This is a genomic window from Neisseria sp. P0001.S005, assembly GCF_051963715.1.
Genome location: NZ_JBQCTZ010000012.1, coordinates 1 through 41,342 on the forward strand (window position 1 = coordinate 1; position 41,342 = coordinate 41,342).

Below are 41,342 nucleotides of genomic sequence, written 5' to 3' on the forward strand. Positions count from 1 at the left end.
GCTTTCCATCAACGCCGCAAAACCATACGCAATAATTTGAAGGAACTTGCCGGCGATGATGACTTGCAGGCAGTCGGTATCAATCCGCAGGACAGGGCAGAACACATTGCCGCAGAGAAATATGTGGAATTGAGCAATTATCTGGTTCAAAAGGCCGTCTGAAACAGTGATGGCAATTTTTAAGCAACCTCCTATTCAATGGAGGTTTCTAGGTGATTCATATTTGTGGCGCGAGTTGGCGCAGTATTTTTCCTGTAAGGATATGCCGCCTGAGCGGCACCGTTTTGAAGCGGCAATTATCGGCGCAGTCTGGGTATTGACCGGGCATCGTCTCGATAGGGAAGAGCAATTTAAAGTCAATCGGTACAATCAAGGCGGAATCTCCTGCGGCATAGTCAGTTGCCGCTTTTGGCTGGAAACGGCCATTCCTTTGCTTTGGCAGCGGCAAACGCAACTCAAGCCCCGAAAATTTTGGCAGTTTGGAAAGAAATAATGATTAAATTCAAAAATGTACACAAACATTTTAAAGATTTGCACGTTATCAACGGCGTGAATCTGGAAGTCAAACAAGGCGAAGTGGTCGTTGTATGCGGTCCTTCAGGCAGTGGCAAATCGACGCTGATTCGTACGGTAAACCAACTCGAGCGCATTGAAAGCGGCGAGATTTGGGTGGACGGCATTAATGTTGCCGATCCGAAAACCGATTTGAACAAAGTGCGCGAAGAAGTGGGCTTTGTGTTCCAAGGGTTCAATCTGTATCCGCATTTGACTGTCTTGGAAAATATTATTCTTTCTCCGATGAAAGTGAAAAATCAAAGCCGTGAAGAGGCGGAAAAGAAAGCGATGGAGCTTTTGGAACGCGTCGGTTTGGCGCATAAAAAAGACGCGCTGCCCGGTCAGCTTTCTGGCGGTCAACAGCAGCGTGTCGCGATTGCACGCGGTTTGGCGATGGAGCCGCGCGTGATGTTGTTTGACGAGCCGACTTCCGCGCTTGACCCTGAAATGGTCGGCGAAGTATTGAAAGTGATGAAAGACTTGGCGGAAAGCGGCATGACCATGATGTGTGTAACCCATGAGATGGGTTTTGCGCGCGAAGTCGCCGACCGTGTGATTTTTGTCGATAAAGGCCAGATTCTGGAAGATGAAACGCCGGAAGAGTTTTTTACCAATCCGAAACACGAGCGTGCCAAACAATTCCTGCAACAGGTGATGACACATTAAACTCGGGCCGTCTGAAATTTCAGACGGCATGATCGGTTTGAATGATTTTGAAAGTTGAAAATAATGTATTTTGTTGACCGTACTGCTGTTGTGCTGAAGCCGACCGCCCGTTTTTTGGAATGGCTGAAATCCGCCGATGAAAATATGCCTGACCTGACCGTCGAGCAACTGCGCACTAACTGCTCCGTATTCCTTGTGCCGCAATTTGACGAACCCGAATCCGTCATTTCTTATTTTGACGAACGCTACCAGCAGATTTTTGAAGCCGAATTGGCAGGATGGGACATCGATAAAAGCAAATGGCCGCAAGACATGAGTTTGAAGGCTTTTTGGGAATTTTTCGATACCGAAATCCACGATATGGTTTTGGATATGGAAGAGGCGGAATTGAACATTACGCCTGTTTTCGACAATATGATGTAAAGCCGTGAGAAGTTTTCAGACGGCCTTAAAGCCTTCGCGTTCTTTGAAAATTCTGATTGTCTTCTTACACCTTTCGGCGTTGGCCTTATGCCTTATCGAGTTTTACGGCTGGATGACGTGGCTGGGTTTGGCGGCGTTGGCCGGCAGTTTTGCCTATGCTTGGCGCAGCGTTAATTTTCAGACTCAAAATGCGGTCAGAAAAATCATCATCGACCGCCAATACCGTGCGACGGTTTACTTGAATGATGAGGAAGAGGGAAGAAGCGCGGTTTTGCAAGACAGCAGTATGTTGACGGTTTATGCTTTGTTTTTGCAATGGAATGTTGACGGAAAAATGGTTAAACACTGCATCTTGCCTGATATGGCCGACCGCGATGCCTACCGCCGTCTGAAAGTATGGGCACGCTGGTGTCGGGAAAAAGAAGACAAAGCAGAACTTGCGGCAGATATGGATTAAACGGCTGTTTCAGACGGCCTTTTGAAGCGATAAATACAATGAAAACATTACAAGACTGGCTTTCTCATTTGGAGACTGCCCATAGTTCCGGCCTTATCGATATGGGCTTGGAACGCGTGGGAGAAGTGAAAAAACGCATGAATTTGGTGCCGCAATGTCCTGTCGTCGTGGTGGCGGGTACAAATGGCAAAGGCTCTGTATGCGCCTATTTGTCGCATATTTATAAAGAAGCCGGTTTTAAAGTCGGTACGTTGACCAGTCCGCATCTTCTGCGTTACAACGAACGAATCGCCATCAACACTCAGCCGGTTTCAGATGAATTGATTGTTTCCTCATTTGAGCGTATCGAAGCGGCGCGCGGCGAAATTTCTCTGACGTATTTTGAGTTTAATGCTTTGGCTGCCGTCGATATTTTCATGCATGAAAATGTGGACGTAATGATTTTGGAAGTCGGTTTGGGCGGACGATTGGATGCCGTGAATGTATTCGATGGCGACTGCTCGGTTGTCACCAGCGTGGATTTGGACCATCAGGCCTTTTTGGGCGATACCGTCGAGCAGGTCGGTTTTGAAAAAGCCGGAGTGTTCCGTAGCGGCAAACCAGCCGTGTGCGGCCAGAATCCTGCGCCTGAATCATTGGTCAAACACGCAGAAGAAATTGGCGCAAAACTGTTGATGGTCCAGCGAGATTTTGATTTTGCGTCAATGGAAAGCGTACAGTGGAACTACCGCTTCCATCCGCAATCTTCAGACGGCCAAAGCCGTAACCGCAATTCATTGCCGTTTCCTGCTTTGCGCGGCGCGTATCAGTTGTCCAATGCTGCGTGTGCACTGACTGTTTTGGAGTGTCTGAATAATCAGTTGCCCGTTGACATCGGCGCGATTAAACGCGGTTTGCTGTTGGTTGAGAATCCTGGACGTTTCCAAGTTTTGCCCGGCCGTCCGCTGGTGGTTTTGGATGTCGGCCACAATCCGCACGCAGCCCGTGCTTTGCGTCGCAGCCTGATTAACCTTGCCTTTGCCCAAAAACGTACCGCCGTATTTAGTATGTTGTCTGACAAAGATATTGACGGCGTGCTGGAAATCGTTAAAGACCAGTTTGACGAGTGGAATATCGCGCCTTTAGATGTACCGCGCGGCATGACTGTGGAGGCTTTGCAGGCCAAATTGGCAGAACACGGCATCGACAATGTAAATGTTTTTGAAACCGTCGCCGCAGCCTACCGCGCTGCTTTGGCGAAAGCAACCGAAAATGATAGAATCGTTGTTTTCGGCTCATTCCATACTGTTGCCGATGTAATGGCTGTTTTGAAAGAACACTAACGAGGAAATTATCATGTCCGACAATAAACAAAAAGAAACTCCAAACGGATACGATTTAGACGGTTACGAACAACTCAAACGTCGCAACCGCCGTCGCTTGGTCTTGGCCTCCGGCTTGGTAGTGGCATCGGGTATGCTGTTCGGTCTGGCGCTGACTTCCGGCGACGATAAAAATTCACCGTTTAAAGAAGCGCCTGTCGGTCAGAGCCAAGTCAAAACGGCTGACGAGCCGAGCAAGGCTGTTGTTTTAGAGCCGAATAAAGAGGATGTCGCTGCTGCTGAGGAGGCTGCCCGCCATGCGGATGCCGAAGCACCAAATAAACCGCAAAATGCAGGCGACGAAGAAGACAATGCACCGGTTGAAGTATTGAAGCCAAACCGTGAATCTGCTCCCGAGGATGTTGGCGAGCCGTTGGTTTTGATCAACGATACTTTGGATGACGGTAATATTAAAGGTTTGGAAGAGTCCGAACGGATTCAACGAGCTGAGGCTGCCAAACGTGAAGCTGCGGAGCGCCGAGCCGAAGAACGCCGCCAACGTCAGGCTGAGCAACGTGCTGCTGCGGCCCGTAAAACACAAGCCCAACAGGAAGCTGCTGAGAAAGAAAGCGCATTGGCAGCTAAAAAACGCGCACTTCAAGCGCGTGCTGAAAAAGCAGAGCGTGAAGCTACTGCCGAACGCAATAAATTGGCACAATTGGAAAAAGCAGAGAAAGCCATTGCCGAGCGTAAATCTGCCAAAAACAGCAAAGACAGTAAAGACAGCGTAAAAGACAAGGCAGAACTTGCTAAGAAAGCAGAAGCCAAAGTTGAAAAACCAAAAAATGAAAAGGCTAAACCAGAAACGGCCAAAGCAGAAAAGGCCGATAAGGTAAAAACTGCCGAGAAGTCGTCTGAAAAAGCCAAACCTAAAGCTGAAAAAGAAAAAGCAGAAGCCAAGCCTGCTAAAAAAGCCGCTATTCAGGCTGGTTATGCTGAAAAAGAACGCGCGCAGAGCCTGCAACGTAAAATGAAAGCCGCAGGTATCGATTCGACCATTACTGAAGTGATGACCGATAAAGGTAAGGTATATCGCGTGAAATCAGCCAGTTATAAAAATGCACGCGATGCAGAGCGCGATTTAAATAAATTGCGTGTACATGGCATTGCCGGTCAGGTGACCAGTGAGTAATTTGCCTGTTGCCGATTTGTTGGCTGCTGCCGTCATCGTCATCTGCATCATTATCTCGTTGACACGGGGTATTATTGCCGAAGCAGGGGCGATGGTGGCCTGGGTGGTATCGTTTATTGCAGCCAGAACGCTCGCCGTGCCGTTTGCCGATGTGGTCTTTAAATCGGTTGAGCCGCATTCCTTGGCGGTTGCCATGGGTTTTGCCGCTGTGTTTTTTCTGGCGTGGCTGTTGCAAAAACTGGCACGGTCGCTGTTGAGTAGTTTGATGTCTGCCGTTGGTTTAGGAAGCATTAACCGTTTGCTTGGCGGTGTATTTGGTGCAGTGAAAGGTGTGATTTTGGTGACACTGGCAGTGATGGTTTTTTCACACACTGATTTGCCGAAAACGGAAGAGTGGCAAAGTTCACACACGATTCCGTATTTTGAATCACTGGCCGATGCTGCGATGCCTTATCTGCCTGGAAAAGATAGCGCAATGCCCCATCTTTCTGGTAAAGCAGCTGAAGTTGAAGAATTGGATGATTGAGTTTGACGGATTCAGACGGCCTATGGTTCGTCTGAATCCGCTTTTATTTGCGTAAATTTGACATCATATTGTCAACAATTTGAGCAAACTCATCTAAATTATTTTATAATGGCGGCTTACCCATTTAATCTTCAAACTCGGAGAAGCACGATATGTGTGGTGTATTAGGTTTGGTTAGTCATGAGCCGGTCAATCAGATGTTGTATGATGGTTTGCAGATGTTGCAACACCGTGGTCAGGACGCAGCAGGTATTGTTACTGCCGAAGGCAATATATTTCATATGCACAAGGGCAAAGGCATGGTGCGCGAAGTGTTCCGTACCCGTAATATGCGCGACTTGGTCGGTAATGCAGGCATTGCACATGTCCGCTATCCGACTGCAGGCAATGCGGGCAGCAGCGCAGAAGCCCAGCCGTTTTATGTCAGCTCCCCATTTGGCATTGTTTTGGCACACAATGGTAATCTGACCAATACTGAAGAGCTCTATGAAAACGTATGCAACAAACACCTGCGCCACGTTAATACCAGCTCCGATTCTGAAGTCCTACTCAATGTATTTGCGCACGAATTACGCCGCGAAGTCTCTAAAAATACAGCCCCTTATCAACTTACCATCGACAATATTTTCAACGCCGTTTCCGAAGTGCACCGTTTGGTGCGCGGCGCATACGGCGTAGTAGCCATGATTGCAGGATACGGCATGCTGGCTTTCCGAGATCCTTTCGGTATCCGTCCGTTGGTTTTGGGTTCGCAAATTGACGAATCCGGCAAAAAATCTTATGCTGTTGCCTCCGAATCCGTTGCCTTTAATGCACTTGCCTATGATTTGGAACGCGATATCCAGCCGGGCGAAGCCGTATTTATTGGTTTTGACGGCACGATTATTTCCCGTCAATGCAGCGAGAAAGCCAAATTAAGCCCTTGTCTTTTTGAATATGTTTATTTTGCCCGCCCAGACTCCGTCATCGATGGCGTTTCCGTTTATCAGTCCCGTATGGATATGGGCGTATCTTTGGCAGAAAAAATCAAACGCGAGCTGCCTGTCGATGATATCGATGTCGTGATGCCGATTCCCGATACCAGCCGACCCAGCGCGATGGAGCTTGCCGTTCATCTCGAAAAACCTTACCGCGAAGGTCTGATTAAAAACCGCTACATCGGCCGCACCTTTATTATGCCCGGCCAAGCAACACGCAAAAAATCAGTACGCCAAAAACTCAGCCCGATGGAAACCGAGTTTAACGGCAAAAGCGTTTTATTGGTGGATGATTCCATTGTACGCGGTACGACCAGCCGTGAAATCGTCGAAATGGTACGCGCGGCAGGCGCACGCAAAGTTTACATTGCTTCTGCCGCTCCTGAAGTACGCTATCCGAATGTGTACGGCATCGATATGCCGACTCGTGAAGAACTGATTGCAAACGGCCGCAGCGCGGCAGAAATCGCAGCCGAAATTGGCGCGGACGGCATCGTCTTCCAAAACTTAGAAGACTTGGAAGCAGTAGTCAAAGCACTCAATCCAAAAATTGAATCCTTTGATTCCTCATGTTTTAACGGTGTTTATCAAACCGGCGATATCGATGAAGCATATCTGAACCGCCTCTCTACCGAAAAATCAGGTTGTGGCGGCTTGAAAGTACATCCAAGCAAAATGGAACACAGCATCAGTATCAGCGATAGCGATGATGAAGAATAAAGTAAATTGACTTACAATAAAGGCCGTCTGAAAATTAACGTTCAGACGGCCTTTAATTATGTTTTAGACACATCATGAGTACCGAAACCAAAAATTACATCACGCCTACCGGTTGGCAGGCATTGAAAGACGAACTGTATCATCTGGTCAACAAAGAACGCCCGGAAATCGTCCAAATCGTTAACTGGGCGGCAAGCAATGGAGACCGCAGCGAAAATGGCGACTATCTTTATGGCAAACGCCGTATGCGCGAAATTGACCGCCGTATCCGCTTCCTAACCAAACGCTTGGAAGCCGCCGTCGTCGTCGACCCTGAAGCGCGCGAAGCCACGGACCAGGTTTTTTTCAGCGCCACCGTTGGCTTATTGCGCGGAGATGGTCGTGAACAAACCGTCAAAATTGTCGGCATAGATGAAATCGATACCGCTAAAAACAAAATCTCATGGATTTCCCCTTTGGCGCGCAGCCTGATTAAAGCACGCGAAGGTGATGAAGTTGTCTTGAATACTCCGGAAGGGCGTGAGGTTATAGAGATTCTGTCGGTGGAATATATTAAAATTGACTGATTACGCGTGAATAAAACGAGTGAAACTACAAAAGGCCGTCTGAAAAATATACTTTCAGACGGCCTTTGATTGATTGTATCTACGTTTTTAAGATTTTCCGGCTTTATCTCCGATTTTGCTTTCTTTGCCTTGAATCAGGTTTTGAATATTGCTTTTATGGCGGTATAACACCAATGCAGCAATGAATACGGTTGCCCATGCCCAAGAGGCGTGTGGCATCATGAAGAAGGCGAAGATGGGGGCGCAGACGGTGGCGACCAGTGCGGCGAGGGAGGATACTTTGAAACCGAACGCTATGACCAGCCAAATCAAGGCGCAGAGCAGGGCGGTTGCGGGGGAGAGGGCGAGCAAGACGCCCAATGCGGTGGCTACGCCTTTGCCACCTTTAAAATTGAAAAATATTGGCCACATATGGCCGAACAATGCGGCAATCGCGACCAGGGCTATCGTTGCATCAGACAAATTTAAAGCATCTTGCAGGCAGCGCGCCAAGATGACGGCAACCAAGCCTTTTACTGCATCGCCGAGCAGGGTCAGTGCGGCCGCTTTTTTCTTACCGCTGCGCAAGACGTTGGTGGCACCGGGGTTGCCCGAGCCGTAAGTGCGCGGATCGTCCATGCCGTAATATTTTGATACGATGACGGCAAAAGACAGGGAGCCGATAAGATAGGCGGCAATAATGGCAAGTACATTGAACATTTTGGGTGCTTTACTTAAAATGGGAACGGTAATTCTATCAAAAAAACGGACAGGCAAATGGATAAAATCTTTTTGTACGGCATGAAGGCCGATACTTTAATCGGCGTATATGATTGGGAACGCGAGCGTAAACAGACTTTGATTTTGGATTTAGAAATCAGTGTTCCTGAGCGTACCGGCACGCGCGACGATATCGGTGACACCATTCATTATGGCGAAGTATGCGAAGTCGTACGCCGCAGCCTTGCCGAACAGGATTTTTTACTGCTGGAAACTTTGGCGGAACATATCGCCCAATTGATTTTAAATGATTTTGGTGCGGTCAAAGTACGCGTACGTATTGTGAAACCGGGTATCTTGCCCGATGTTGCGCAGGTCGGTATTGAAATTGAACGCACTCGGGAATAAACCATAAGTATATAAATTTTTAGTTTTAAATAAAAAAGAAAACGTCATGATTGAACAAATATTGGGAAGTATGTCAGGTATATTTTGGATTTTTCTGATCATTATTCCTTTGCTTTTATTAAAAGCACTGCTGAAAAATCCTAAAATAAAGGGAAGCTTGGGGGAAATAGCAGTTCGTTCTGCAATTGGAAAAAATTTAGATGAGAAAACTTATTTTGAGTTTCACGATTTAATTATTCCATCTCGAGATGGTACGACACAAATTGATCATATTTATGTCTCAATCTTTGGGATATTTGTGATAGAAACTAAAAATTACACAGGTTGGATTTTTGGTAGTGAAAAGCAATCTAAATGGACGCAAATAATCTATAAACAGAAACATTATTTTCAAAACCCGTTGCGTCAGAATTATGCTCATATCAAAGCATTGTCAGAACTATTGCAATTTCCTGAGGAGAAGTTTCATTCAATGGTAGTTTTCTTAGGTGATTGTGAGTTGAAATCGAAAATGCCACCAAATGTTTGCCGTATTAGGCAGGCGGCGGCTTATATTAAGAATTTTCAGACGGCCTTATTGCTTCCTCATGAGGTAGAGGCAATAGTTGCTGTATTGTCTTCAAGTGACTACCAAGCAAATAGTGAAAAGCTGCGAACACATACGGAGCGTTTGCAACAACGACATCAGCGGTAACTATTAGAAAAGTCATCCTCTGAGTTTATTTCTGTAAAATTTCAGACGGCCTTTAATATTTAATAATTTGGAAATGAGGTAAAAAATGGATTTGAAAGAAACTAAATTAAGCAGCGAGCCAATCTACGAAGGTTCTTTTGTTACTATCAGCCGCGATCGGGTTCGCCTGCCCAATGGCAACGAAAGCCAACGGGTTGTGATCCGTCATCCGGGTGCTGCGTGTGTATTGGCGGAAACGGAAGATGGAAAAGTTGTTTTGGTACGGCAATGGCGTTATGCCGCCGATCAGGCGACGTTGGAATTGCCGGCGGGTAAATTGGATGTGGCGGACGAAGATCCTGCCGAATGCGCTTTGCGTGAGTTGGCGGAAGAAACGCCATATGTCGCCGACAGTGTCAAACTGTTGTACTCCTTTTATACTGCAGTCGGTTTTTGCGATGAAAAAATGTATCTCTACCAAGCGCAAGGCGTGCGTTTGGGTAGTGAATTGAGCAATGATGAGGATGAAATTACTGAAACCGTCTTGATGAGCAAGGAAGAAGTACGCGCTGCATTGGCAAACGATGAAATCAAAGATGGTAAAACTTTGATTGGTTTGCAGTATTGGTTGACTCAGAATTGATATGTTAAGATACAAACAAGGCCGTCTGAAAAAGCTTTCAGACGGCCTTGTTTTATTTTGTAGCCGGATTTTAGCCTAATAAAGCCGGTGCAAACCGTGTGATTGTATCGCGTAAAACGATGAGTTTGCCGTGGAAGAAGTGGGACGAGCCGGCAATGGTTACAACCGGCAGGCCTTGTGGTTCTGCCCATGTCAGGGCTTTGTTGATTTCGACAACTTCGTCTTCCGCGCCATGAATCATCAATGTTTTGGCGACATCGGGAACGTCGGATGGTTCCGGGCGGTCGGTGTAGTGATGGACGGCTGCGCCCATCAGCAACAGCAAATCAGGCGTGCGTTCTTGGGCGGCAAAGGTGGAAACGTAGCCGCCGAATGAGAAACCTGCCAGGGCGAATTGCGGTGCGTCTGGATGTTGTGCGCGGGCGTAGTCGATAACGGCAATACAGTCTTGCGTTTCGCCGCGGCCGTAATCGTGCTCGCCTTCGCTATTGCCTACGCCGCGCAAATTGGGCAGGTAGCAATGGAAACCGAGTTGGCTGAGGGCTTTGGCGGCGGTTTGGATGACTTTGTTGGTGTTGGTGCCGCCTTGCAGGGGATTGGGGTGGTTGATGACGGCAACGCCGCGGGCAGATTCTTGTGTGCTTGGCAGGTAGATGGTTTCTAGCAAACCGGCCGGGCCGGGGATTTGAATGATGTCGGGTTTGAGCATGGGTGTGTCCTTGTTTATTTTCAGACGGCCTGAAACGGTTTACAGATAAAAATTCTTGCCGTTGTTTTGATTGTTGGCTTTCAAATCAGCAAGCATTCGTTTGAAGTCCAAGCCGTATTTTTCGCTTAATTTTTCGGCGCGTTTTTTCAGGTTGTCGAGATTTTGCTCTTTGGGGCTGCTTTGGAATGCCATGACTGCTACGTTGCCGTGGCTTTCGGCAGGCAGCTCGAGCACGCGGCCGTCAAAGACGTTGAGCAGGCGTTCGACAAAGCGTTGATAACGCTGGTCGCCGCTCCACCAGTTGGTGACAAATACACCGTCTGGAGAGAGGGCGTTGCGGCAGTCTTGGAAGAAGGGCTCTTCCACTAAAGCATCGATAATCTGTTCGCCGTCAAAACCGTCGACCAAAATCACATCGGTATTGTGGCGGAACACTTTAATATATTCCGCGCCATCCGCCTCGATAATTTCAAAATTTTCGCCTTCGTGCGGCAATTCAAACAGACTGCGTGCCACGGCGATGACTTGCGGATTGATGTCCACGGCGGTTTGCTTGGTGTGGGGCAGATAGCTGTCTATCCAACGGGCAAACGATCCGCCGCCCAAGCCGATTTGGGTGATGTGTTTGGGCGGGGTTTCTGCAAACAGCAGCCAACCCATCATGGCGCGGCTGTACGACAACACCAGCTCGGACGGATGATCGACATTCATGGAGCTTTGAATGGTGTCGCTGCCCAAGTGCAGGGAACGAATATTGCCTTCTTCGGAAATGCCGACTTCGGGCAGATGGGATTTGGCTGGGCGCAGGCGGCGGTAAGGATGGCGGGGTGGCATGGGTGCAGACGAAAGATGTAAAAGGCGTTATTTTAACAGAAACAATGATGTTTTGCGCTGGGGCGGTTTTCAGACGGCCTTTTAGCGTGTTGGATGGAAAGATAAGGCGTGTATTTAATTTTCTTTAAAATCATTGGTTTTTATAATTTCGTGAGTAACTTTGTTTTAAAATGCTTGCCAAGATGGGAACTTATCGGCATAATGCCGACTTCCTTGCCGGTATAGCTCAGTTGGTAGAGCACCTGACTTGTAATCAGGGGGTCCCGAGTTCGACTCTTGGTGCCGGCACCAGTTAAAGACTGATGGTGCCGCAAGGCATTTCAGTAAGCCGGTATAGCTCAGTTGGTAGAGCACCTGACTTGTAATCAGGGGGTCCCGAGTTCGACTCTTGGTGCCGGCACCAATTAAAAGCCCGATTGTGAAAGCAGTCGGGCTTTTTGCTTATGCTTTGATATTTTAAAAGCAGACCTTATAATACCGCGTTTCCATTTATAACAAAGGGCTGCCCGTCGGGCGGAACACACAACACCATGATTACCGTAAACACTTTGCAAAAAATGAAAGCAGAGGGCGAGAAAATCGCCATGCTGACCGCTTATGAATCCAGCTTTGCCGCACTGATGGACAATGCCGGCGTAGATGTATTGCTGGTCGGCGATTCTTTGGGCATGGCGGTGCAAGGTCGTCAGTCCACTTTGCCGGTGAGCTTGCAGGATATGTGCTACCACACTGAATGTGTGGCTCGCGGTACTAAAAATGCCATGATTGTCAGCGACTTGCCGTTTGGCGCGTATCAGCAGAGCAAAGAGCAGGCATTTGCGGCGGCGGCCGAATTGATGGCGGCTGGCGCGCATATGATCAAACTCGAAGGCGGCGTCTGGATGGCGGAGACCACTGAATTTCTGCAAATGCGCGGTATCCCTGTTTGCGCCCACATCGGCCTGACCCCGCAATCCGTGTTTGCATTCGGCGGCTATAAAGTTCAAGGTCGCGGCGACAAGGCGGAAGCGTTGCTCAACGACGCTAAAGCGCATGATGCGGCAGGTGCGGCAATCGTATTGATGGAATGTGTTCCTGCAGAGTTGGCGAAAAAAGTGACTGAGACCGTTTCTTGCCCGACCATCGGTATTGGCGCGGGCGTGGATTGCGATGGTCAGGTTTTGGTGATGCACGATATGCTCGGCATTTTCCCCGGTAAAACCGCCAAATTCGTGAAGAACTTTATGCAGGGTAAAGACAGCGTTCAAGCTGCGGTCAAAGCCTATGTGGACGAAGTCAAAGCAAAAACGTTCCCTTCTGTCGAACATACGTTTGCCGGATAAAATAAAAACCAGGCCGTCTGAAACTTATTTCAGACGGCCTTTTTAATGAATAAAAGCGTATAATCGGCGCGTGATTTCCGTTGATGAAACAGCGGAAAAGATAAAGGATTTTTCAAACCATGCAAATTATTCATACGATTAAAGAATTGCGCGAGTGGCGCAAAACTGCCGGAAAAGTGGCATTTGTGCCGACCATGGGCAATCTGCACGAAGGCCATCTTGCGCTGGTGCGCGAAGCAAAAAAACGTGCCGATAACGTTGTGGTCAGCATTTTTGTCAACCGTCTGCAATTCGGACAAGGCGAAGATTTCGACAAATATCCGCGCACTTTGCAACAAGATGCCGACAAATTGGCAGGCGAGGGTGTTGCCGTCGTGTTTGCACCTGATGAAAAAGAGCTGTATCCGAATGTGGAGCAGCGTTTCAATGTCGAGCCTCCGCACCTGCAAAACGAATTGTGCGGCAAATTCCGCCCAGGCCATTTCCGCGGCGTTGCGACCGTTGTGACTAAGTTGTTCAACATTGTTCAACCCGATACCGCCTGTTTCGGTAAAAAAGACTATCAGCAGCTGGCGATTATCAAAGGCTTTGTCGAAGACTTGAATTTCAATATCGAAATCGTCCCGGTCGACACCGGCCGCGCTTCAGACGGCCTGGCACTTTCCAGCCGCAACCAATATTTGAGCGAAGCAGAGCGCGCAGAAGCGCCACGCCTCTATCAAGAGTTGCAAAACATTGCCGCCGCCCTGAAAAACGGCAATCGGGATTACGCCCAGCTTGAGGCCGAATGTATCCGCCGTTTGACTGATGCTGGCTGGGTGGTTGATTACGTTGAAATCCGCCATGCACACAGTTTGGCAGTGGCTCATGTTGGCGATAAAGAATTGGTAGTGCTTGCCGCCGCCCGTTTGGGTACCACGCGCCTGATTGATAATTTGGAAGTGGCTTTGGCTTAAAACCAAGCTACTGTTAAAGGCCGTCTGAAACCTGTTTTTCAGACGGCCTTTTGTTACAATAACGCTTTTGCGTTTCTAAGGCTTTTCCATGTCCAAACCCACCGTTTCCCCGATGATGCAGCAGTATCTCGCCATCAAATCGCAACACCCCGATAAGCTGGTGTTTTACCGCATGGGCGATTTTTACGAGCTGTTTTTGGATGACGCGGTGGAAGCGGCGAAGCTGTTGGACATTACCCTGACCACGCGCGGGCAGATGGACGGCGTGCCGATTAAGATGGCGGGCGTGCCGTTTCACGCGGCGGAGCAGTATCTGGCGCGACTGGTGAAGATGGGCAAAAGCGTGGCAGTGTGCGAGCAGGTGGGCGAAGTCGGCGCGGGCAAAGGGCCGGTGGAGCGCAAAGTCGTGCGCATCGTAACGCCCGGCACGCTGACCGACGCGGCGTTTTTGGAAGACAAGGAAACCAACCGCATTGTGGCGGTGAACGCGGATAAAAAACACATCGCCATCGCGTGGGCTTCTTTGCAAAGCGGCGAATTCAAAACCAAGCTGACGACGGCGGACAAACTTGCCGACGAGCTTGCGCGTTTGCAGGCGGCGGAAATCCTGTTGCCCGAAGGCAAAAGCCTGCCTAATGGGTTTCAGACGACCTCTGCCAACATCACGCGCCTGAACTCGTGGCAGTTTGCCGCCGACGCCGGCGCGAAATTGTTGACCGAATACTTCGGCTGCCAAGACCTGCACGGCTTCGGTTTGGACGGCAAGGAACACGAAGCCGCCGTCGGCGCGGCGGGCGCGCTGTTGAACTACATCCGCCTGACGCAAAACCTGATGCCGCAACACTTAGACGGCATTTCGCTCGAAACCGACAGCCAATATATCGGCATGGACGCCGCCACGCGCCGCAATCTCGAAATCACGCAAACCCTCTCCGGCAAAAAATCGCCGACCCTGTTTTCCATACTCGACGGCTGCGCCACCCACATGGGCAGCCGCCTCTTGGCACTCTGGCTGCACCACCCCTTACGCAGCCGCGCCCACATCCGTGCTCGCCAAAAAGCCGTTGCCGCGCTGGGTTCACAATACGAAGCCCTGCAAGGCCGTCTGAAAAACATTGCGGACATCGAACGCATCGCCGCCCGCATCGCCGTCGGCAACGCCCGTCCGCGCGACCTCGCCGCCCTGCGCGACAGCCTGTTTTCCCTGAATGAAATCGAATTGTCCGCCGAGGGTAGTAGTCTCTTAGAAACCCTCAAAGCTGTTTTCCCCGAAACCCTGCCCGTTGCCGAAACCCTCAAAGCCGCCGTGATGCCCGAACCTGCCGTCTGGCTCAAAGACGGCGGCGTCATCAACCAAGGCTATTGCGCAGAACTCGATGAACTGCGCCACATCCAAAACCACGGCGACGAATTCCTGCTCGACCTCGAAGCGCGCGAACGCGAACGCACCGGCCTCTCCACCCTCAAAGTCGAGTTCAACCGCGTCCACGGCTTCTACATCGAGCTATCCAAAGTCCAAGCTGAACAAGCGCCCACCGACTACCAACGCCGCCAGACCCTGAAAAACGCCGAACGCTTCATCACCCCCGAACTCAAAACCTTCGAAGACAAAGTCCTGACCGCGCAAGAGCAGGCATTGGCATTGGAAAAACGCCTGTTTGAAGCCCTGCTGAAAGAAGTTCAGACGGCCTTGCCACAGCTTCAAAAAGCCGCCAAAGCCGCCGCCGCCCTCGACGTACTCTCCACCTTCGCCGCCACCGCCGCCGAACGCGGCTTCGTCTGCCCCGAGTTCGCCGACTACCCCGTCATCCATATCGAAAACGGCCGTCATCCCGTCGTCGAGCAGCAAGTGCGCCACTTCACCGCTAACCACACCCGCCTCGACCACAAACACCGCCTTATGCTTTTAACCGGTCCCAACATGGGCGGCAAATCCACCTACATGCGCCAAGTCGCCCATATTGTCCTCATGGCGCACACCGGCAGCTTCGTGCCTGCCGATTCAGCCCAAATCGGCCCCGTCGACCAAATCTTTACCCGTATCGGCGCATCGGACGATTTAGCTTCCAATCGTTCGACCTTCATGGTCGAAATGAGCGAAACCGCCTACATCCTCCACCACGCCACCGAGCAATCCCTCGTCCTCATGGACGAAGTCGGTCGCGGCACTTCGACTTTTGACGGCCTCGCCCTTGCCCAAGCCATTGCCGAACATTTGCTGCAAAAAAACAAATCCTTCAGCCTCTTCGCCACCCACTATTTCGAGTTGACCAAACTGCCCGAAGCCCACGCAACAGCAGTCAACATGCACCTCTCCGCGCTTGAGCAAGGACAAGACATCGTCTTCCTCCACCACATCGAACCCGGCCCCGCCAGCAAAAGCTACGGCATCGCCGTCGCCAAACTCGCCGGCCTGCCCAACCGCGCCCTCAAAGCCGCCCAAAAACATCTGGACGAACTCGAAGCCCAAGCCGCCGCCAACCGTCCGCAGCTGGATATTTTCAGCGCCATGCCGTCTGAGAATGGGGCAGATGAGGAAGGGAAAGAACAAGAAGTTGAGCCTGTTGATCATTTGCAGACCAATGAATTGACTGAAGCTTTGGCGCAAATCCAGCCAGACAACCTCACGCCGCGCGAAGCCTTGGATGCCTTGTATCGCTTGAAAGATATCTGCAACAAGGTGTCGTAAATAACTCAAAGGTCATCTGAAACAGGGAAATATATTAATGAGTTTTGCTGACATTACCGTGGTTGGTATTACCGGTGCAGATTCTTATACCGAGGGCACGATGTATGCCGTTGCCCGCAGTTGCGCCGAATTGCCCGGCAGCCGCGGATTGCTGATCAGCCCGAGCTGTCCGCAAGGTTTGCCGGAAAATATCCTGCATCAGCCTTGCCGGCCATTCGGTTATTTGGAATACAATCTGTTTGTTTTGTACCAACTGATGTATTACATCGATACTGATTATTGTTTGATCGTTCAAAATGACAGCTGGGTGTTGAACGGTCAAAACTGGCAGGATGCCTATTGGGAATATGACTACATCGGCGCACCTTTGTCGCTTTTGTTGGAAACTGAAGCAGACGGGCAGTTTTTCCTGAAGGGAACAGACCAATATTTGGCCAAACAACATCTAATTCAGACTTCTCCGAATTTGGACGAGCCACAGAACGGCGGTTTCAGCCTGCGCAGCAAGCGGCTTTTAACCATGCCGCGACAGCTGGGCTTAAATGTAGAAATCCGGCCACCTTTGCCGCCGGAAGACGGAAAAATTGCCAGTATGGAATGGCTGGTGCGTCTGCACCACGAGGATATGTTTTTGACGGCGCAACACCGTTATACATTGCAGGACTTGGGTCTGAAATTCGCGCCTCCGAATATTGCGACGCAATTTTCTTCAGAAGTACCGTTTATCAATCAAATGAGGAATGTCCCTTTAGAGCGCGTCTTCGGGGCGCACTGGATGGGAAGTGTGGTTTTGATCGGCTGCAACCGTGTCCGTTTTGCCCAATTAAATGGTGATGAGTTGGAAACATTCTCCCGTTTTTTTAGAAATTTGGGTTATGAATTAGAATAAATGAAGGCCGTCTGAAAGTTCAGACGGCCTTTTTTAATGACTGTTAATGATGATGGTGGGCATGGCGTGCGGCTGCGCGTTTGGTACCAACAGGCACAATCAGCGTTGCGTAAGTATTGTCTTTCTGACATACGCTTTTATCGCCGTAATCGGTCTCGTTCACCACTTTGATTTTCCACAAACCGTCAATCAGCGTAATCACATTGACCACGCCGTTTTTATCGGTTTTGCCGGAGAAGCCTTGAGGCTCGCGGTGGTCATGGGTTGATTCCAAGTCCATTTCCGCCAAAGTGTCCGAGCTGGCGGTAACGGTGGCTTTAACCAAAGGCTCGCCTTTGTACAGGACTTTGACCGGCAAAATACCGCCGGCTTTGACTTCGTTCGGATTTTTCAGCGGAACCAGTTCCAGCTCTTGGCCGATAGGGCGGGTCAATACCGCTTCATCGACTGCGCCGTTGCCCACTTGGACGAAACTCTTGCCGAACATTTGCGATTGTTCGCAATAGGTGGCACCGGCCAGCTGTTTCAAGGTTTGCTGTTTCCAGCCGTCTTGGTTTTTCGACCAGAAAGTCGGTTGGTAGGTCGCGCTGACCCAGTAGGAACCTGCGGGCAGGGCGGCTTTGGAAACGTATTGATAGTTTTCGCCTTTATTTACCAAATCAACGGTTTTCTTTGAGCTGCCGGTCAATTGCAGCGGTTTGAAAATATGCACGCGGTCATCGGCGATTTTTTCGACATTGGGGAAGTCGTGGCTGTAACCCAAATCCGCATGCAGGATTTGGCCGGCAGGCTGATGTGTCGGTGCAGCCACCCAAACATCGTGCGCCTGCGCCGCTGCGCCCAATCCCAGCAATCCTAAAAGCATCCATTGTTTCATAGTTTCTACACTCCATTTTTTGTTGAATGAAAGGCCTTGTATTTTGGCGAGTAGAAACATTACTCTTATTTGCATTTTTTGTAAATAATAAGAACTATATTTTTTAATTATAAATAATTATTTATATTGGATTTTCAGACGGACTGACGTATTGGGTAATGCTGTTTGCAACGTATGTTTATCCTGTGTAAATAGTTTTTTTAATCTTTATCTAATTAATTCATATACAATTTATTGTGATGTTTATCTGAGTGGGCATTTTTTCCCGACTTCAGCCCGGATTGTATATAACCAAAACTGATAAACGCGAAAGCAAACATTATTTCCAGTTTGCATCCAATCCCGATAAAGTGCTCCCATATTTTCAACAGGAGCCGACCATGAATATCCGTACGCTTTCTTTTGCCGCTTTGACCGCCGCGCTGGCTTTGAGCGCGTGCTCGCCAAAAGCCGAACAATCCGCCGACAATGCTTCCAAAGCTGCTGAAGGTAAGGGGGGCGAAGTCAAATTGCTGAATGTCTCCTACGATGTCGCCCGTGATTTTTATAAAGAATACAATCCTTTATTTGTCAAAGAATTTGCCGCAAAAAACGGTGGACAGTCGGTTGAAGTCCAACAGTCGCACGGCGGCTCCAGCAAGCAGGCTTTGGCTGTTGCCAATGGTTTGGCTGCCGATGTGGTGACAATGAATCAGACTTCCGATATCGAGCTTTTGGTGAAAAAAGGTTTGGTCAAAGCCGATTGGAACACACGTCTGCCGGATAATGCCGTGCCTTATACCAGCAACGTCGTTTTCTTGGTACGCAAAGGTAATCTGAAACACATCCAAGACTGGGGCGATTTGGCCAAAGACGGCGTGCAAATCGTTTTGGCCAACCCAAAAACCACCGGCAACGGCCGCTACGCCTTTTTGGGTGCGTACGGTTATGGTTTGAAAGTGAATAACGGTGATGAAGGCAAAACCAAAGATTTTGTGGCCGCATTGCTGAAAAACACACCTGTGTTTGAAAACGGCGGCCGTGCGGCGACGACGACCTTCAGCCAACGCCATATCGGCGATGTCTTGGTTACCTTTGAAAATGAGGCCAACTACGTCAGCAAAAAGCTGACCCAAGACCAATTTGAAATTGTTTATCCGAGCTACACCATTCTTTCCGAAGCACCGGTTGCCGTCGTGGACAGCGTAGTCGACAAAAAAGGCACACGTGCCGCTGCCGAAGCCTATCTGCAAAACCTCTGGAGCGAACCGGCCCAAGAGTTGGCCGCTAATCTTTACTTGCGTCCGCGCAATGCCGAAGTATTGGCGAAACACAAAGCCGATTTCCCTGAGATTGAGACGTTTAATCCGAATGAGAAATTTGGCCCGTGGGAAGAAATCATGAAAAAATTCTTTGCCGACGGCGGATTGTTTGACCAGCTTTCCGGTAAAAAATAAGGCTTAAACATAGAGGCCGTCTGAAACTTCAGACGGCCTTTTGTTACAATAAGCCTTTTTCTTATCCATCTTTTCCCATGTCTCAACGCAAAATCATCCATATCGATATGGACGCATTCTACGCTTCGGTAGAACTGCGCGAGCAGCCGCACCTGAAAGGGCTGCCTGTCGTTGTGGCGTGGGACGGTACGCGGTCGGTCATTTGTGCCGCTTCTTATGAGGCGCGCAAATTCGGTTTGCACTCGGCCATGTCGGTGGCAACGGCGAAAAGGCTGTGTCCGCAGGCGGTGTTTGTGCCGCCGCATTTCGATTTGTACCGTCAAGTGTCGGCGCAGATTCATGCCGTGTTTCGGCGTTATACCGATTTGATCGAGCCTTTGTCTTTAGACGAAGCCTATTTGGATGTTACCCGAAATTTTGAAAATATCCCGTACGCCAGCGAGGTGGCCAAACGCATTCGTGCCGAAATTTTTGAAGAAACCGGTTTGACAGCCTCCGCAGGCATCGCGCCCAATAAGTTTTTGGCCAAAATCGCTTCCGACTGGCGCAAACCGAACGGGCAGTTTGTGCTGCCGCCGCAAAAAATCATGGCGTTTTTGGAGAGCCTGCCGTTGGGTAAGATTCCCGGTGTCGGCAAAGTCACGCTGAAAAAGATGAATACCCTCGGTATGCAGACTGCCGGCGATTTGCGCCGTTTTGAGCGCGGCGAACTTTTAAACCATTTCGGCCGCTACGGCTACCGCCTTTACGATTTGGCACGCGGTATCGACGAGCGGCCGGTCAAAGCCGAACGCGAACGCCTGCAAATCTCAACCGAAATCACTTTGCCCGAAGATTTGTCTTTGGAGCAGGCATCAGGCCATTTGCCGCATCTTGCCGAAGACCTTTGGCGGCAAATCGAACGCAAAAACGTCGAAGCCAAAGGCGTTACCCTCAAACTCAAAACTCACGATTTCCGCATTATTACGCGTTCGCTGACGTATTCTTCCGTCCTTCCCGACAGCGCCTCGCTGCTTCAGGCGGCGCATACTTTGCTGCAACGCATACCGCCGCAACGCGAAGACGCCTTCCGCCTGATCGGTATCGGCGTGAGTCATTTGCTGCCGAAAAACCAGCAGCAGACGCTTTGGTTATAAAGAAATAGAAAAGCATTCTTTCCGTTTGAAGATAGGGCGCAGGACAATATTGTTCCATAACCATATCGGCAGCCGTTTCAATAGGCCGTCTGAAAATTATTAGGAACAACCAGCCATGTCTTTATTCCGCCCACAATTCTGGAAAATCCCCGAAATCAGCGATGCCGAACGCCGCCGCCTGCCTGAATTGGCTGCCGCTTTGGAGCGTCGTTTGCAAGACATTACCGCACGCTATCCGCAAGCCGTGTTCGCATCCAGCCTTGCGGTTGAAGATATGGTCATTACCGATGCCGTGTGCCGTCTGAAACTGCCCATCCGCATCATCACGCTCAATACGGGCAAACTCAATCCCGAAACCGCTGCGCTGATTGCCGAAACCAATGCGCGTTATCAAACCGAATTGGAAGTGTTTTATCCCAATCAGCAAACCGCCGATGAATTTGAAGCGGAATTCGGCACGACCGCCATGTACGACAGCGTCGAGTTGCGTCGCCGTTGCTGCCATATCCGCAAAATCGAACCGCTCAACCGTGCTTTGCACAACGCCCCCGCATGGCTGACCGGACAACGCCGCAGCCAGTCCGAAACGCGCAGCGAATTGAATTTTGAAGAGCTGGATACAGGCCGCAACATCGCCAAATTCAATCCTATTTTCGATTGGGAAGAGCAGGATGTTTGGGTATATGCGCATGAGCACCAAGTTCCGCTTAATGCGCTGTATCATCAGGGCTATCCCAGCATTGGGTGCGAACCCTGCACGCGTCCGGTCAAGTTGGGCGAGAATATCCGCGCCGGGCGATGGTGGTGGGAAAGCAAAGACAGTAAGGAATGCGGTTTGCACAAATAATCAAAGGCCGTCTGAAAACGTTTCAGACGGCCTTCTTGACGGCTTAACAAAATGATTTATCAAGAATTTGTTTTTCGCTCAACGAAAGTGGAAAGCAGGGCGGTATCGATGTCCCATTTCCAGATGCCTTGATCCGAGCCGTCCATGCCGCGCAGGAAGAGGTAGCGGATGGCGATTTTAGGCAAGGGCTTGCTGCGCAGGGCATAGTAGCGCGCGATGGCAACGGCGTAGATCAGGGCTTGCAGGTAGTAGTGATGATGCGCCACGGCTTCGTTCATCGTCTGTTGCGTGTACGCGCTTGCATCGTTGCCCAAATGGTTGGATTTGTAGTCGATTAAAACGACATTGCCGTCTGAATCTTGGCAAACCATATCGATAAAGCCGTTCAAATAGCCTTGCAAATCATGGAAATCAAGCAGTTGCGCGGCTTGGACGCATTCGGGCGGCAGGTTTGCTTCGCTTGAGGCAAACCAACGGCGCAAGTCGTCCAGTTTGAAATCGTCCATGTACAGGGTGAACCCCATTTCGGGCAGGCGTCGGGTCGGCGGAATCTGCGACAGGCTCTCGTTGATTAAAGGCGTCAGGCGGCAGGTGTTGAGCATGGCACTTACCGTCGGCAGCCATTTGTCTTCAAAGCTGTGGCGTTGCAGAACTTCGGCAATCATTTCGGATTGGCTCTCGGCAGAGGCGGCGAAGTCGAGTTTTTCCAACATTTCATGCAAACATACGCCGGCATTGGTGCCGCGGGGAAAATGGTGGATATCGAGGCCGTCTGAAAGTGGGGGCGGCAGGTTTTCAGACGGCATGGCACGGTCTGCGCTTTCTGCCGGGTCGATGGCAGGTTGCAAAGGCTCGTGTTGCTCGTCGGTTGACTTGGTATGCCTGCTCAAACCGGTAAAGCTGGTGTGGCGGATAAAGTCAAAATTGCGGCGTTTAATGCTATGTGCGCTCAAGGCTTGGTCTTGCTGGCGGCTGTATTGGTAGACGGTTTCCGGCGGGGCTTCTTCCGTGAAGGCAAACTCCGTATTTTCCGGCGCGTTTTTGATAAAGCGTTGCCAGTTGGTTTTGAGCATTTCCACAACGTCTGTTGCGCTTTTATAGCTTTGGCTGACGCTTTCGCGGCCGGCATCCGGCAAACCTTCGAGCAGATAGGCAAAAGGATTGTTGGGCGTACAGTTTTTGTTGGCGGCGGCGTAGATGTTGAGCTGTTCTTCGGCGCGGGTAAGGGCGACATAAAGCAGGCGTAAATCTTCTGCCGTCTTTTCGTCGGCAAGATGGCTTAGTTCTGCTTCCGAGGTTTGCGATGTTGCCAGCAGCTCGGTTTCGTGGTTGTCAGTATGCAGGATTTTCCAGTTTTCTTTGGAATTGTCTTTGGTATCCCACGCGAAGGGGCAGTAAACCAAAGGATATTGCAAACCTTTCGACGCGTGCATGGTAACGATTTTGACCAGTTTTTCGTCACTTTCAAGACGGATGGTTTGTGCGTCTGATGGGAAATGGCCGCTGCGCGCACGGCTGATTTGTTCGTTTAACCATTTATGCAGGGAGGCAGGGTTACGGCTTTGGCTGTCTTCTTCGGCCAAAAGCTCCAGAATTTGGTAGTAGTTGGTCAGGCTGCGTTCGTTGCCGCCTTTGAGCAGGCGTGTTTCGATGTCATGTAGGGCGGCAAACTGCTGCACGGCGGCAAAAATGCCGCCTTTCCGCCATTTTTCCATGGCCTCGGCCGACGATTCCAGCCATTTCAGCAGCTGGTGTTCGTTGTGGTTGAGTTCGTGAATCTCTTTGGCGGTATAGCCGAACAAAACGCCGGTTAAGACAAAGCGCAGCCAGTCGGTTTGCCTTGGGTTGAGCCAAAAGCCGATCAGCGCGGACAGCGAGTCTGCCTCGGCGGAATCAAAAACGGACTGCCGCGACAGCAATACGCTTTGGATGCGGCGTTGTTTCAGTTTTCCGGCAATCATCGCCGCTTCGTTGTTGGTGCGCACCAAGACGGCAATATCGCCGGATTCTAACGCGCGGCCTTTGAAGTTCAGACGGCCTTCGGCTGCTTCATTGAGTGCAAAGGCAATTTCATCGGCGCAATATTCGGCGGCACGGCCGCGCAAAATATCTTTACCAGTTTGGTCGTCCGTATTGAGCCAGCGCACTTGGATGGCAGGGCGGTGTGGCGACAGCCGGCTTTCGGAGCGGCTGGCGGAGACATCGCTGTAATCGATGTTTTCCAATACAAAGGGGTGTTTTTTTTGTTTGAACAAGGCGCTGATGCCGTTAATCAGCTTGGCATGGCTGCGGTAGTTGACAGCGAGGGTGTAATGCCTGTCCGCATCTTGCGCGGCTTGCAGATAGGCGTAAATGTCCGCACCGCGAAAGCTGTAAATTGCCTGCTTGGGGTCACCAACGAGAAATAGCGGGCAGCCTTGTTCGATAAAAATTTGGCGGAAAATTTCGTATTGTAGCGGGTCGGTATCTTGGAATTCGTCAATCAGCGCGATTTCCCAGTTTGCCGCTGCCGCTTTTGCCAATGCGTTGCCGTGTTCATTGGTGGTCAATGCCTGATGGACGTCCAGCAGCAAATCGTCAAACACGCGCTCGCGGCGTAATTTTTTTTGTTCGGCAATGGACTGATTGATGTGGGAAAGGAGGTCGAGTTGCAGGCAGATGAAGACCGCTTCTTCTGCGCTTTCCATTGCCTGCAAATCACGACCGAGATTGGCCAAGGCTTGCAGCTGAATAATTTCCAGCGCATCGGCATCGGCTTTATATTCTTTTTTTAGTTTGCTGTTGAGCGTGTCGATACTGAAGAGGCTTAATTTTCCTAGCGTTTGTTTGCTCAGGCGGGGCAGACGGTTGGATTCGGCGTTTGTTTTTAAATCGGTAAAAACATTTTCAAAGGTTTTTCTTTTGTAGGTTTGGCCGTTAAGTTTGGGAAAAATTGTCCAAAACGCTTTTTCCAAGTCTTCCAACTGGCCGCAAACTTTTTGCCATGTTTCTTGAAGGTTGGCTTGAGCTTCTTTCAAATTGCCTTCAGGCCGTCTGAATTTCAGATAGGGGCGGCCGGTATAGCTTTTGATTTTGGCAAGCATTCCTTCAGGCGTGCATTTCCGGTCAAAAACCAATTGTGCCAATGTGGCATCGGTTGCCACTTTCTGCCGCCAAAAATCCTGCGCAGGAATCAGCAGCCTCTCACGCGAGTCGTCCGACAGCTCGACATCCAAAGGCGCGCCGCACAAAAACGCATAATCGCGCAAGACGCGCTGACAGAAGCCGTGGATGGTGTAAATCGAGGCGTTGTCAAACTGGCTCAGCGCGGCTTTGAGGCGGAGAACCAGGCGATGGCAGCTTTCTTGTCCGTCTTGCTCGCCTAAAGCCAAAGGAATCAAACGATTGAGAAAGTCATCGGGGGATTTTTTCTCTTTTTCGTAATATTTGTTCAGGCCGTCTGAAATATGTTCCGGCTCGCCGCCCAAAGTTTGGATTTCGTTCAAAACCTGCAACACTTCGTCCAAACGCGCGCGCAAACGGGTTTTCAGTTCCGCCGTCGCCGCTTTGGTAAAGGTAACGACCAGAATTTTCTCGATGTCTTTTTTTTCTAAAACAATCAGTCGGGTAAAGAGCGCGGCAATGCCGTAGGTTTTACCCGTACCTGCAGAAGCTTCGATGAGGTTGGTGCCGTCGATGGAAAGTGTGAGCGCGTCAAAAGGAAGGGCGGAAGACATGGTAGGAACGGAATAATATTAGCGAGGCATTATCATAACAGAGATAGTGTGTTGTTTTGCATTGATGATAAAAATGCCGTCTGAAAACTTTCTGTTTTCAGACGGCATGTCTTAATGGCTATTAAATGACTTTAATAGCGCATCTTAGTAGCGCAAACGGCGTTTGGCGTAGCTTGGTTGGCGAGGACGGTAGGTATAACGGTTCGCCGCAGGAGCTTTACTGTCGTCATAGTAGTACGCAACATTATTACCGTTGATGGTCGTATTGTTGACGCTCAAACCGGTTGGAGAGCCGGTAGTAATAACAACATTGTCGCTTTGGATGGTGTTTGCCGTATTGGTTACGTTGGCTTCGTTTTTACCTTTGGCGTTGATGCCGCCGTTTGGTTTGCCTGAAGCGTAGCTACCGTTGACATTGACGGTCAGATTTTTTTCGTTAACGCTGCTGATCGCACCGGAAGTATTGACTTTGTTGCCTTCTACTTCAACGGAGTTGTTGGATACCAAGTTGGTACCGTGCAGGTTGACGTCGCCGTTGTTGGCATTGATTTTAATATCGTTGCCGGCCGCTACATTTGCGCCTGCGGCGGTAGAAGAAGCGTTATCGGTTTTGTTGACGCCGACAGAGCCATTGACGTGCGGAACGGCAACACCGGTTTCAACATTGATTGTCGCGCCAGCGCCGATACCGACATTAACGGCTGTACCTTGGTTGGAGGCAGTATTGGCTGACTCGGTGAAGGTTACGCCGTTGCCTGCGGTAATGTTGACGTTGTTGTTGGCGGTAATGTTGGATGCGATTTCAGCAGAGTCTTTGGCGTTGATGACAACATTGGTCGCATTCATATCGCCTTTGACGGCGGTAGATTCTTTTTTGTTTTCATCAGCGTAGTTGACGTTCAGGTTGGCATTCACATCAACGTTTGAACCGTCTTTGGTGTATGCGCCGACAGTCAAAGAAGCACCGCCTTGTTTGCTGCTGCTGTTGCTGGTGTTGTGGGCGGCAGTGTTGTGGTATGAACCTGCATCAATGTTGATCGCACCGGTCACATCGTATTTTGTACCTTCATCAGACACTTTGTCATTTGCCAAAACGATGGCATTGCCTGCGTTGATGGTGGTGACGGTTGCAGTGGATTCATTGTGGGTCGAAGAGTTGCCTTGACCTTGTGCAGTGATTTCACCGCCGATGCCTTTGTTGGTGCTGATGCCGGCAGAAACGACTAAACCGCCGCTGTTTTGTTTCACATCGGATTTTGCACCGCTGTGTGCCGCTGCATGGGTAACGTTTTTGGCAGCTTCAACCACATTGCCGGTCGCATTAATCACGGTACCTTCTTGATTAATATTGCCGTTGGCAGTGATGGTGGTATTGCCGCCGGTGTTGATGTTGGATACATGAGATGTGTCCGTTACGGTCGTTGCATCCGTTTTGGTGCTGGTAATGCCGACAGATACGCCGATGCCTGCAACGTTATTTTTTTCGTATGCAGTAGCAGATACGCCCAAATCGGTTACGCGGCCGGATTCGGTCACAGTGTTGCTGCCTTTGGATGCAACAATATTAACGTCATTGGCTGCGGAAATGTTGACGGATTCTTCGCCATTGACTTGGCTGCCGCTGACGGTAACGTTTGAGTTGGAAGACAACTGGGTGTTTTTACCGGTCAAAATACTGCCGTTCAGGCCGACAGAATGGGTGTCGGTATGGGTATCGGTGAATTTAATACCGGCTTTGGCAGTCACGCTGCCGTTTTCTTTATTGGTTTCGGTACCGGAGTAGCCTTTGATGGAATACTCGTTGACCTGTTTGTTTTCTACTGCTTTGGCTGCATCAATGGTCAAATCGCCTGCGGAAGAAAGTTGCAATTTTTGTGCCGCAAACAATGCAGAGCCGATCACATTGATGTCTTTGTTGGAAACAACGGTCAGGTCGGCATTGGAAACCAGGGTGGAACCGGTTACTTTTTCAATGCTGCTGTTGCTGCTGGTTTTAGAGGTCGTGATATTGAAAATCGTACCTTTACGCGCGCTTTGTGCGGAAGTGTCGGTGCTGGTGGCGTTTTTAATATCAACATTGCCTGCTTTGGAGCTGACGAATGTACCGGCTTGGCCTTCAACGGTACTGCCGTAAACGTTGACGCCGTTTTTTGCACCCAAAACTACGTTTGAGTTGGCAGTAATGCTGCTGCCGTGCAGGTTTTCGGTACGGTTGTTTTGAACTTGGCTTTCACCGCCGAACAGGCCGCCCCAGTATTTTTTCTGGTCGTCGAGGCTGCTGGTGTTGATGGTAGTTTGCGTACCCAAGTTGATGTTGTTGACATCGGTAACGACATTGCCGTTTGCCGCAATGCTTGCGCCGTAAGTGCTCAAATCGCCTTCGGAAATCAAACCGATATCACCGGCTGCGGAAATTTTGGTTTGATGGGCGGTAGAGTTTTTGGAAGATTTGGTAGCGATACCGGTTTTCAGCGCGGCAGTTTCGTTTTTGAAGCTGACATAAGTCGAGCTGCTGTCGGTTTCGCTGTTACTGCTCAATACGATGCCTTGTTGGGCGGCAATGCGTGCATCGGCGGCCGAGTTCAGTTCGGTTGCGTCCAATTGGACTTTGCCGGTGGTGGCGATATTGACAGAGCCGGCATTGATTGTGGTTTGATGCAGGCTTTCGTCAACAGAAGAACTCAGGTTGTTGTTGTACCAAAGGCCTTTGCTTTGAGTGTGGTCGGATTCTGTACGGTTGGTGGTTTTTACCGCGTTAGAATTGATGTTGCCTGTGGCAGAGGCGGTCAGCGCGCCGGCATTGATGTTGGCCGCGCTTAAGTTGAGGCTGCCGCTGTTGTTCAAAGTCAATGACTCGGATGCATTGATATTGCTGGCGGTAAAGGTTTCCGTTTTGTTGCGGTCAGAACGGAAGTGCTGAACATTTTGCGCTTCTTTGCCGCTGGAAGATTTGTTGGCGGAATGGCTGGTAACTGTGCCTTTGATGTCGGTATCGCGGGCAAACAATTCCATTTGTGCGCCGGTCAGGTTGGCGGACTGGATGCTCAGGTTGCCTTTGCTGTCGATATTCAGGTAGCGGGTACCGGTAATGGCGGCGTTTTGAATGTTTTGTTTGGCGCGTTTGTCAGTCGCGTGGATGCGGATGGTACCGGCGCGCATACTGCCGAAGATATGGCCGTCAAGCACCGGCGCATTTGAAGCAGCGTCCAATGCTTCGATTTGTGCGGTTTTGTAGTCGAAGTTGCTTTTGCCTGAAGAAACGTTGATGGCATCGGCGGCATTGACGTTGGCTGATTTGCCGACAACCACTTGCGGCGCGAGCAGGTCAACCACGCGGTTGCCGCTCAAATTGCCGTTTACTTGCAGTTGTTTGCCATTGTCGCTGATATTGAAAGATTTCAACGTGCCGTCTGAAACGGTTGGCGTACCGACAACCAAGGATGCGCGGTTGGCATTCAGGATGCTGCCGCCGTTGTGGGTAATGCCGTTAGGGTTTGCCAAAACATAGTCTGCGGCAATGCCGAAGATCTCTTGTTGACCCAAGATCAGAGAAGGGTTTTTGCTGACTACTTCGTTCAAGATCACAGATGCGGCCTGACCTTGGAAGTTTTTGTTGGCAGACAGGTTTCCGGCCAGTTGGGATTTACCGGCAGACAGGGCATTATTCAAAACGGCGCCGTGTTGGGAAACGTTGTACTTGTTATATTGGTTGTGAGAAAGACCTTGGGCCGTCGGTGCGGCAATGTTGATGATGTCAACATTGTGCTGCTGCTGTACCGAAGTTTGGCCGATGGCTTCGATATTGGCGGCTACCGCTGCATTTCCCAGGAATGCAAAGCACACGGCGACAGTTACTTTGCCGGAAGCTGAGAGCTTAGGCTGATATAAAGTGTCGATTTTCATGGATTTTAATCCTTATTTATCGTGATGGAGATTGAATCAGAAATCCCATATCGGGTATTGGATTTCTGTTGAGGAAATTTTTGAATGTATTAACATTGTTATGAAATTTTTTACAATCATACCACCAGTATGGCCTTGTGTGCACTATTTCAAATGCAAATAAAAACCGCACATCTTATTGATATTAATAGAAAATTAATAACGTTAAGATGGGCGGTTTATATATTGGATAAAAGGATATATATTTACATAACTTTAAAATGGAATGCGCAAAGAAACGGTCACATGATCCTGTTTTTCGCTGTTTGATTGGTTGGGCATGCGTGCAAAACCTTTGCCATAGTCGGCAGAAAGCTGCCATTTGTCCGCCTTGCCCAAATTCAAACCTGCAACCACACCCATAGCGCGTTGCGAACCTTCGTTATTGTTTTTGGTAACGCCGATGTCTGCGCCCAGATAAGGCTCGATATAGATGCCGTGGGGCGTATTGCGGCGGAAATAAACGGTATTGCTCAACAGGACTGCGCTGTTTGCGCTCAAAGAAGTCGAACGGAAACCGCGTACATTTTGATAGCCGACGATGTCCATTTCTTTGGTGGCAAACAAATCATGCGGGCTATATTGGGCATCGATTTGGTGATGGTTGCGCACGATCCATTTACCCAATGGACGGTTTTGAATCAAATTGCTTTGCAAGGATACAGAGGTATAGCGCTTGTCAAACGGCGTATGTTCGGTATTTTTCGCAAACCCTTGTTCCACGACAATATTGTTGAGCCAAATGCCGTTTGGCAGGATGGCTGTATGCGACAGGCCGACTTGTGTCGAATAGATTTCCGGGCTTTGCAATTCCAGTTTGCTGTCGGCAAATTTTGCAGTCTGTTTTACGTAATCGATGCCGGCATAGGCGGAGGTAATGTGTTTTTGACTGCGTGAGAATACGCGGTCTGCTTTGATTCCTGCCGCTTTGGATTGGGAGCGGTAGGCATAACGTGTTACGCTGGGCGTTAAAATGCTTTGCGATTGCGACGCGGCAGCGTAAGTGCTGAATGTCCATGCACCATAAGGAACTTGGTAGAACATACTGCCGCCGCGACTGTAATGGCTGTCGTGATTGTTTAGATTGGTATAGCCGTTTAGATAAAGAGAGTCGCTCAATCCTAACGGGCTGCCGATATTCAGGCTGCCGCGCAGTGTCGTGGTATTGGGTTTGCTGCCTTTATTGTCGATGGTGACGCTGCCGCCCCAATGTTTTTGGGCATCGTTGTTGAGTTGGATGGAGGCGGTGCCGTCATCATGCGGATAAACATCGATGCTGACGTTGTTGCCGACAACATGGTTTGCCTGTTCGATACCTTGGTCGAGGTATTGGATGTTCAGCGGTTTGCCTTGATGATTGGGGAAGAGGGTATCAACGTTGACTGTACGGGAGCTACCGGTAATCTCACGGATTTTGCCTTCGATGACTGCCAATTTCAGGATGCGTTCAGGCGTGGTTTCAAATTTGATTTGCGTGTGTGGATAGCCTTGAGCGATATACTCGGCAACAATATCCCGGTTCAGTTGGTTGATGCTGTTTTGATTGATACATTTGGGGAGATTGGCTTCAATCTTTTTGGAATCGATAAGGGTAATGCCGGAAAGCTCGATACCGGTGTAATCCAAGCATTCGGTATTGTTTTCAGACGGCACCTCTTGTGCAACCGCGTCATTATCTTGCTTTTTCTGCAAATCCCATGCCGACTGCTCGCGTTTTTGGATTTCGACCGAATGAATCTGGTCGAGATTGTCGCGGAAGTCTTTGTCGAATTGGTTGGGTACGTTTTTATCGATTTGATCGAGGGGATTCGGCGTATTGGCCGCATAGGCGTTTAGCGTGGAGAGAATCAATACGGGCAGGGGAAGAAGGCGGGATTTATACATGGTGTCGTAATTTTATAGGGATAATAATTGGGTTTATTTTATCGAAAATAGCTGCTTGGGCGTATCAGTTTTTATCGTTGTCTGTAATCAGGGTTTATTAAGCAACGAGTGGATAAATTTCTATGATAATACCATAAAAGTATTAAGGGAATTTAAATAACAAAAACCTGCCTTTGAAAAGGCAGGTTTTTTTCAGACGGCCTTTGAGCCGTTAAAGATTTTGCAAACGTTCGACAGAAGGTGCGTAGTAGTAAGCACCTGATACGGCTTTAGACAAATATTTCAGCAGTAAGTCGGTTTTGCCGTCAGATTCGCCGAACATATTGAGCAGTTGAACTTCAATATTGTGCAGCGTGTTGCAATAGGAAGTGAACATCAAACCATGTTCACCGCTGATTTTGCCGAAGGGCAGGCTGCGGCGGACGATTTTCAAACCAACGCCGTTTTCTTTGACATTGACGCGGCCGAGATGGGAGTCGGGCAGTCGCACGTCTTTGCTGAATTCGTCATTGGTTTCTTTGCTGCGGCCAACGCTGGCTTCTTGTTCGGCAGTAGGAACGGCATCCCATTTTTTCAAATCGTGCAGGTATTTTTGCAGCAAAACATAGCTACCGCCGGCATCAGGCTTGCCTTCGGGAATAATGGCGACATTGCGCACATTGTCATCGCCCTGTGGATTTTCCGTGCCATCGACAAAACCGTCCAAACCGCGGTCTTCATATAGGCGCAGGCCGTGTTCTTCAGTGGCTACGCGGATGCTGTCGCCGAATGCGCTTAATACGGATTGTGCCAAGGCATAGGCGGCTTTTTGCTCGGTGGCTTGAATGTGGATATAGAGGTCGTGTTGTGTGGAGGGGGCGAGGCCGTTGCCCAATTCAGGGAAAGGTTTGATTTCGCTGCCTTCGTCAGTATGTCCGAATGATTGCCATGCGCGGCTGCCAAAGGCAATGGTCAAACCCAAAATATCATTCGGAAAATGAGTTTTAAGTTTAGCCAGAGCCTCCAAAGAAAGACGGCAGGCAGATTTGATGTCTTCATTGCGTCCGTCTGAAATGTCTGCCTCGATAAAAATACCGGCTTGTGCGTGATCAGGAATAATGGCTGATTGGGGATGGCTCATGATGATTCCTTTCAAAATATTATGGGTTTTTACGTGGGGGATTATACACTGAAAGTTTCAGACGGCCTAAAATCTGCCTTTTGATTTTTTAGGGCGGAAAGGCATGTTTGGCAAGATGTTTTTTGTGAGCGTCATTCTGTTGCAAGTGTTTACATTCGGGCTTGGGCGTTCGCTGCAATGGCTGTTTGCGCCTTGGATTGGCAAAGTCGGCAGGCGTTGGCTGATGGGTATTTCCTATTTCATTACAAACGGCTTGTTGGTCGGCTTGCTGCTGGAGTTGGGACATATCATGTTCCGCGTGGTGGCGTTTTGGATGGTGATCTTGCTGTTTGTGATGTATGCCGCGTTGGCGACATTTATCCTGTATCTTTTGCTGCGCCGTTTTATGGCACGCCAACCGCTGTCACGAAGCCTGCGGCTGTTTGCGCCTTTGTTTGTGGCAGGTTTGCTCGGTTTTGGGATGTATAACGCCTATACGCCCGTTGTCCGCCATCAAACCGTATTCATCAATAAGAAAATGGATAAGCCGCTGCGTATCGGCGTGGCCAGCGATTTGCACTTGGGGATTTTGTTCGGCGCGCGTCAATTGGACAAGCTGACGGACATCATGAAGCAGGAACAAGTCGACATGGTGTTGCTGCCGGGCGATTTGATGGACGATACCGTCGATGCATACCTGAAAGAAAACATGAAACCGCATTTGCAGAAGCTGACTGCGCCGATGGGCGTTTATGCCACTTTGGGCAATCATGACTGGTTCCGCGATCAGAAGCGTATCAAACATGAATTGGAAGCGGCAGGGTTGACGGTTTTGGCCAATCAGGTTTTGGAAGTGAATGGTGTGTTGCTGGTAGGACGGAGCGATGATTTGGATCGCAAGCGTCCTAGTGCGGAGCAGCTTTTAGAAGGTCAAAATACCCAATTACCGGTTTTATTGATGGACCACCGTCCTACTTCAATCGAAACCCATGCCCGGCTGCCGATTGATGTGCAGGTCTCCGGCCATGTCCACAATGGCCAAGTTGCACCTGCCAACCTTATCGTCCGTACGCTTTATCGTCTTGCTTACGGTTATGAGGCGATTGGCAACGGCCATTTCTTCACCACTTCGGGCTACGGCTTCTGGGGAATTCCCCTGCGTTTGGGTTCGCAATCAGAAGTGTGGGTGATTGACATCAAGTCAAAGCATTGAAATAGAAATATAAACTTCAGGCCGTCTGAATTTCAGACGGCCTTTTTTATGAAAATTGGGAAAAAATATTGAAATTGGATTATAATCGATGTTAATAAAATCAGCCACCGATATGAGTGGCATCATAACTAGGGAACTCACTATGGGCATTATTAGTCTTGCACTTATCTTCGTATCAATCGCCGCCGTCTTATTGTATTTCAAACAACAGTTGAAAGACCGCAAAAAAGACTGTCACGAATCCTTTGTCTCTTTGCGCATTGCGCTTGACTGCCGACATCAGGCCATCCGTCATGTATTGGATGCATACAGCAAACACCTGCAAGAGCAGGGCATTGCATCGGATCAAAACGTTCAGCAGATGTGTACCGAAGTCGAAACCGCATTGGCGCAAACTGCCAAAACATTTTCCGAATCCAAAATCAAACATCTGTGCGAAGCCGAAACAGCATTGAATTATGCGTTGAAAAAATTGCAAACTGCCGTCAATGGCATTTTGAAACAGTATCCTGATGAGAAATTGGCCGGCTTGATGGAAATGCTGGATGCTGCAGAAGCGGAAGTCGCATCGGCACGCCGTACTTACAACCGCAGAGCCGGAAGTTACAACCATCATTTAAACAAGCTGCCAAACCGCCTTGTCGCCAAGCCATTAGGCTTTGATAAGCAGGCAAGATTGGTTCGTTTTACGGAAAACCAAACGCAACGAATGAGCAGCAATATGTTGGCTTAAAAATAAGCAGTTTGCTAAATAAGTGATAAAAAAAAGTCCGTCTGAAATATTAATTTCAGACGGACTTTTATGTGCTGTTAATGAAAAACACTTAGGCTTTGGCCAATTTATTGAGCAAAGCGGATCAGGCTGTCGGCAAGCTTATCGGCTGCAGTTTCATAACCTTGTGCAGAAAAGTGAACGCCGTCTTTGGCTGCCAAGCCTTGAGCCATCCAGTTTTTCATGCTGCATGCCCCTCCCATCGCATCCTGCCAAGACCAGAACATGATTTTTTCGTCACGGGCAACACGTTGCTGCATTTGTTGTACTTCGCTGAGCAAGACAGGACGGTTGCCGCAGCTGCCGTAGGCGGTTTTCAAAGATTCCGGAGCACCGAGGATCAGGATACCTGCGTTGGGCAGGGTGTTTTTGATTTGACGGATGTAATTGCGCCATGTCCGCTCGGTAGAGGAAATATCGAGATTGCCGGAAAAGGCTTCATTGGTACCGTAGGCAAGGATGATTAAATCGGCTTTGGTTTGTGCCAAATCTTCCCACATGCCCGGCCGCCATTTTGACCATTGGGATAACTGTGTGCCGTTGATGCCCATGGCGGAAACGGTTACGCCGCGTCCGAGGCGTTCGATATTAATGAAACCAATTTGCCAAGGCATGCTGCTGCTGAGGGTCATCGGCAGGGAAGCATTGGTACGCAGCAGTTGCCAACCGTTTTGTGTGGCAGGGATTTCGCGGCCGTTGACGGTCAGGGTTTGCTCGGACCAAACGGGTTTGCCGAAAATGGAGATTTGTTGCATATCCATGCTGCCGTCGGCTGCGCTTAAGGTAACGCTGCCGCCATCGGCGCGTGCTTCAATCCCGCCGAAAGAAAAATCGCTGTGTGATTTGCGGCTGCTGATGGTGTTCCAACCGCTGCCGTTGTAACGGACGGTTGCCATGCGCTGGCCTTTGACAGTGTTGGGATAAACCCAACCGATGCCGCCGTTGCCCCATTTTTGTTGTAAACGGCGACGCAGGCGGTCGGTGAAATAGTCGCCGGCGGTATGGGAGTCGCCGACTTGGATAATGCGGAATTTGCCGTCTGAAGTATGGTTGAGCTGTTGCAGTTTGTTCAGCCAGGCAGGGCGGTTGGAGCCGTAGTTGCTTAACAGGCCGTCATTGGTTGCGCAGGCGGTAATAGGGAGTGCGAGAAGCGTGAGGAGTAAGGCTTTATTAAATTTCATGGTTGTGTATCGTGTGTAAAATTAATTTTTTCCATAATTTTTCCGGCCAATAGTTTTTGGCCTTCTGCGGAAAAGTGAATGCCGTCCTTGCTGCGGTAACGGATAATTTTTCCATCTACTTTGACAGAGTCGGCATATTCTTCTGCGCCGTTGCTCAACAGTTTGTCGGTAGGCAACCAAATGGCTTGAGGCGACACCGTACCCGACAGGATTTTGTCGAGGTAGCGCATCTGTTCATTGAGCTTGGCTTTTTTCATGTAAGGAATGCCCAGCCAAATGACTTGGACATCATGTGCGGAGGCTGCATCAAGAATACGGCGGACGCGGTTGAGATATTCTGCCTCCCATTCGGGGGAGGCGAACTTTAGGTATTTTTTACCCATCGGGAAATCCCAAGGGTCGTTGGGGCCTAAGAATACAACCAAAACGCGGATGTCGGGTTCTTTTTGCAAAGTTTGTTCGATGGTTTTTGGCCAGTCGAAGAAATTGGGGTAGGACAAACCGGTACTTTGTTTGCTGAGGTTGACCGATTGTACGCCATATTCTTGTTTGAGGTATTTTTGTACAAAAGGTGCAACACCCTGCATCAGCGAGTCGCCGGCAAAGAAAACTTTGTTGCCTTTTTTCAATACAACCTGTGTTGCCGACTGATCAGCCTGATTGCTTGGCTCGCTGGCTGTGGTATCTGTATTGTTAGTCGCATCAGAAGCGGTAGGCTCTTTTTGATTGTTGGATACTTCAATGTTTTCCGTATTTTCAGACGGCCTTGTTGTTTCAAGATCAGAATCTTCTGAAGCTAAAGCGTCTTCTGCTTCCAGCGAAGCTTTCAGGCCGTCTGAAAATTCGTAGGCTTTTTGTTGCCAATCTGCACCAATCTTCCACCAAGCGTATTCGGATAAAGGCTCAAGCGGACTATTCTCATGATAGGTCTGCTGCCAATAGGCATTGATGGAGTTTTGGGCAAACCACGTCAGCGCAACCGCACTGAGCAGAATCGAAACAAACAGGGAGATAAAGCGTTTCATGTTCTGCTCCTTAGAAGTTGGCGTAAATAAAGCCGGGAATGCCGGACGGGGCGAAGACGATAATCAGGGCGAGGATAAGCGTGATGGGGATAAACCACAGCCATGCAGGCAGTTTGTCCAAGCCTTTTGCTGATGCTTCAAATAAGCGAAGCAAATACGGGTACAGCAAAAGCATCATCGCAAATGCACCCAGCAACATGAGGTCGGTCAACAGAGGCGCGTTCCAACCTTTGTCATTGGCAAATAAGGCGCTGAACAGCATTTCCGTATCAGCAAGCGTTGCGCTGTTGAACACGACAAAAGCGAAACAAACGAAATGGAAGGTAAACAGCCAGGCAAGCGGTTTGCCGATTTTCAGACGGCCTAAGGCATTGCGGCCGACGATTTTGTCGCCGCAGTTAAGGAATACCAAAGCCGCACCGTGCAGCGCGCCCCAAATCAAAAAGCTCCAGCCGTAGCCATGCCAAATGCCGGAAAGCAACATGGCAATCATCAGATTGAGCTGGGTGCGTCCGAAGCCTTTTTTGCTGCCGCCCAAAGGGATATAGATATAGTCGCGAATCCAAGTGGACAGGCTGATATGCCATCTATCCCAGAAGTCGCGGATGTTGATGGCGCGAAGCGGCGCGGCAAAGTTTTTCGGCAGCTGGAAGCCGAGCAGCATGGCCAAACCGATGACCAAATCCGAGTAGCCGGAAAAGTCGAAAAAGAGTTGGAAGGTATAGCCATAAATCGCAGACAACACACCCCAGCCATCGAACTGGGCCGGATTTTCAAAAACAGGCGATACCCAGCCTTCCGCCAATACGCCGGCAAGCCACCACTTTTTGGCAATGCCCAACACAATCAGGCCGACCGCCAAAGCCGGATAAATCAGCTGGCGTGCCTGTTTGGTGCGGATTTGCACCAATGCCCCCGCTTGTTCGCCGTCTATGCTTTTAAAAGCGGTCGCACGGATAATCGGGCCGGATGTGATGGTGGGGAAGAAGCTCAGATGCAGTAGGAGCTCGTGCCATTCAAAACGGTCTCCTTTGGGCTCGCGGTAGCAATACACCAAGTAAGCCAGCGATTGGAAAGTGTAATAAGACAGGCCCAAGGGCAAAAGGATGTCGATGACGGCGCTTTGCCCCGTATATTGTTGAATAATCGGGCGGAAAAAGTCGAAGTATTTGAAGAAACACAAAACAGTCAATGCCGCCGAAATACCGCAACCCAGCCAAAATTTGCGGATATTCTCGTTTTCAGAAAACATCAGCACGCTGATCAGGTAAACCACAGACGAGTAAACCAAAATCAGCGCGGCAAAAATGGGGTCGATACGGTAAAGCCAGCCCAGTCCGGCAACCAAAAGTAAAACGTTTTGAACTTGCGGCAAACGTGCAAATGCCCAGTACAGCGGCAAAAATACGATAAAGAATACCGCAAACTCAATAGACAGCAACGGCATGACAATTCCTTGATGTGTTTAAACTTTCAAACTTTTCGATTGATTGTTATTTTTTGGCGTTAAGTTTTGCACGGATGACTTCGACTACCGCGGGTAAAATCGAAATCACGATGATTGCCGCCATGACTAAGCCCAGATTGTTTTTGACGACGGGGATATTGGCGAAGAAGTAGCCTGCATAGGAAAACGACAATACCCACAACACCGCGCCGATAATGTTGTAACGGATAAACGTCGCGTAGTGCATATCGCCCATGCCTGCGACAAATGGCGCAAACGTCCGCACAATCGGCACAAAGCGGGCAATGATGATGGTTTTGCCGCCGTGTTTTTCATAGAACGCATGGGTTTTTTCCAAATACGAACGGCGGAAAATTTTGGAATCCGGATTGGCAAACAGTTTTTGTCCAAAATACTTGCCGATCATAAAATTGGCCGCATCGCCTAAAATGGCAGCCGCTAAGAGCAGCAATACCATGACGTGGATATTCATGCCGCCGATGGCAGCAATACCGCCGGCAGCAAACAGTAGCGAGTCGCCAGGTAAAAATGGCGTTACGACCAAACCGGTTTCGCAGAAAATCACAACAAACAAAATCGCGTAAATCCACGGGCCGTATTGGGCGGAAAGGTGGACAAGGTGTTGGTCGATATGGAGGATGAAATCAATAAGGGTAGAAATCACTAGGGTTCCCCAAATAAAAAGGCCGTCTGAAAAAGAACAGACAAATGTTTCGGCGAGAAGTTCGACATTGTAAAACCAAAGCGGAATAAAACCAATGCCGTGAGCGCGTCAAGATATGTTTAGAAGTGCAGATATGTTGCAGGTATAGGCTTCAGACGGCCTTTATCCTTGATGATGGACGGCAAAACAACGTAAAATGAAGCCGATTTCAATCTAACCGGTGCGCCTTTGTGAACCAGCTCATCTTCGATTTTGCCAGCCATGATTATCCCGGCTTCGACAAATTTCTGGGAACAGAAAATGCCGAGCTGGTGTATGTGTTGCAGCACAAACATGGGCAATTTATCTATGTTTGGGGCGAAGAGGGCGCAGGCAAAAGCCATCTCTTGCAGGCATGGGTTGCCCAGGCGCTTGATGCCGGACGAAATGCCCTCTATATTGATGCCGCCGCCACGCCGCTGACAGAAGCCGCGCTGGACGCAGAATATCTCGCCATTGACCAAATCGAAAAGCTCAATAATGAAGAACAGGCTTTACTGTTTGCCATCTTCAACCGCTTCCGCAACAGCGGCAAAGGCTTTTTGCTTTTGAGCTCCGAATATACGCCGCAACAACTCGTTATCCGCGAAGACCTGCGCACACGCATGGCGTATTGCTTGGTTTACGAAGTCAAACCGCTGACCGACCGGGAAAAAATCGATGCGCTCGTTAGCATGGCGGCCGCCCGTCAGGTAACCATCGATCCGGAAATCTTCGAATACCTGCTGAACCATTGGCGGCGCGATATGGACAGCCTGATGCAAATGCTCGATACCCTCGACAACTACGCCGTTATGATGGGCAAGCGCATTACTTTGCCGCTTTTGCGCCAGCTTTTAAAACAACAGGAAACCCAATGAAAAACCTTGCCATTTTCGACCTCGACAATACCTTAATCAATACTGATTCGGATCACTCTTGGCCGCAATACCTGATTAAAAAAGGCATAGTCGATGCGGCTGAAACTGAGGCGCAAAATGAAAAGTTCTACCAAGACTATCAAAATGGTTGTCTTGATATTGATGCCTTCCTTAAATTCCATCTCGCGCCTTTGGCCCGATTCAGCAAGGAAGAATTGGCTGAGTTTCATCGCGAGTTTATGGCTGAATATATTGTTCCGTATATTTCCCCGATGCAGCGTATGCTGGTGCAAAGCCATCATATGGCGGGCGACGAAATGTTGGTTATTTCTTCGACCAACGAATTCATCGTTACTCCAATCTGCCATCTTTTCGGTATTCACAACGTTATCGGCACGCAGCTTGAAACCGGCGAAGACGGCCGATATACCGGCAACTATGTCGGTACGCCCAGCCTGAAAGAAGGCAAAATTACCCGATTGAACCAATGGCTTGCCGAGCGAGGCGAGACCTTCGAAAGCTACGGTAAGGTTTATTTTTACAGCGACTCCAAAAACGATTTGCCGTTGCTGCGTATCGTGAACGAACCTGTCGCCGTCAATCCGGATGCAGAGCTGGAAAAAGAAGCCAAAGCAAAAGGTTGGCCGATTTTGAATTTCAAATAACGACGAATCAGGCCGTCTGAAATATTTAACCTAACCACAACCCTAATAAGGACTAAAACATGAAAACGACTAAACTCCTCGCCTCAGCCCTGTTGTTTGCCGCTGTATTCGGTACTGCACAAGCAGCTGATACCGAAACTCTGGAAGCCATGAAAGCGCAAAACGGCAGCGTTAAAACCGTTTTGATGGATGTCTTCACAACTCCTGCCGGTAATGTTGACCGCGTGAATATCATTCAATCCAGCGGCAATCCTGAAATGGACGAACGCGCAGTGAAAAGCGTTTCCAAATATCCTTATCCGAAACGCAAAACTGCATCTAAATATCAACACACCGTTACTTTTGAAACCAATGTTGAAGTAATTAACAACTGATTCGGACGCAAGGCCGTCTGAAAAACAGAAGGCGTTTTGATTGGGAAATTCCCTGTCAAAACGCCGTTTTATTCGTTAAACAAGTATAACCAAAATTGCCGTAAAACCACACGCTCCGGTGCTATACTAAAACAAATAAACCGCTTCATCACACATCATGTCTCCCCGTCCAGTTACCATTACTTCCTACAATATGCACAAAGGCATGTCCGCACTCAACCGCAAAGTGCAGGTCAACCGTATGGCTGACGCGCTGGGTGCATTGGGTTCGGACGTTTTGTTTTTACAAGAAGTCCAAGGACAACATCTCAACAGAAGCCGCCGTACCGACTTTCCCGATGCGCCGCATTACGACATCATCGGCGACAGTCTCGATTATCATCGCAGCTACGGCAAAAATGCCGTCTATCCCAAACGACACCACGGCAATGCCATTCTCAGCCGCCTACCGCTGAAAACGGAAAACAACCTCAACATCAGCGTCAATAAACTCGAACAGCGCGGCCTGTTGCATTGCGAGGTCGTGCCCGAAGGTTGGGAAGATCCGCTGGTGTGTTTGTGCGTCCATCTCAATCTGCGCGAGCCGGACCGCCTCAAACAATACCGCGCCATCAGCGACTACGTTGGCCGATACATTCGTCCGGAAAGCCCGTTGATTATCGCCGGCGATTTCAATGACTGGCGGCAAAAATCAGCGCATGAATTGGGCAGGGCATTAAATTTGAATGAAGTATTCGTCGATAATACAGGCAAACGCCCCAAAACCTTCCCCTCACGCCTGCCTATCCTCAGCCTCGACCGCATTTATACGCGCAATCTTGATGTCATCGATTCTGAAATTCACAACAGTAAAGACTGGCAACATTTGTCAGATCATCTGCCATTGAGTGTAACGGTTAGGCCGCATCGTAAAATGAATATGAAATCAGATAGAAAAAT

At 49.4% G+C, this 41,342-nt stretch carries 37 protein-coding genes, 2 tRNA genes and 1 pseudogene; 28 read left to right on the forward strand and 12 right to left on the reverse strand.

Features of this window, described 5'->3' with window-relative positions; translation table 11 throughout:
* From ACTHSP_RS03120 to greB, 10 genes and pseudogenes are all read left to right on the forward strand, one after another.
* A pseudogene (locus tag ACTHSP_RS03120) lies at positions 1-162 on the forward strand (16S rRNA (adenine(1518)-N(6)/adenine(1519)-N(6))-dimethyltransferase); the annotation flags it as partial.
* Positions 163-223: 61 nt separating this feature from the next.
* A complete protein-coding gene (locus ACTHSP_RS03125) occupies positions 224-493 on the forward strand; it encodes a hypothetical protein (protein ID WP_440345623.1) in 270 nt (89 codons plus the stop codon).
* Positions 493-1,221 carry an amino acid ABC transporter ATP-binding protein gene (locus ACTHSP_RS03130; protein WP_003747231.1) on the forward strand — a complete coding sequence of 243 codons (729 nt, stop codon included), beginning with the start codon at positions 493-495 and terminating at the stop codon, positions 1,219-1,221. The genes ACTHSP_RS03125 and ACTHSP_RS03130 overlap by 1 nt, the downstream gene beginning before the upstream one ends.
* 63 nt (positions 1,222-1,284) lie before the next feature.
* A complete protein-coding gene (locus ACTHSP_RS03135) occupies positions 1,285-1,644 on the forward strand; it encodes a hypothetical protein (RefSeq protein ID WP_003747228.1) in 360 nt (119 codons plus the stop codon).
* 4 nt (positions 1,645-1,648) lie between these two features.
* Entirely contained in the window at positions 1,649-2,101 is a 453-nt protein-coding gene (locus ACTHSP_RS03140; RefSeq protein WP_314513282.1) for a protein YgfX, read from the forward strand.
* A 38-nt stretch (positions 2,102-2,139) separates the two neighbouring features.
* Entirely contained in the window at positions 2,140-3,423 is a 1,284-nt protein-coding gene (gene folC, locus ACTHSP_RS03145; protein ID WP_314513280.1) for a bifunctional tetrahydrofolate synthase/dihydrofolate synthase, read from the forward strand.
* A 13-nt stretch (positions 3,424-3,436) separates the two neighbouring features.
* Positions 3,437-4,594: a cell division protein FtsN gene (gene ftsN, locus ACTHSP_RS03150; protein WP_314513278.1), complete on the forward strand. Its 1,158-nt coding sequence runs from the start codon at positions 3,437-3,439 to the stop codon at positions 4,592-4,594.
* Positions 4,587-5,120 carry a CvpA family protein gene (locus ACTHSP_RS03155; RefSeq protein ID WP_314459564.1) on the forward strand — a complete coding sequence of 178 codons (534 nt, stop codon included), beginning with the start codon at positions 4,587-4,589 and terminating at the stop codon, positions 5,118-5,120. The genes ftsN and ACTHSP_RS03155 overlap by 8 nt, the downstream gene beginning before the upstream one ends.
* 152 nt (positions 5,121-5,272) lie before the next feature.
* Positions 5,273-6,817 (forward strand): amidophosphoribosyltransferase, encoded by a 1,545-nt coding sequence (gene purF, locus ACTHSP_RS03160; protein WP_314513275.1) that lies wholly within the window; start codon positions 5,273-5,275, stop codon positions 6,815-6,817.
* 74 nt (positions 6,818-6,891) lie between these two features.
* Positions 6,892-7,383, forward strand: coding sequence for a transcription elongation factor GreB (gene greB / locus ACTHSP_RS03165; protein WP_314513274.1), 492 nt, complete (start codon positions 6,892-6,894; stop codon positions 7,381-7,383).
* A gap of 87 nt (positions 7,384-7,470) precedes the next feature.
* On the opposite strand, the gene plsY is transcribed toward greB, so the two are convergent.
* Positions 7,471-8,082 (reverse strand): glycerol-3-phosphate 1-O-acyltransferase PlsY, encoded by a 612-nt coding sequence (gene plsY / locus ACTHSP_RS03170; protein ID WP_314513272.1) that lies wholly within the window; start codon positions 8,080-8,082, stop codon positions 7,471-7,473.
* Positions 8,083-8,139: 57 nt separating this feature from the next.
* On the opposite strand from plsY, the gene folB reads away from it, so the two are divergent.
* The 3 genes from folB to ACTHSP_RS03185 all read left to right on the forward strand — a co-directional run bounded on the left by folB (position 8,140) and on the right by ACTHSP_RS03185 (position 9,806).
* Positions 8,140-8,490 (forward strand): dihydroneopterin aldolase, encoded by a 351-nt coding sequence (gene folB, locus ACTHSP_RS03175; RefSeq protein ID WP_314513270.1) that lies wholly within the window; start codon positions 8,140-8,142, stop codon positions 8,488-8,490.
* Between the two features lie 46 nt (positions 8,491-8,536).
* Positions 8,537-9,184 (forward strand): nuclease-related domain-containing protein, encoded by a 648-nt coding sequence (locus tag ACTHSP_RS03180; protein ID WP_314513268.1) that lies wholly within the window; start codon positions 8,537-8,539, stop codon positions 9,182-9,184.
* A gap of 85 nt (positions 9,185-9,269) precedes the next feature.
* The gene (locus ACTHSP_RS03185) at positions 9,270-9,806 is read left to right on the forward strand and encodes an NUDIX hydrolase (RefSeq protein WP_308881027.1); all 537 of its coding nucleotides are present in this window, start codon (positions 9,270-9,272) and stop codon (positions 9,804-9,806) included.
* 70 nt (positions 9,807-9,876) lie between these two features.
* Here ACTHSP_RS03185 and ACTHSP_RS03190 read toward each other — a convergent pair whose 3' ends face one another.
* Complete coding sequence (locus ACTHSP_RS03190) at positions 9,877-10,515, reverse strand: alpha/beta hydrolase (RefSeq protein ID WP_107737581.1); 639 nt, start codon at positions 10,513-10,515, stop codon at positions 9,877-9,879.
* 39 nt (positions 10,516-10,554) lie between these two features.
* A complete protein-coding gene (locus ACTHSP_RS03195; RefSeq protein ID WP_070592056.1) occupies positions 10,555-11,349 on the reverse strand; it encodes a polyamine aminopropyltransferase in 795 nt (264 codons plus the stop codon).
* Between the two features lie 215 nt (positions 11,350-11,564).
* Here ACTHSP_RS03195 and ACTHSP_RS03200 point away from each other — a divergent pair.
* The 6 genes from ACTHSP_RS03200 (at position 11,565) to ACTHSP_RS03225 (ending at position 17,205) form a co-directional block, all read left to right on the forward strand.
* Positions 11,565-11,640, forward strand: a tRNA-Thr gene (locus ACTHSP_RS03200).
* Between the two features lie 36 nt (positions 11,641-11,676).
* Positions 11,677-11,752 (forward strand) — tRNA-Thr (locus ACTHSP_RS03205).
* 127 nt (positions 11,753-11,879) lie between these two features.
* On the forward strand, positions 11,880-12,671 hold the full coding sequence (gene panB / locus ACTHSP_RS03210; protein ID WP_440345624.1) for a 3-methyl-2-oxobutanoate hydroxymethyltransferase: 792 nt from the start codon (positions 11,880-11,882) through the stop codon (positions 12,669-12,671).
* A 119-nt stretch (positions 12,672-12,790) separates the two neighbouring features.
* Positions 12,791-13,627 (forward strand): pantoate--beta-alanine ligase, encoded by an 837-nt coding sequence (gene panC, locus ACTHSP_RS03215; protein ID WP_285069873.1) that lies wholly within the window; start codon positions 12,791-12,793, stop codon positions 13,625-13,627.
* An 88-nt stretch (positions 13,628-13,715) separates the two neighbouring features.
* On the forward strand, positions 13,716-16,316 hold the full coding sequence (mutS, locus tag ACTHSP_RS03220) for a DNA mismatch repair protein MutS (RefSeq protein ID WP_440345625.1): 2,601 nt from the start codon (positions 13,716-13,718) through the stop codon (positions 16,314-16,316).
* A 37-nt stretch (positions 16,317-16,353) separates the two neighbouring features.
* Positions 16,354-17,205: a DUF5672 family protein gene (locus ACTHSP_RS03225; RefSeq protein WP_314513040.1), complete on the forward strand. Its 852-nt coding sequence runs from the start codon at positions 16,354-16,356 to the stop codon at positions 17,203-17,205.
* Positions 17,206-17,248: 43 nt separating this feature from the next.
* On the opposite strand, the gene ACTHSP_RS03230 is transcribed toward ACTHSP_RS03225, so the two are convergent.
* Positions 17,249-18,082: a DUF4198 domain-containing protein gene (locus tag ACTHSP_RS03230; protein ID WP_314513038.1), complete on the reverse strand. Its 834-nt coding sequence runs from the start codon at positions 18,080-18,082 to the stop codon at positions 17,249-17,251.
* Positions 18,083-18,468: 386 nt separating this feature from the next.
* Between ACTHSP_RS03230 and ACTHSP_RS03235 the strand changes: the two genes are divergently transcribed.
* The 3 genes from ACTHSP_RS03235 to ACTHSP_RS03245 all read left to right on the forward strand — a co-directional run bounded on the left by ACTHSP_RS03235 (position 18,469) and on the right by ACTHSP_RS03245 (position 21,501).
* Entirely contained in the window at positions 18,469-19,518 is a 1,050-nt protein-coding gene (locus ACTHSP_RS03235; protein ID WP_314513044.1) for a sulfate ABC transporter substrate-binding protein, read from the forward strand.
* A gap of 77 nt (positions 19,519-19,595) precedes the next feature.
* Positions 19,596-20,654, forward strand: coding sequence for a DNA polymerase IV (gene dinB, locus ACTHSP_RS03240; protein ID WP_314513037.1), 1,059 nt, complete (start codon positions 19,596-19,598; stop codon positions 20,652-20,654).
* A 115-nt stretch (positions 20,655-20,769) separates the two neighbouring features.
* Positions 20,770-21,501 (forward strand): phosphoadenylyl-sulfate reductase, encoded by a 732-nt coding sequence (locus ACTHSP_RS03245; protein WP_314513035.1) that lies wholly within the window; start codon positions 20,770-20,772, stop codon positions 21,499-21,501.
* A 59-nt stretch (positions 21,502-21,560) separates the two neighbouring features.
* Here ACTHSP_RS03245 and recB read toward each other — a convergent pair whose 3' ends face one another.
* The 4 genes from recB to ACTHSP_RS03265 all read right to left on the reverse strand — a co-directional run bounded on the left by recB (position 21,561) and on the right by ACTHSP_RS03265 (position 32,163).
* A complete protein-coding gene (gene recB / locus ACTHSP_RS03250; RefSeq protein WP_314513032.1) occupies positions 21,561-25,217 on the reverse strand; it encodes an exodeoxyribonuclease V subunit beta in 3,657 nt (1,218 codons plus the stop codon).
* Between the two features lie 144 nt (positions 25,218-25,361).
* Positions 25,362-29,120 carry a hemagglutinin repeat-containing protein gene (locus ACTHSP_RS03255; protein WP_049336323.1) on the reverse strand — a complete coding sequence of 1,253 codons (3,759 nt, stop codon included), beginning with the start codon at positions 29,118-29,120 and terminating at the stop codon, positions 25,362-25,364.
* Positions 29,121-29,375: 255 nt separating this feature from the next.
* Positions 29,376-31,043: a ShlB/FhaC/HecB family hemolysin secretion/activation protein gene (locus ACTHSP_RS03260; RefSeq protein ID WP_049336325.1), complete on the reverse strand. Its 1,668-nt coding sequence runs from the start codon at positions 31,041-31,043 to the stop codon at positions 29,376-29,378.
* A gap of 211 nt (positions 31,044-31,254) precedes the next feature.
* Entirely contained in the window at positions 31,255-32,163 is a 909-nt protein-coding gene (locus tag ACTHSP_RS03265; RefSeq protein WP_314513027.1) for a Dyp-type peroxidase, read from the reverse strand.
* 103 nt (positions 32,164-32,266) lie between these two features.
* On the opposite strand from ACTHSP_RS03265, the gene ACTHSP_RS03270 reads away from it, so the two are divergent.
* Both ACTHSP_RS03270 and ACTHSP_RS03275 read left to right on the forward strand, forming a co-directional pair.
* The gene (locus tag ACTHSP_RS03270; RefSeq protein ID WP_188213904.1) at positions 32,267-33,355 is read left to right on the forward strand and encodes a metallophosphoesterase; all 1,089 of its coding nucleotides are present in this window, start codon (positions 32,267-32,269) and stop codon (positions 33,353-33,355) included.
* A gap of 142 nt (positions 33,356-33,497) precedes the next feature.
* Entirely contained in the window at positions 33,498-34,088 is a 591-nt protein-coding gene (locus ACTHSP_RS03275) for a LemA family protein (RefSeq protein ID WP_440345627.1), read from the forward strand.
* Between the two features lie 107 nt (positions 34,089-34,195).
* On the opposite strand, the gene ACTHSP_RS03280 is transcribed toward ACTHSP_RS03275, so the two are convergent.
* The 4 genes from ACTHSP_RS03280 to ACTHSP_RS03295 are packed head-to-tail and all read right to left on the reverse strand — an operon-like array spanning position 34,196 to position 38,465.
* The gene (locus ACTHSP_RS03280; protein WP_440345628.1) at positions 34,196-35,308 is read right to left on the reverse strand and encodes an SGNH/GDSL hydrolase family protein; all 1,113 of its coding nucleotides are present in this window, start codon (positions 35,306-35,308) and stop codon (positions 34,196-34,198) included.
* Positions 35,305-36,333: a peptidoglycan O-acetyltransferase PatB gene (gene patB / locus ACTHSP_RS03285; RefSeq protein ID WP_440345629.1), complete on the reverse strand. Its 1,029-nt coding sequence runs from the start codon at positions 36,331-36,333 to the stop codon at positions 35,305-35,307. Before patB ends, ACTHSP_RS03280 begins: the two co-directional genes overlap by 4 nt.
* A 10-nt stretch (positions 36,334-36,343) precedes the next feature.
* The gene (locus tag ACTHSP_RS03290; protein ID WP_440345630.1) at positions 36,344-37,780 is read right to left on the reverse strand and encodes an MBOAT family O-acyltransferase; all 1,437 of its coding nucleotides are present in this window, start codon (positions 37,778-37,780) and stop codon (positions 36,344-36,346) included.
* A gap of 46 nt (positions 37,781-37,826) precedes the next feature.
* The gene (locus tag ACTHSP_RS03295; RefSeq protein ID WP_070646824.1) at positions 37,827-38,465 is read right to left on the reverse strand and encodes a DedA family protein; all 639 of its coding nucleotides are present in this window, start codon (positions 38,463-38,465) and stop codon (positions 37,827-37,829) included.
* Between the two features lie 230 nt (positions 38,466-38,695).
* Between ACTHSP_RS03295 and hda the strand changes: the two genes are divergently transcribed.
* The 4 genes from hda to ACTHSP_RS03315 form a co-directional block, all read left to right on the forward strand.
* A complete protein-coding gene (gene hda / locus ACTHSP_RS03300) occupies positions 38,696-39,364 on the forward strand; it encodes a DnaA regulatory inactivator Hda (protein WP_003682428.1) in 669 nt (222 codons plus the stop codon).
* A complete protein-coding gene (locus tag ACTHSP_RS03305) occupies positions 39,361-40,029 on the forward strand; it encodes an HAD family hydrolase (protein WP_314513016.1) in 669 nt (222 codons plus the stop codon). The genes hda and ACTHSP_RS03305 overlap by 4 nt, the downstream gene beginning before the upstream one ends.
* A 59-nt stretch (positions 40,030-40,088) precedes the next feature.
* The gene (locus ACTHSP_RS03310; protein ID WP_003747161.1) at positions 40,089-40,403 is read left to right on the forward strand and encodes a TonB family protein; all 315 of its coding nucleotides are present in this window, start codon (positions 40,089-40,091) and stop codon (positions 40,401-40,403) included.
* Positions 40,404-40,560: 157 nt separating this feature from the next.
* Positions 40,561-41,342, forward strand: a 782-nt coding sequence (locus ACTHSP_RS03315) for an endonuclease/exonuclease/phosphatase family protein (protein ID WP_440345631.1), incomplete at its 3' end; no start/stop codon positions are given.

Coding starts and splice junctions, on each gene's coding strand:
- ACTHSP_RS03130 (WP_003747231.1), top strand. CDS start 493: ATGATTAAATTCAAAAATGTACACAAACATTTTAAAGATTTGCACGTT.
- ACTHSP_RS03135 (WP_003747228.1), top strand. CDS start 1,285: ATGTATTTTGTTGACCGTACTGCTGTTGTGCTGAAGCCGACCGCCCGT.
- folC (WP_314513280.1), top strand. CDS start 2,140: ATGAAAACATTACAAGACTGGCTTTCTCATTTGGAGACTGCCCATAGT.
- ftsN (WP_314513278.1), top strand. CDS start 3,437: ATGTCCGACAATAAACAAAAAGAAACTCCAAACGGATACGATTTAGAC.
- purF (WP_314513275.1), top strand. CDS start 5,273: ATGTGTGGTGTATTAGGTTTGGTTAGTCATGAGCCGGTCAATCAGATG.
- greB (WP_314513274.1), top strand. CDS start 6,892: ATGAGTACCGAAACCAAAAATTACATCACGCCTACCGGTTGGCAGGCA.
- plsY (WP_314513272.1), bottom strand. CDS start 8,082: ATGTTCAATGTACTTGCCATTATTGCCGCCTATCTTATCGGCTCCCTG.
- folB (WP_314513270.1), top strand. CDS start 8,140: ATGGATAAAATCTTTTTGTACGGCATGAAGGCCGATACTTTAATCGGC.
- ACTHSP_RS03180 (WP_314513268.1), top strand. CDS start 8,537: ATGATTGAACAAATATTGGGAAGTATGTCAGGTATATTTTGGATTTTT.
- ACTHSP_RS03185 (WP_308881027.1), top strand. CDS start 9,270: ATGGATTTGAAAGAAACTAAATTAAGCAGCGAGCCAATCTACGAAGGT.
- ACTHSP_RS03190 (WP_107737581.1), bottom strand. CDS start 10,515: ATGCTCAAACCCGACATCATTCAAATCCCCGGCCCGGCCGGTTTGCTA.
- ACTHSP_RS03195 (WP_070592056.1), bottom strand. CDS start 11,349: ATGCCACCCCGCCATCCTTACCGCCGCCTGCGCCCAGCCAAATCCCAT.
- panB (WP_440345624.1), top strand. CDS start 11,880: ATGATTACCGTAAACACTTTGCAAAAAATGAAAGCAGAGGGCGAGAAA.
- panC (WP_285069873.1), top strand. CDS start 12,791: ATGCAAATTATTCATACGATTAAAGAATTGCGCGAGTGGCGCAAAACT.
- mutS (WP_440345625.1), top strand. CDS start 13,716: ATGTCCAAACCCACCGTTTCCCCGATGATGCAGCAGTATCTCGCCATC.
- ACTHSP_RS03225 (WP_314513040.1), top strand. CDS start 16,354: ATGAGTTTTGCTGACATTACCGTGGTTGGTATTACCGGTGCAGATTCT.
- ACTHSP_RS03230 (WP_314513038.1), bottom strand. CDS start 18,082: ATGAAACAATGGATGCTTTTAGGATTGCTGGGATTGGGCGCAGCGGCG.
- dinB (WP_314513037.1), top strand. CDS start 19,596: ATGTCTCAACGCAAAATCATCCATATCGATATGGACGCATTCTACGCT.
- ACTHSP_RS03245 (WP_314513035.1), top strand. CDS start 20,770: ATGTCTTTATTCCGCCCACAATTCTGGAAAATCCCCGAAATCAGCGAT.
- recB (WP_314513032.1), bottom strand. CDS start 25,217: ATGTCTTCCGCCCTTCCTTTTGACGCGCTCACACTTTCCATCGACGGC.
- ACTHSP_RS03255 (WP_049336323.1), bottom strand. CDS start 29,120: ATGAAAATCGACACTTTATATCAGCCTAAGCTCTCAGCTTCCGGCAAA.
- ACTHSP_RS03260 (WP_049336325.1), bottom strand. CDS start 31,043: ATGTATAAATCCCGCCTTCTTCCCCTGCCCGTATTGATTCTCTCCACG.
- ACTHSP_RS03265 (WP_314513027.1), bottom strand. CDS start 32,163: ATGAGCCATCCCCAATCAGCCATTATTCCTGATCACGCACAAGCCGGT.
- ACTHSP_RS03270 (WP_188213904.1), top strand. CDS start 32,267: ATGTTTGGCAAGATGTTTTTTGTGAGCGTCATTCTGTTGCAAGTGTTT.
- ACTHSP_RS03275 (WP_440345627.1), top strand. CDS start 33,498: ATGGGCATTATTAGTCTTGCACTTATCTTCGTATCAATCGCCGCCGTC.
- ACTHSP_RS03280 (WP_440345628.1), bottom strand. CDS start 35,308: ATGAAATTTAATAAAGCCTTACTCCTCACGCTTCTCGCACTCCCTATT.
- patB (WP_440345629.1), bottom strand. CDS start 36,333: ATGAAACGCTTTATCTCCCTGTTTGTTTCGATTCTGCTCAGTGCGGTT.
- ACTHSP_RS03290 (WP_440345630.1), bottom strand. CDS start 37,780: ATGCCGTTGCTGTCTATTGAGTTTGCGGTATTCTTTATCGTATTTTTG.
- ACTHSP_RS03305 (WP_314513016.1), top strand. CDS start 39,361: ATGAAAAACCTTGCCATTTTCGACCTCGACAATACCTTAATCAATACT.
- ACTHSP_RS03310 (WP_003747161.1), top strand. CDS start 40,089: ATGAAAACGACTAAACTCCTCGCCTCAGCCCTGTTGTTTGCCGCTGTA.